Raw genomic sequence first — 43304 nt, forward strand, 5'->3', positions numbered from 1 at the left:
ATCTGTGTGGTAAGGGAATCACCTTTTATTTACTGTGCGGAAAACCGCGCACAAAATAAAAAGAATAAATAATAAAATCATTAAATAACAAAGTGTTATTAAAAAATTAAAGATGGCATAGCTCCTGCAATAGCCCGGCGGGTTTTTTATTTTTCACAATGAGGTGAATATGTCATCAATATCTAACGACGCGCCACAAAAGCGCCGAATTATTCCTAACCCCGGCTTGTGGTTGGCGATCATTGCCGGAATTATTATTACCCTTCTGCCGTTAGGCGATACATTGCCCGTCGCTGGACAAAATATGATCGCCATTCTGGTGTTCGCCATTATTGTCTGGATCAGCGAAGCGATGGATTACACCGCCAGTGCAATTGTGATTTCCGCACTGATTATCTTTATGGTTGGCTTTGCCCCGGATATGAATCACCCGGAAACTATTCTCGGCACCGCGAAAGCGCTGAAAATGACTCTGTCGGGTTTTTCTAATTCTGCTCTGGCGCTGGTGGCAGCAGCAATGTTTATCGCGGCGGCAATGACCATTACCGGGCTGGATAAACGCATTGCGCTGTTTACTATGTCGAAAATAGGTGCCAGCAGCCGCAGCATTATTATCGGTGCCATTGTGGTGACCATCGTCCTGAGCCTGGTCGTACCCAGTGCCACTGCCCGTACGGCTTGCGTGGTGCCGATTATGATGGGGGTCATTGCGGCATTTAAGGTGGATAAACATTCACGTTTAGCGGCGTCAATGATGATTGTTATCGCCCAGGCGACCAGTATCTGGAACGTTGGTATTCAAACTTCGGCGGCGCAAAACCTGCTTTCTATCGGTTTTATCAATAAAACTTTCGGCGCCGGGCATTCTGTTAGTTGGCTGGATTGGCTGTTAGCGGGCGCCCCCTGGAGCCTCGCTATGTCGGTTATCCTCTATTTTCTCGCACGTAAATTATTGCCACCCGAAACAGAAGCCGTTGAAGGCGGTAGCGAAGCCATTAAAAAAGCACTTGCAGAGTTAGGGCCAACTACCGGGAAAGAGAAACGCCTGATCGGTATTTCGCTGCTGCTGCTGTTCTTTTGGTCTACGGGCGGAAAATTACACAGCATTGATACCACCTCTGTCACCCTTGCCGGACTGGCGATTATGCTGCTGCCGGGGATTGGCGTTATGAGCTGGAAAGACGTTGAAAAACGTGTGCAGTGGGGAACGTTGCTGATGTTTGGTATTGGTATCAGCCTGGGGTCCACGCTGCTTGATACGCAGGCAACTTCATGGATGGCGAACTATGTGGTGAAAGGTTTTGGTCTCGACGGCTTGCCATCATTAGCCATCTTCGCGATTCTCGCCGCTTTTTTAATCATCATTCACCTGGGCTTTGCCAGCGCTACTGCGCTAACGGCTGCATTGCTGCCTATCCTGATTAGCCTGTTAAGTAGTCTGCCGCCTGAACTCGGTGTTAACCCGGTCGGTATGACTATTTTGCTGGCTTTCAGTGTTAGTTTCGGCTTCATTCTGCCGATTAATGCGCCACAAAATATGGTCTGCATGGGCACGGATACCTTCACGCCGCGCCAGTTTACCCGTGTCGGGCTGTACCTGACGGTGATTGGCTACCTGTTGTTACTGTTGTTTGCCGCCACCTGGTGGAAAATTTTAGGTCTGATGTGAGGAAACCAACGATGTCATTACAAATTGCCGTGGAAAAAGTGCGTTGGTTAGCTGCCGGGCTGCTGGAACTTAATGGCTGTGATGCCGATATCGCTCAGGATGTGGCGGAACATATGATTGAAGCGGAACGTTATGGCTTTGCCAGCCACGGCGTCACGCTGCTACCGAAGTATCTGGAAAATATCGCGCGTGGCGATGTAACCGCGAATGCCCGCCCGGAATGCTTAACAAGTGAAGGTAATTTACAGCGTTTTCATGCCCACAATGGCTTTGGTCAACATGCGGGAAAAGTGGCGGTAAATGCTGCCATTGAACAAGCAAAACACCGCGGTTTTTGCCTGTTAACGTTGTGCCATGCGCATCATTTAGGGCGTATGGGGCATTACGGGCAAATGGTTGCTGATCAAGGCCTGGCGATGCTGGCCATGAGTAACGTCACCGGGCGTCCGGCACTGGTCGCCCCGTGGGGCGGTGCAGAACCGCGTATGACCACTAACCCTTTCTGTTTTGCCTGGCCGTTCAGTGATGGGCGTCCGCCGATTCTGGTCGATTTTGCCACCAGTAGCATGGCGCTAAATAAAGCACGGGTAATGTCGTCCGCCGGAAAGCAGGCTGCGCCGGGACAATTGATCGATGCACAGGGAAATCCGAGTATCGATCCTGGAGTGCTATTCAGCAATCCGCCAGGTGCGTTATTGCCCTTTGGTGAGCATAAAGGATTTGGCCTGGCGCTGATGATTGAGATGATGGCGGGGATCTTATCTGGTGGCGACACGATCGCCGAAGATCACCAGGCGGATGGATCGGCACATAATCATCTTTTTGCTTTGGTGCTCGATCCTGATCAATTTACCGATCTGGCGGGGGAGAAAGGGCAGTTCTTTGCGGATTATCTATTAGCCACGCAGCCTCAGCCGGGCGGTCATCCGGTGATTTACCCCGGGATGCCGGAAGCGGCTAATAGGGAACGCAATGCGACAATGATTACGATCCCGGTGTCATTCTGGTCCTGGGTGGTTGAGCATTACGCCCGTAAAGGCATCGATCTGGGCCTGCATACACAAAAATCCGCATTAGCTGGATGATTCCAGACGATAAACCTGCGGCTGAATTTGATGCTTGTTGAGCTTGTCGTATAACGTCTTGCGCGGCAGTTGTAATAGCCGCGCAGTCAAACTGACCTGGCCTTCTGTTTGCCGTAGCATATCTTCGATTAACTTTTTCTCGAATGCGTCAAGGCAGGCGGTAAGGCCGCTTTCTTCTTGCTGTGTCATCGGTACTGGCTGATGCTGAGTCAGTAAACCGAGCACGAAGCGTTCAGCGTTATGTTTGAGTTCACGTACATTTCCAGGCCAGCTTTGTGATTGTAGCCAGGCCAGCAACATCGGAGAAATATCGGGTAGGGGGCGATTGTATTTTTGCGCCGCCTGACTGGCGAACCAGTAAAATAGCTCAGGAATATCTTCTCGCCGCTGACGAAGAGGGGGAATATTCAGACTGACTACATTCAGACGATAATAGAGATCGAGGCGAAACAGATGCTCTTCACTGCGACGTAGTAAATCTTCTTTAGTGGCGGCGATGACACGACAATTAACGGGAATTAATTGATTGGCGCCTAATCTTTCGATGCTTCTTTCCTGCAGCACACGTAGCAGTTTGACCTGCATACCTGATGGCATCCCCTCTATTTCATCGAGAAATAATGTGCCGCCATTCGCATGTTCTATTTTACCGATACGTTTTTTGACCGCCCCGGTAAATGCCCCCGCTTCATGCCCAAATATTTCACTTTCAAAAAGCGTTTCGGGTAATCCTGCGCAGTTTAAAGCAACAAACTGCCCCTGACGACGAGTGCTCCAGTGATGCAACATTCTGGCGACAACTTCTTTGCCACAGCCTGTTTCACCGTAAATAAGCACATCGGCATCGGTATCTGCAACGTTGAGGATCATCTTTCTCAGTTGCTGTATTTGTGGGCTGCGACCAATCAGTACCGGACCATTTTCCTGTTGCAGATTCACCAGTAACTGTTGATTCTCTAAAATCAGTCGTCGTTTTTCCACTGCTCTGGCAATAATGCTAAGTAATTTATCTGAACTGCTGGGTTTCTCAATAAAATCAAATGCCCCATTGCGCATTGCTTCAACGGCCATTTCTACGTCACAGTGCCCGGTAATTAAAATAACTGGAATTTTGTTATCCATCTCACTGATGTAATTGAGTAGCTCCAGTCCCGATATTCCGGGGAGTCTGACATCAGTTAGTACAATAATATTCTGCAGACTTTGAATCAAAGGGAGACTGTGTTCCGCATCGCAACAGGAAATGACACGATAACCCGCTAACGTAAGTGTTTGTTCACAGGCAAAACGAACATCGTCGCTGTCTTCAATATAAATAATTGTAATTTCATCAGGCTTATTTTCCATGATCTTCTCTCCATTCTGGCCAGGTTAATGTCATCACCGCGCCGCCTTCAGGATGATTACTGGCGTGGAGAGTACCGTTCGAATTACGGACAATTTCGCTGACGATCGCCAACCCCAGTCCCATTCCTCTGCGTTTAGTGGTAAAAAAAGGTTCAAATATGCGATCGATAACTTGCGGAGCAAACCCGGCGCCACTGTCTTTAATTGTAATAATGACCTTGTTATCGGTCTGGCGGATAGCGATATCCAGTCTTTTATAAGAACACCCTTCCATAGAGTCTAAAGCGTTGCTAATTAAATTACTGAATATCTGCTCAAGGCCGAGTTCATCGCAATTCACAAATAGCGGCATGGAGGCGGCTTTAATTCGTCTCTCAACATTATTTTTCTCCATACTGTGATTTAGCAATGACACGGCGCTATACATCACTTTGATGACATCGGCAGATCCTTTTGGTACACGGTGACGCGAAGCAAATGCTTTAAGTTCAGAGATGAGCTGTGTCATTCGCTCAATCACTGAAATAATGTGCTTCAGATTCTGTTCAACCTGTGGATACATCTCTTTTTTCAGCATAATACGTGCATTATCGGTGAGTGCATGAATAGCCGCTAATGGTTGATTTTGCTCATGAGCAATTTCGGTCGCCATTTGCCCGAGCGCAGCCAGTTTGCTGGATTCTGCCAGTTCACTACGCGTGATTTGCAACACTTGCTCGGCCTGGCTACGTTCTTTTATCTCCTGCAGTAATTTTTGATTGATCAATTCCAGCGCCGAGGTGCGTTCTTTCACCTGTTTTTCTAAAGTCTCATTGGCCTGTGTTAATAATTGTTGTGCATGAGAGCGTATTCGCCAGTATTTAATAAATAATAGAAATAGCAAATAGATAATTAATGTGACGACCAGAGAAATAGCCCATGACAAGTATAGATTATCTAAGGGCGCCATAATCGTCATTTTCCAGTTAAACTCTGGGATGGCAATTTGCTGTGTATAATATTTAGGGAATAAGCAAAATTGTTCTTTCTTTTCTTTTAAGAAAAGAAAATTGTTTAAAGTGTAACAAGGATAGTAATCGGCAGGCAGCAGGTTATCGAGGCTGTACTGACGTGTAGATTGTAGCTTTTGTTTTGCCTGTATAGGTAATGGTTGCAGGGTACGCATTCGCCAGAGAGATTTTGAACTTAAAAATATAATCCCGTGTTCATCATTGACGATAATGTTTTCAGGTCCTTCAGACCAGGCCTTTTCAATTTCATTAAGACTTATTTTAACGACCACTACACCAATGACTTTCCCTTTATCTTTAATACTGGTTGAGAGAAAAAATCCCGGTGTGTTTGTGGTGCTGCCAATACCGTAAAAACGGCCATTTAAACCAGCCATTGCCTGTTTATAATAAGGACGGTAACTATAGTTTTGCCCTACATAGCTGCCGGGGGCCTGCCAGTTGCTGGAAGCGATAGCCTTTCCTTGCGTATCAAGAATAAATATTGCTGCAGTTTTGAGTTGTGTATTGAAATGCGCAATTCGCTGATTAAGTTCGCTGGACGTCATGTCTGATGGGGCAATAACGGCCTGACGGATGATATGATCTGTTGAGAGCATATAGGGTAAAACATAAAATTGTTCAATGGTGGAATATAATGTGGACTTATACATCTCAAGCCGCATTTTATCGGTAGCGGATAACGTAATAAAACGAAAGTGCAAAAAGATGATTGAAACGGCGAAACTGAACAGTAAAAGAGAAATACTTGTAATATGAAATCGCCATTTGTTCTTAAATATATAAGCACATGGTATTTTCATTCATCATCCATTGAATGTATTTATATTTATCTTCAGTATATTCCCTGAACAAGGCTTGCGAGAACCAAAAGAGTGTCATTGTGTGAATGTGTAAGCAGAATAGCGGCACCGATGTGCGGTTTATCGCACAGGTATTCCAAATGTGATCGTGCTCTTTTTCTGTAACAAAGCCGCAGATAATCCTTCCTTTCCCCTACAACTGGCGTTATGGTCAGATGGTTTTTTCAACAGATCTCACAATAAAACGTTTTAATATACTGACTATTTAGGGAAAAATATGCGCAAGATCACACAGGAATTGAGTGCTGTTTGCTTATTGTTCGCTCTAAACAGTTCCGCTGTTGCTCTGGCCTCTTCACCTTCACCGCTTAATCATGGCACTAACGTTGCCCAACTTGCTGAACAGGCGCCCATTCATTGGGTTTCAGTCGCACAAATTGAAAATAGTCTCGCAGGACGTCCGCCGATGGCGGTTGGGTTTGATATTGATGACACCGTTCTGTTTTCCAGTCCCGGATTCTGGCGAGGTAAGAAAATCTTCTCGCCGGAAAGTGAGGATTATCTAAAAAACCCCGCATTCTGGGAAAAAATGAACAATGGTTGGGATGAGTTCAGTATTCCAAAAGAGGTCGCACGCCAGCTGATTGATATGCACGTGCGCCGCGGAGACGCTATCTTCTTTGTGACGGGCCGTAGTCCGACGAAAACAGAAACGGTTTCAAAAACGTTGGCCGATGATTTCCATATTCCGGCAACCAGTATGAATCCGGTAATTTTTGCAGGCGATAAGCCGGGACAAAACACAAAAACGCAGTGGTTGCAGGATAAAAATATCCGAATGTTTTATGGTGATTCGGACAACGATATCACCGCAGCGCGTGATGTCGGCATCCGTGGTATCCGTATTTTGCGAGCCTCCAATTCTACCTATAAACCCTTGCCACAAGCGGGCGCTTTCGGTGAAGAGGTGATCGTTAATTCAGAATACTGATAGAGTGAGAAAGTGTTAGTTTCTCTCTGGTGCTGTTTTTTTAATCACACCTTTATCCTTTTACTATCTTGCTGCAAACTGATTAAGAGAGTTTTATCAAGGAGCAGCATATGTGGTATCAAAAGACGCTCACGCTTAGTGCCAAATCTCGTGGATTTCATCTGGTAACGGATGAAATCCTGAATCAACTGGCTGATATGCCGCGTGTTAACGTCGGTTTACTACACCTGTTGTTGCAACATACCTCCGCCTCTCTGACACTCAATGAGAATTGTGACCCCACTGTACGCTATGACATGGAGCGTTTTTTCCTCCGCGCGGTTCCCGATAACGGAAACTATGAGCATGACTATGAAGGGGCAGACGATATGCCTTCTCATATTAAATCCTCAATGCTGGGGGTATCGCTCGTATTGCCAGTACATAAAGGGCGTATTCAGACCGGCACCTGGCAGGGTATCTGGCTGGGGGAACATCGCATCCACGGCGGATCGCGTCGCATCATCGCGACACTACAAGGGGAGTAAAAAATGACCATTTCGGAGTTGCTACAATATTGCATGGCAAAACCAGGCGCAGAACAGAGTGTGCATAGTGACTGGAAAGCAACGCAGATCAAAGTTGAAGATGTCCTTTTTGCAATGGTGAAAGAGGTAGAAGGGCGCCCGGCCGTTTCTCTGAAAACCAGCCCGGCGCTGGCGGAATTATTGCGTCAGCAGCACAGCGATGTGCGTCCCAGTCGGCACCTGAATAAAGCGCACTGGAGCACCGTTTATCTCGACGGCTCGTTGCCTGATTCGCAAATTTATTATCTGGTGGATGCGTCTTATCAGCAGGCAGTGAATTTGCTGCCGGAAGAGAAACGTAAGCTGTTGGTGCAACTCTGAAGATAAAGGCCGCTCAGAAAGCGGCCTGAGAATGATGACAAACGCAAAATGGCCTGATGCGCTACGCTTATCAGGCCTGCGTGATCTCTGCAATATATTGAAACTGCATGTTTTTGTAGGCTGGATAAGGCGTTCACACCGCATCCGGCAAGGACAAAGCGAACTTGTCAATAATCAGAGGCCGCTCAGAAAGCGGCCTTAGCGACTACAGCAGTGGCTTGAGGAAGCGCGCTGTATGTGAAGCTTCGCACTCTGCGACAGTTTCTGGCGTGCCGGAGACGAGGATCTCGCCGCCGCCGCTACCACCTTCCGGTCCCAGGTCGACAATCCAGTCAGCGGTTTTAATCACGTCGAGGTTGTGCTCAATTACCACAATGGTGTTGCCCTGATCGCGCAGTTTATGCAGTACGTCGAGCAGCTGCTGAATATCGGCAAAGTGCAGGCCGGTGGTTGGCTCGTCGAGAATATACAGCGTCTGCCCGGTGCCGCGTTTTGACAGCTCACGCGCCAGCTTCACACGCTGGGCTTCACCGCCGGAAAGTGTGGTGGCGGACTGACCCAGACGAATGTACGTCAGGCCAACATCTATCAGCGTTTGCAGTTTACGCGCCAGCGCCGGAACGGCATCAAAGAACTCACGCGCCTCTTCGATGGTCATATCCAGCACTTCGTGGATGGTTTTACCTTTGTACTTAATCTCCAGCGTTTCGCGGTTATAGCGTTTACCTTTGCACTGGTCGCACGGTACGTAAATATCCGGCAGGAAGTGCATCTCCACTTTGATTACGCCATCGCCCTGGCAGGCTTCACAGCGTCCACCACGGACGTTAAAGCTGAAACGTCCGGGCGTATAACCGCGCGCACGGGATTCCGGTACGCCAGCGAACAGTTCACGCACGGGCGTAAATACGCCGGTATAGGTCGCCGGGTTAGAACGCGGAGTTCGACCAATCGGGCTTTGGTCGATATCGATCACTTTATCGAAATGCTCCAGCCCCTGAATATCGCGATACGGTGCTGGTTCCGCGATGGTTGCGCCATTCAACTGGCGTTGCGCTATCGGGAACAGTGTGTCGTTAATCAGCGTGGATTTACCGGAACCAGAAACCCCGGTGATGCAGGTGAACAGGCCGACCGGCAGCGTTAACGTCACGTCTTTCAGGTTGTTGCCGCGCGCGCCCGTCAGTTTTAGCACTTTTTCTGGATTCGCAGGTACGCGTTTCTTCGGCACTTCAATCTTGCGTTTACCGCTCATGTACTGCCCGGTCAATGACTCCGGCACAGCCATAATCGCTTCCAGCGGACCTTCCGCGACCACTTCACCGCCGTGAACACCCGCGCCCGGGCCGATGTCGATCACATGGTCAGCCGCGCGAATGGCGTCTTCGTCGTGCTCCACCACAATTACGGTATTACCGAGATCGCGCAGGTGGATAAGCGTTCCCAACAGACGTTCGTTATCGCGCTGATGCAAGCCGATGGAGGGTTCATCCAGAACATACATAACGCCAACAAGGCCTGCGCCAATCTGGCTCGCCAGACGGATACGCTGGGCTTCGCCGCCGGAAAGTGTTTCTGCCGAGCGGGAAAGAGTCAGGTAATTCAGCCCGACGTTAACGAGGAATTTCAGGCGATCGCCAATCTCTTTAAGGATTTTTTCCGCAATTTTCGCTCGCTGGCCGGCGAGTTTGAGATTGTTGAAGAACTCCATCGCATGACCGATGCTCATATCGGAGATAGCGGGCAGCGGTGTATTCTCGACATAGACGTGGCGCGCTTCACGACGCAGACGCGTCCCTTCGCAACTGGCGCATGGACGATTGCTGATAAATTTGGCCAACTCTTCGCGTACCGCGCTGGATTCCGTCTCTTTATAACGGCGCTCCATATTGTGCAGCACGCCTTCGAACGGATGACGACGGATAGAGGTATCGCCACGATCGTTCATGTACTTGAATTCGATATTTTCTTTGCCGGAACCGTACAGCACCACTTTTTGCACGTTCGCGCTCAGGCTGCCCCACGGCGCTTCGACGTCGAATTTATAGTGATCTGCCAGTGATTTCAGCATCTGGAAGTAGTAGAAATTACGCCGATCCCAGCCGCGGATCGCGCCGCCTGCCAGCGACAGCTCAGGGTTTTGGATCACACGATCGGGATCGAAATATTGCTGTACGCCAAGACCGTCACAGGTCGGGCAGGCGCCCGCCGGATTGTTAAACGAGAACAGACGCGGTTCCAGTTCGCGCATACTGTAGCCGCAGATCGGGCAGGCGAAATTCGCGGAAAACAGCAGCTCTTCCGCTTTCGGGTCGTCCATATCGGCGACGACCGCCGTGCCGCCGGAAAGCTCCAGCGCAGTTTCAAACGACTCCGCCAGACGCTGGGTAAGATCGTCACGCACTTTGAAGCGATCAACCACGACTTCAATAGTGTGTTTCTTTTGCAGTTCCAGTTTTGGCGGATCGGAAAGATCGCAGACTTCGCCGTCAATGCGCGCGCGGATATACCCCTGACTAGCCAGATTCTCCAGCGTTTTGGTGTGTTCGCCTTTGCGCTCTTTAATGATTGGCGCAAGCAGCATCAGACGTTTACCTTCCGGCTGCGACAGCACGTTGTCCACCATCTGGCTGACGGTTTGCGCCGCCAGCGGAACATCGTGGTCCGGGCAGCGCGGCTCGCCGACGCGGGCGTACAGCAGTCGCAAATAGTCGTGGATTTCGGTGATTGTCCCCACCGTGGAGCGCGGGTTATGAGACGTCGATTTCTGTTCAATTGAGATGGCGGGTGAAAGCCCCTCAATATGATCGACGTCCGGCTTTTCCATCAGTGACAGAAACTGCCGCGCATAGGCAGAAAGGGATTCAACGTAACGACGCTGCCCTTCGGCATATAAGGTGTCGAAAGCGAGCGAGGATTTGCCAGAACCCGAAAGCCCGGTCACGACAATCAGTTTGTCGCGGGGGATAACGAGGTTGATATTTTTGAGATTATGGGTGCGGGCGCCCCGAACTTCGATCTTATCCATTCACCTTTCCCGGATTAAACACTTTCTTGCCCGGCGGCATGGCGCTACCGGCGGTCACAAACGGTTAATTATGACACAAATTGACCTGAATGAATATACAGTATTGGAATGCAAAACCCACAATACAGTGTAACAATGTCGGGCCATGTTTGTTTACCGGAACCGAGGCCACATCGTGGTAAAAGCGCTATTGGTAATGGTACAATCGCGCGTTTACACTTATTAGAACGTTTTTTTCAGGAGACACGAACATGGCCAGCAGAGGCGTAAACAAGGTTATTCTCGTTGGTAATCTGGGTCAGGACCCGGAAGTACGCTACATGCCAAATGGTGGCGCAGTTGCCAACATTACGCTGGCTACTTCCGAATCCTGGCGTGATAAAGCGACCGGCGAGATGAAAGAGCAGACTGAATGGCACCGTGTTGTGCTGTTTGGCAAACTGGCTGAAGTGGCCAGCGAATATCTGCGCAAAGGTTCCCAGGTTTATATCGAAGGTCAGCTGCGTACCCGCAAATGGACCGACCAATCCGGCCAGGATCGCTACACGACAGAAGTTGTCGTAAACGTCGGCGGCACTATGCAGATGTTGGGGGGGCGTCAGAGTGGTGGCGCTCCGGCTGGCGGCAATATCGGTGGCGGTCAGCCGCAGGGTGGTTGGGGTCAGCCTCAGCAGCCGCAGGGTGGCAATCAGTTCAGCGGCGGCGCGCAGTCTCGTCCGCAGCAGTCCGCTCCGGCAGCGCCGTCTAACGAACCGCCGATGGACTTTGATGACGATATCCCGTTCTGATTTGCCATTAAGAAAACAGGTTATGTTTTCTTAAGGCGGGCAATTAAAGCGCCGTCAACCATAAAAAGAAGCCTCCTTTGCGGAGGCTTCTCAGATTTGCTGACAAAGTGCGATTTGTTCATGCCGGATGCGGCGTGAACGCCTTATCCAGCCAACAAAAACATGCAGTTTCAATATATTGCAGAGATTGTGTAGGCCTGATAAGCGCAGCGCATCAGGCTATTTTGCGTTTGTTATCAGTCCCAGAAGCTTCTCTTTGCGGAGACTTCTGTTTATCAGGTCAAAATCATCGGCCACTGTGGTGGCGCCTGATTCATTCCTTCCACCATCACGGACTCAATATTGCTCCAGATGGCGGTAATGTCCGCCATTGTGATGCCAAGCAATCCCATCGCGAACCAACAGGCGGAAACGACCCCCAGACCACTGCTGATTACTGCAAGCCCGATGTAATCAGAGCGACGAAAACGAATGTTGAGCGTACTGGCCAGAAACATCAGTACGGCGCTAAGAAGTTGCCAGCGGAGAAGAACCACGCCAGTGGTGAGGGTAGCCATCGAAAAATTCCTCTGAAAATAGCCGATGCTCTGGACAGCGCGACGTTGCTCACTGGAGGCGTGGTACACTCTGGCTATCGTGGGGCTTGCAGAACACAAAAATGAAACGCTAAATCTGTTTCATTATTTTTGTGAACTATATCACACTTGATTGTTTGTTAGCCAGATTACGCCATCGCTTTTATTTCTGTACTTATTATGTGGTTTTTCAGTGGCATTGAAGGAACGCCAAATAACAAAATGTTGTAACTTCCTGCCTTTTTTCTCTTTTTCAGGAAAGCTCTTTTGATATCAGCGAGTTATTTTTATTAGAACAACAATCATAAAGGTATCAATTTCAAATCAGGCAAAAGTGCTATTTATACCGTAAGATTTATCTAACGTCGTCGGTAGTCAGGGTTTTCACCTTGCAATGACCAGATATAACCAGGCAGGGAATGAATAGAAATGAGTCATAGCGCACGACACAAATTGCTGGCGTTGCCGGGCATTGTCTTTGTAGTACTTCTTCCCATCATTCTGTCGCTATGGATTGCTTTTCTTTGGGCGAAATCAGAAGTTAATAGTCAGCTTCGTACCTTTGCGCAGTTGGCGCTGGATAAATCCGAGTTGGTTATTCAACAGGCAGATTTGGCGAGCGATGAGGCGGAGCGTTATCAGGGACACGTTTGTACTCCCGCCCATCAAAAGCGAATGTTGAATATTATTCGCAATTATCTTTATATCAATGAACTGATATATGCCCATGATAATCATTTTTTATGCTCATCGCTTATGGCCCCTGCTAACGGCTATATGATTGCACCTGCAGATTATAAGCGTGCTCCCAATGTTTCTATTTATTATTACCGTGATACGCTCTTTTTTTCAGGTTATAAAATGACCTATATGCAGCGGGGAAATTATGTGGCAGTTATCAACCCTCTATTCTGGAGCGAGGTGATGTCTGACGATCCAACGCTGCAATGGGGCGTGTATGATACGGTAACGAATGCTTTTTTCTCGTTAAGTAAATTGGCTTCGACAGAAACATTTTCACCTCTGATTCATCAGAATGAGTTAACTCTGGAGCGGAACGGTTACTTATATGCAATAGCCCATTCAACAAAACGTCCGATTGCCGCCATTGTTGCCACCTCAAAACAGCGTCTTCTCTCCCATTTTTATAACCATCTTATCTTTGCTTTACCCGCAGGTATTTTGGGGAGTCTTGTACTGTTATTGCTCTGGTTGCGTATAAGCCAGGAGTACCGCTCTCCCAAACGAAAATTACAGCGCGCACTCGAAAAACGGCAACTCTGTCTTTATTACCAACCCATTATCGACATTAAAACAGAAAAATGTATTGGCGCCGAAGCGTTGTTGCGGTGGCCCGGAAATCAGGGACAGGTGATGAACCCGGCAGAGTTTATTCCTCTGGCGGAAAAAGAAGGAATGATTGAACAGGTGACTGATTATGTCATTGATAACGTATTCAGTGAGCTGGGCGCGTATCTGGCAACCTATGCCGATCGCTATATTTCCATTAACTTGTCGGCTTCCGATTTTCATACTTCACGTGTGATTGCGCGAACCAATCAAAAAACAGAGCAATACGCGGTGCGCCCACAGCAAATTAAATTTGAAGTGACGGAACATGTGTTTCTTGATGTCACCAAAATGACGCCGATTATTCAGGCCTTCCGCCAGGCGGGTTATGAAGTGGCAATTGATGACTTTGGCATTGGTTACTCCAACCTACATAACCTTAAATCATTGAATATCGATATTTTAAAAATCGATAAATCGTTTGTTGAGACGCTGACTACCCACAAAACCAGCCATTTAATTGCGGAACATATTATTGAACTGGCACATACTCTGGGGCTAAAAACGATCGCAGAAGGGGTAGAAACTGAGGAGCAGGTTAACTGGTTGCGTAAACGTGGCGTGCGCTATTGCCAGGGCTGGTTCTTTGCAAAAGCGATGCCGCCGCAGGTATTTATGGCATGGGCGGAGCAAGTACCCGCGCGCGAGTTAACGCGCGGGCAGTGAAACTACAGGCGATGGCGATAATCGCTGGGGGTGCGATCAAACTGCCGACGGAAAACGCGAGAAAAGGTCTGCTGCGAGACATAACCCAGATCCATCGCGATATCAAAAATAGGGCGCTCGGTGGTGCGCAACTCGACGGCGGCCAGCAACAGGCGGCGTTGACGAATGTAATCGCCAAGCGTTTGATGCGTCACCGCGCGGAACATCCGCTGCAAGTACCACTTTGAATAGCCTGATTTTTTCGCGACGATGTCAATGTTCAGCGGCTGGTCGATATGTTCGTCAATCCATGCAATAAGATCCTGAATAATTTTCTGATGGGACATAAATCTGCCTCTTTTCAGTGTTCAGTTCGTTAATTCATCTGTCGGGGAGTATAATTCCTCAAGTTAACTTGAGGTAAAGCGATTTATGGAAAAGAAATTACCCCGCATTAAAGCCTTGCTCACCCCAGGCGAAGTTGCGAAACGCAGTGGTGTGGCGGTATCGACGCTGCATTTTTATGAGAGCAAAGGTCTGATTAGCAGTATCCGTAACAGCGGCAATCAGCGGCGATATAAGCGTGATGTGCTGCGATATGTTGCAATCATCAAGATAGCTCAACGCATTGGCATTCCACTGGCGACTATTGGCGAGGCGTTCGGCGTATTACCTGAAGGGCATACCTTGAGCGCAAAAGAGTGGAAACAACTTTCGTCGCAATGGCGAGAAGAGCTGGATCGCCGCATACACACCCTGGTGGCGCTGCGTGATGAACTGGATGGTTGTATTGGTTGCGGCTGCCTTTCACGCAGTGACTGCCCGTTGCGTAACCCTGGCGACCGTTTAGGAGAGGAAGGAACAGGCGCGCGTTTGTTGGAAGACGAGCAAAACTAAAGCGCCGCAAGGGCGCTTTAGTTTGTTTCCGGTCTTTGTCTTTCTCTCTATCCCGCTGGTACACGGGAGGGTTTCCCCCGACGTCAACACACCTCATTCGAGCACGTGGTGGAGGTTCCGGTTTGTGTCGATATACTAATTGTATGTCACCCTTGTTTCTTCGCCAGTGCAAAGCGGTGCTTTTTAGCCGCAATGTTTTTGCCCTCTTGCGCGATTTTTTGCTGCAACTCTTCGCCACAAAACGTCTGTAAATGCCGTCATTTTGCGCACTGACGATAACGTTTGCGCATCAATTGCCTGGTTTTTCATCGTTAATACAAGAAAAGGGAAAAAAGCAACAAACTTTGGTTGAAAAAGCCGCTATGATCGCCGGATAATCGTTTGCTTTTTTTACCACCCGTTTTGTATGCGCGGAGCTAAACGTTTGCTTTTTTGCGACGCCCCAGATTGTCGCAAACCTGAAGCAGGAAGATAACGTTTTGCTGGCAGGGGATTGTCCGCCACGCATCTTGACGAAAAATAAACTCTCAGGGGATGTTTTCTTATGTCTACGCCATCAGCGCGTACCGGCGGTTCTCTCGACGCCTGGTTTAAAATTTCACAACGTGGAAGCACTGTCCGTCAGGAAGTGGTTGCCGGGTTAACAACATTTCTGGCGATGGTCTATTCGGTTATCGTTGTTCCGGGCATGTTGGGTAAGGCGGGTTTCCCGCCAGCAGCGGTTTTCGTAGCGACCTGTCTGGTCGCCGGACTGGGTTCTATCGCAATGGGGCTGTGGGCCAATCTGCCGTTGGCAATCGGCTGCGCCATCTCCCTGACCGCATTTACGGCATTCAGCCTGGTATTGGGACAACATATTAGCGTTCCGGTTGCGCTGGGCGCCGTATTTTTGATGGGCGTGCTGTTTACGGTCATCTCGGCAACGGGCATCCGTAGCTGGATCTTACGCAACCTGCCACATGGCGTGGCGCACGGTACAGGGATTGGTATCGGCCTGTTCCTGCTGCTGATTGCCGCCAATGGCGTTGGCCTGGTGATTAAAAACCCGCTTGATGGTCTGCCCGTCGCGCTGGGTGATTTCACGACTTTCCCGGTGATGATGTCGCTGGTCGGCCTGGCGGTGATCATCGGACTGGAAAAACTGAAAGTGCCTGGTGGTATTCTGTTGACCATTATCGGTATCTCGATTGTTGGTCTGATCTTCGATCCTAATGTCCACTTCTCCGGCATTTTCGCCATGCCTTCATTGAGCGACGAAAACGGCAATTCGCTGATTGGTAGCCTGGATATTATGGGCGCGCTGAATCCGGTAGTCCTGCCAAGCGTGCTGGCGCTGGTGATGACGGCGGTTTTTGATGCTACCGGGACTATCCGTGCGGTAGCCGGGCAGGCTAACTTGCTGGATAAAGATGGGCAAATCATCGACGGCGGGAAAGCACTGACCACTGACTCTATGAGCAGCATCTTCTCTGGTCTGGTGGGGGCAGCTCCGGCAGCGGTATACATCGAGTCTGCGGCGGGTACGGCGGCGGGCGGTAAAACCGGTTTGACGGCTATCACCGTTGGCGTGCTGTTCCTGCTGATTCTGTTCCTCTCTCCGCTCTCTTATCTCGTTCCGGGGTACGCAACGGCTCCGGCGCTGATGTACGTTGGCCTGCTGATGCTGAGCAACGTGGCGAAAATCGACTTTGCTGATTTTGTCGATGCGATGGCGGGACTGGTCACGGCGGTGTTCATTGTCCTGACCTGTAACATCGTGACTGGCATCATGATTGGTTTCGCAACTCTGGTGATTGGTCGTCTGGTTTCCGGCGAATGGCGTAAGTTGAACATCGGTACGGTCGTCATCGCCGTGGCACTGGTGGCCTTCTACGCAGGGGGGGGGGCTATCTGATTTTTAATATGATTCTGAAAACGGGCGACAAGTGTTGCCCGTTTTTATTTTCCCCGCACATTGTGTGAGCTTTTGCGATATTCTGAAAAACTGAGAATCCGGGTATAACGCCTTTCTCAGATCATAAAAAACATCGCAAACAGGGAACACATGGAAATCTTCTTCACCATACTGATAATGACCCTCGTGGTCTCGCTGTCCGGGGTAGTCACTCGTGTCATGCCCTTTCAGATCCCGCTTCCGCTTATGCAAATCGCCATTGGTGCGCTACTGGCGTGGCCGACATTTGGTTTGCATGTGGAGTTTGACCCAGAACTCTTTTTAGTCTTATTTATCCCGCCGCTGCTGTTTGCGGATGGCTGGAAAACGCCGACCCGCGAATTTCTCGAACATGGTCGGGAGATTTTCGGCCTTGCGCTGGCATTGGTGGTGGTTACCGTCGTCGGCATTGGCTTTCTTATTTACTGGGTTGTGCCGGGTATCCCGCTGGTTCCTGCCTTTGCGCTGGCGGCCGTTCTCTCTCCAACCGATGCCGTAGCGCTCTCCGGGATTGTTGGTGAAGGGCGCATTCCGAAAAAAATCATGGGCATTTTGCAGGGCGAAGCGTTGATGAATGACGCCTCCGGTCTGGTGTCGCTGAAATTTGCTGTGGCAGTCGCGATGGGAACCATGATCTTTACCGTCGGCGGTGCGACGGTTGAATTTATGAAAGTGGCGATTGGCGGTATTCTCGCGGGCTTTGTGGTGAGTTGGTTGTATGGTCGCTCGTTGCGTTTCCTGAGCCGCTGGGGCGGCGATGAGCCTGCAACGCAAATCGTACTGCTGTTCCTGCTGCCGTTCGCTTCTTATCTGATTGCTGAACATATTGGCGTTTCCGGCATTCTCGCGGCGGTTGCCGCTGGGATGACCATCACTCGTTCCGGCGTAATGCGCCGTGCGCCGCTGGCGATGCGTCTGCGTGCTAACAGCACCTGGTCGATGCTGGAGTTTGTCTTTAACGGCATGGTGTTCTTGTTGTTGGGGCTGCAATTGCCTGGCATTCTGGAGACATCGCTGATGGCGGCTGAAATCGACCCTAACGTCGAAATCTGGATGCTGTTTACCGACATTATCCTGATTTATGCGGCGTTAATGCTGGTTCGTTTTGGCTGGCTGTGGACGATGAAAAAGTTCAGCAACCGTTTCCTGAAGAGGAAGCCGATGGAGTTTGGTTCGTGGACCACACGAGAAATCCTGATCGCTTCTTTCGCTGGGGTGCGCGGGGCGATCACTCTGGCCGGTGTGCTCTCTATTCCGCTGCTGTTGCCGGATGGCAACGTCTTCCCGGCGCGTTATGAGTTGGTCTTCCTGGCGGCTGGCGTCATTCTCTTCTCGCTGTTTGTCGGCGTGGTGATGTTGCCTGTTCTGCTGCAACACATTGAAGTCGCGGATCATTCGCAGCAGTTGAAAGAGGAGCGCATTGCGCGTGCTGCAACCGCAGAAGTAGCAATTGTAGCGATCCAGAAAATGGAAGAACGACTGGCGGCAGACACCGAAGAGAATATTGACAACCAGTTGCTCACTGAAGTCAGCTCTCGTGTCATTGGTAACTTGCGTCGTCGCGCCGATGGGCGGAACGATGTCGAAAGTTCAATTCTGGAAGAAAACCTGGAGCGGCGTTTCCGTCTGGCGGCGTTGCGTTCCGAACGCGCAGAACTGTACCACTTGCGCGCCACACGGGAGATCAGCAATGAAACACTGCAAAAATTGCTGCACGATCTCGATTTACTGGAAGCGTTGCTGATTGAGGAAAATCAGTAGGCCGAAAGCGACGTGACTTTGCCCGACTTAATCTGAAAAAGGTGCGATAAATCGCACCTTTTATCGGTTGGACGATGGGAAATTAATGTGCGCGACCTTGCTCTACGCCAAAACCCGTCTGGGAGCGGATAAATTGCGCGCGGAATAGTTCACGCTCGCGCGCGCCTTCCTCTGAATTATCGGTTGCCGAGAAGAACCAGATGCCGAGGAATGCCACGCTGATTGAGAACAGCGCGGGGTATTCATACGGGAAAATGGCTTTTTCGTGGCCGAGAATTTGTACCCAAATCGTTGGCCCGAGGATCATCAACACCACTGCTGTAATCAGACCTAACCAGCCGCCCATCATCGCGCCACGTGTCGTCAGCTTCGACCAGTACATGGAAAGCAGAATAATTGGGAAGTTACAGCTCGCCGCGATGGCAAATGCCAGACCCACCATGAAGGCGATGTTCTGATTCTCAAACAGCACGCCGAGGATAATGGCAATTACGCCGAGGATCAGCACGGTGATTTTTGATACCCGCAGTTCTTCACGTTCAGTTGCGCCTTTTTTGAAGACGTTGGCATACAGGTCATGAGAAACCGCCGACGCGCCTGCCAGCGTCAGACCTGCAACTACCGCGAGGATAGTGGCAAAAGCAACGGCTGAAATAAAGCCGAGGAACAGGTTACCGCCCACCGCATTCGCCAGATGAACCGCCGCCATGTTATTGCCGCCAATCAACTTACCCGCAGCATCTTTATATTCCGGGTTTGCACCAACCAGCATGATCGCGCCAAAACCGATAATAAAGGTCAGGATATAGAAGTAGCCCATAAATCCTGTGGCGTAGAACACGCTCTTACGCGCTTCGCGGGCATCGCTGACCGTAAAGAAGCGCATCAGAATATGCGGTAAACCTGCCGTACCAAACATCAAACCGAGACCCAGCGACAGAGCAGAGATAGGATCTTTTACCAGACCGCCTGGTTTCATGATGTCTGTACCTTTTGGGTGTACCGCCATCGCTTCGCTGAACAGATTGTTGAAACTAAAGCCGACGTGTTTCATCACCATAAAGGCCATAAAACTGGCACCGAACAGCAACAGAACGGCTTTGATAATCTGTACCCAGGTGGTTGCTAACATGCCGCCAAACAGAACGTACATCATCATCAGTACGCCGACCAACACGACTGCGATGTGATAGTTAAGACCGAACAGTAGCTCGATCAATTTACCCGCGCCGACCATCTGGGCGATAAGATAAAGCGCCACGACTACCAGAGAACCGCAAGCCGAAAGAATTCGGATCGGCCCCTGTTTCAGGCGATAAGAGGCTACGTCCGCAAAGGTATAGCGGCCCAGATTACGTAGACGTTCGGCAATCAGGAACAGAATGATGGGCCAACCGACCAGGAAGCCCAGTGAGTAGATCAGACCGTCATAGCCGGAAGTAAATACCAGCGCGGAGATCCCCAAAAATGAGGCGGCGGACATATAGTCACCGGCAATCGCCAGCCCGTTCTGGAAGCCGGTGATATTGCCGCCTGCGGTGTAGTAGTCGCTACGGGAACGTACGCGTTTTGACGCCCAGTAAGTAATACCGAGCGTAAACACGACGAAAATCAGGAACATAATAATCGCCTGCCAGTTCGTTGGCTGGCGCTCAACGGCCCCGCTAAGAGCATCCGCAGCGTTAGCTGCGAAAGGGAGTGTGGCGGCAAGCGCCGTCAGGACTCTTTTCATGACGCTTGTACCTCATGCAGGACTTCGTTGTTAAGACGGTCGAATTCGCCATTTGCCCGCCAGATGTAGATACCAGTGAGTACAAAGGAGATAACAATCACTCCAACACCGACGGGAATACCGCGTGTGACGCTGGTGTTCGGATTCAGCGGAGTGCCGAGCCAGCCGGGTGCAAAGGCGATCAGTAAAATAAAGCTGATATAAACTGCCAGCATAATAATCGACAGGATGGTGGCAAACCGTTGCCGTTTTTCGACTAACTCCCTGAAATGCGCATTGTCTTCTATCCGCTGATAAATCGTACCATTCATCACAGATTCTCCAGAGGTAATGTAGGGATTGTTTTAGTTCCTGCTCCCTTATGGGAGAAGGTTAACGCTTGGGTAACCCTTGCCGAATGTAGGCCGGATAAGGCGTTTACGCCGCATCCGGCAATCAATGCCTGATGCGATGCTGTCGCGTCTTATCAGGCCTACAAACCGTTACCGACTCGCATCGGGCAATTGCGGGTTATGAGGGCATTGCGATAGCCTGCTTTTCTTCAAGCAGCTTCTCGACTACGCCAGGATCGGCAAGCGTCGAGGTATCGCCCAGGTTGCTGGTATCGCCCGCCGCAATTTTGCGCAGAATACGGCGCATAATTTTGCCGGAGCGGGTTTTTGGCAGGGAGTCGGTCCAGTGCAGCACGTCTGGCGTCGCCAGCGGGCCAATCTCTTTACGCACCCAGTTGCGGACTTCTGCGTACAGTTCTGGTGACGGCTCCTCCCCGTGATTAAGCGTGACGTAGGCGTAAATCGCCTGACCTTTAATATTGTGCGGAATACCCACTACGGCGGCTTCGGCAATTTTCGGATGCGCTACCAGTGCCGACTCAATCTCCGCTGTCCCCAGACGATGACCGGAGACGTTCAGCACATCGTCCACACGCCCGGTGATCCAGTAATAACCATCTTCATCACGACGCGCGCCGTCGCCGCTGAAGTACATATTTTTGAAGGTGGAGAAATAGGTCTGTTCAAAGCGTTCATGATCGCCAAACAGCGTACGTGCCTGACCCGGCCAGGAATCGGTGATCACCAGACTGCCTTCGGCTGCGCCTTCCAGCGGGTTACCTTCGTTATCAACTAGCGCAGGTTGTACGCCGAAGAACGGACGCGTCGCTGAACCGGCTTTCAGTTCGGTAGCGCCAGGCAGCGGTGTGATCATGAAACCGCCAGTTTCGGTCTGCCACCAGGTATCGACTACCGGGCACTTCTCATTGCCGATCTTTTTCCAGTACCACTCCCACGCTTCCGGGTTAATGGGCTCGCCCACGGAACCGAGAATACGCAGCGACGAGCGGTCGGTGCCTTCAATCGCTTTATCGCCTTCTGCCATCAACGCGCGAATTGCTGTAGGCGCGGTATAGAGAATATTGACCTGATGCTTGTCCACCACCTGCGCCATACGGGCAGGCGTCGGCCAGTTGGGCACGCCTTCAAACATTAACGTGGTTGCGCCGCAGGCCAGCGGACCGTAAAGCAAATAACTGTGCCCGGTAACCCAGCCCACATCGGCGGTGCACCAGTAGATATCGCCAGGATGATAATCAAAGACATATTTAAAGGTGGTCGCCGCGTACACCAGATAACCGCCGGTGGTGTGCAGCACGCCTTTCGGCTTACCGGTAGAACCGGAGGTATAGAGAATAAACAGCGGATCTTCGGCGTTCATCTCTTCCGCCTGGTGCTGATCGCTCGCTTGCGCAATCAGGTCATGCCACCACAGATCGCGCCCTTCCTGCCAGTCGATTTTTCCGCCAGTGCGCTTCAGTACCACCACATGTTCTACGCTGGTGACGTTCGGATTTTTCAGCGCATCATCGACGTTCTTCTTCAGTGGAATGCTACGCCCGGCGCGCACGCCTTCATCGGATGTGATAACCAATCGTGAGCTGGAATCGATAATGCGCCCGGCAACCGCTTCCGGCGAGAAGCCGCCGAAAATCACCGAATGCACCGCACCAATACGCGCGCAAGCCAGCATCGCAACTGCGGCTTCCGGTACCATCGGCATGTAAATTGCCACCACATCGCCTTTTTTAATGCCGAGATCGAGTAGGGTATTGGCGAAGCGACATACATCGCGGTGCAGTGTTTTATAGCTGATATGTTTGCTCTGGCTGGCGTCGTCGCCTTCCCAGATGATGGCGGTACGATCGCCGTTTTCTTGCAGGTGGCGGTCAAGGCAGTTCGCCGCCAGATTCAACGTGCCGTCTTCGTACCATTTAATTGAGACATTGCCAGGGGCAAAAGAGGTGTTCTTCACCTTCTGATACGGCTTGATCCAGTCGAGAATTTTTCCCTGTTCGCCCCAAAAAGTATCTGGTGCGTTAATAGATTGTTGATACATCGCCTCGTACTGCTGAGGGTTTATCAGGCAATGGTCTGCGATGTTGGCAGGAATAGGGTGTTTATGAATTTGACTCATGCTTTTGTTCTCCTTGTTGGATGTTAATAATATGTGGCATAAGAGTTAAATGTAGGGGTATTGGTAGTTTTGTTTAGTATTTGGGCGGCAGATCACGCAAAAGCAGAATTGTGCAAATAAGAGGCAGGGGAATTTTTGAAGGTCACCAACAAAAGTTGATTAATTCTTTGAGGAACATGCAGTTATGCATCTGCTTGAAAAAGGGGATAATAATCACTAACTCTAAAGTGGTATTTTACATGCACTTACAATTGATTAAAAACAACATTCTAAGTGTGGTTATTTGTTACACATAAGGGCGAGCAATGTCATGGCAGTGTATGTGCGGTTACTGTCATGAAAAAACAATAAAAACTGCCATTGCCTTAATGGCGCAATTTGGATGAAGCCCCTATGACAAGGATAAAAACCAACGCACGCCGTTTCTTCAGCTTATTGATTCCTTTTTTCTTTTTCACTTCTGTTCACGCTGAACAAACGGCATCTCCCGCGAAACCTGTAACTGTGGAAGCGAAGAATGAAACTTTCGCCCCGCAACATCCCGATCAATATCTCTCCTGGAAAGCGACCTCGGAACTGTCAGAGCGTGTTGACGCACTGGCGGAAGATCCCCGGCTGGTGATTTTATGGGCGGGATATCCTTTCTCCCGTGATTACAACAAGCCGCGTGGTCATGCTTATGCCATCACCGATGTTCGCGAAACTCTGCGTACTGGCGCGCCAAAAAACGCCGAAGACGGCACGATGCCTATGGCCTGCTGGAGTTGTAAAAGCCCGGACGTGGCGCGTCTGATCCAGAAAGAAGGAGAAGACGGCTATTTCCACGGTAAATGGGCGCGCGGCGGCCCGGAGATCGTCAACAACTTAGGTTGTGCCGACTGCCATAACACTGCTTCACCAGAATTTGCTAAAGGCAAGCCGGAGCTAACTCTTTCACGTCCGTATGCCGAACGTGCAATGAATGCTATTGGCAAGCCGTTTGAAAAAGGTGGGCGCTTCGATCAGCAATCGATGGTCTGTGGTCAGTGCCACGTGGAGTATTACTTCGATGGCAAAGATAAAGCCGTTAAATTCCCGTGGGATAACGGTATGAAAGTCGAAAATATGGAGCAGTATTACGACAAAATTGCCTTCTCTGACTGGACCAACGCCCTGTCGAAAACGCCGATGCTGAAAGCCCAGCACCCGGAATATGAAACCTGGAGCGCAGGCATTCACGGCAAAAATAACGTGACTTGCATCGACTGCCACATGCCGAAAGTACAAAACGCTGAAGGCAAACTCTATACCGATCATAAGATTGGCAATCCGTTTGATAACTTCGCTCAGACCTGTGCGAACTGCCATACCCAGGACAAAGCTACGCTGCAAAAAGTAGTCGCGGAGCGTAAACAGTCGATTAATGACCTGAAAATCAAGGTGGAAGATCAACTGGTTCACGCTCACTTCGAAGCGAAAGCGGCGCTGGATGCTGGTGCGACTGCCGCCGAAATGAAACCGATTCAGGATGATATTCGTCATGCGCAATGGCGCTGGGATCTGGCGATCGCTTCCCATGGCATTCATATGCATGCCCCGGAAGAAGGTTTACGGATGCTCGGCACGGCAATGGATAAAGCCGCGGATGCTCGTACCAAACTGGCGCGTCTGTTAGCGACTAAAGGTATCACCCATGAAATCCAGATCCCGGATATCTCGACCAAAGAGAAAGCCCAGCAGGCAATTGGCCTGAATATGGAGCAAATCAAGGCTGAGAAGCAGGACTTCATCAAAACGGTGATCCCGCAGTGGGAAGAGCAGGCGCGTAAAAACGGTCTGTTAAGCCAATAACCCCCGTTCCGCCTCGTAAGGGGCGGAAAACACAATGGAGTGAATATGAGCGTATTACGTTCGTTATTAACTGCTGGGGTGCTGGTGTCGGGCCTGTTGTGGAGCCTGCACGGAATTACCGCTACCCCTGCGGCACAGGCATCTGATGATCGCTACGAAGTCACCCGGCAGCGTAACCCGGATGCTGCCTGTCTGGACTGTCATAAGCCAGACACTGAAGGTATGCATGGCAAACATGCTTCCGCTATCAACCCAAATAACAAGCTGCCGGTCACCTGTACCAACTGTCACGGCCAGCCGTCACCACAACACCGCGAGGGGGTGAAAGATGTGATGCGCTTTAATGAGCCGATGTACAAGGTCGGGGAACAGAACAGCGTTTGTCTGTCCTGCCATTTACCGGAACAGTTGCAAAAAGCGTTCTGGCCGCACGATGTTCACGTGACCAAAGTGGCGTGCGCCAGCTGCCATTCCCTGCATCCTCAGCAAGACACGATGCAGACGTTAAGTGATAAAGGACGGATTAAGATTTGCGTCGATTGCCATAGCGATCAACGTACCAATCCGAACTTTAACCCGGCGTCTGTTCCATTGCTTAAGGAGCAGCCATGAGTTTGTCACGTCGCCAGTTTCTCACCGGCGTCGGCGTGTTGGCGGCAGCCAGCGGCACTGCAGGGCGTGTGGTGGCGAAAACGTTGAATATTAACGGCGTGCGTTACGGCATGGTGCATGACGAGTCGTTATGTATCGGCTGTACCGCTTGTATGGATGCTTGTCGGGAAGTCAATAAAGTGCCGGAAGGCGTCTCGCGGCTGACAATTATTCGCAGTGAACCGCAGGGCGAATTTCCTGATGTGAAATACCGTTTCTTCCGTAAGTCGTGTCAGCACTGCGACCATGCGCCGTGCGTTGACGTCTGCCCGACTGGCGCTTCTTTTCGCGATGCCGCCAGCGGGATTGTCGATGTTAACCCGGATCTCTGCGTCGGTTGCCAGTATTGCATCGCTGCATGCCCGTACCGCGTACGCTTTATCCATCCGGTCACGAAGACTGTGGACAAATGCGACTTCTGCCGCAAAACCAATCTGCAGGCAGGTAAGCTGCCCGCCTGTGTTGAGGCATGTCCAACGAAAGCGCTGACTTTTGGCAACCTGGACGATCCCAACAGTGAAATTTCAAAACTGCTGCGTCAGAAACCCACTTACCGCTACAAGCTGGCGCTGGGAACCAAACCGAAGCTGTATCGCGTGCCGTTTAAATACGGGGAGGTGAGTCAATGACCCAGGTTTCCGCATTTCATTTTGAATCGTTGGTATGGGACTGGCCGATTGCCATCTATCTGTTTTTAGTTGGTATTTCCGCCGGTCTGGTCACGCTGGCGGTACTGCTGCGCCGTTTCTACCCACAGGCAGGCGGCGCGGACAGTACGCTACTGCGCACTACGCTGATTGTCGGGCCTGGCGCGGTGATCCTTGGTTTATTGATCCTCGTTTTCCACCTGGCACGTCCGTGGACTTTCTGGAAGCTGATGTTCCATTACAGCTTTACCTCAGTGATGTCGATGGGGGTGATGCTGTTTCAGCTCTACATGGTGGTGCTGGTGCTGTGGCTGGCGAAAATCTTTGAACACGATTTGCTTACCCTGCAACAACGTTGGCTGCCGAAGCTGGGGATCGTTCAAAAGGTTCTGAACCTGCTGACGCCCGTACATCGTGGACTGGAAACGTTGATGCTGGTACTGGCGGTATTACTGGGGGCGTATACCGGCTTTTTGCTGTCGGCGCTGAAATCGTATCCGTTCCTCAATAACCCGATCCTGCCGGTGCTGTTCTTGTTCTCCGGGGTTTCATCCGGCGCGGCGATGGTGCTGTTAGCGATGGCGATACGTCAGCGCAGTAATCCGCATTCCACGGAAGCGCACTTTGTTCACCGCATGGAAATTCCTGTGGTATGGGGAGAAATTTTCCTGCTGGTGGCCTTTTTCGTCGGTCTGGCGCTGGGCGATGACGGTAAGGTACGTGCGCTGGCAGCGGCATTGGGCGGCGGTTTCTGGACATGGTGGTTCTGGCTTGGCGTCGCCGGGCTGGGACTGATTGTGCCGATGTTGCTCAAACCGTGGGTAAATCGCAGTTCAGGCATATCTGCCGTACTGGCGGCGTGTGGCGCCAGCCTGGTTGGGGTGTTGATGCTGCGCTTTTTCATTCTCTACGCCGGGCAGTTGACGGTGGCGTAAGCCAGAAAAGAGGTGGTTTCTGGACGTATTCCTTCCTGAAGTCGGTTTTCTGGCGCTGTTGTTAAGTCTTGGGGTCAATGTGTTGACCCCTCTGACGACTGTCGTGGGCGTGAGGTTGCGCTGGCCTGGTATGATGCGGCTTGCCTGCATTGGCATTCTGGCGCAGTTCGCGCTGCTACTGCTGGCGTTTGCCATTCTTACTTTTTGTTTTCTCTCCAGCGATTTCTCGGTCATTTACGTCGCCCAACATAGTTACAGCCTGCTGTCGTGGGAACTCAAACTGGCGGCAGTATGGGGTGGTCATGAAGGTTCGCTGTTGCTTTGGGTGCTGTTGCTTTCTGCCTGGAGCGCATTGTTTGCCTGGCATTATCGGCAGCAAACCGATCCGCTATTTCCACTCACGTTAACGGTTTTATCGCTGATACTTGCCGCGCTGCTGCTGTTTGTTGTCGGATGGTCCGATCCTTTTGTGCGGATATTTCCGCCCGCAATAGAAGGGCGCGATCTCAACCCAATGCTGCAACATCCAGGTCTTATCTTCCATCCGCCGCTGCTTTATCTCGGCTATGGCGGTTTGATGGTGGCGGCGAGCGTGGCGTTGGCGAGTTTATTGCGTGGCGATTTTGATGCCGCCAGTGCCCGGGTTTGCTGGCGATGGGCGCTGCCTGGCTGGTGCGCATTAACCGCAGGGATCATTCTCGGTTCCTGGTGGGCTTATTGCGAACTGGGCTGGGGCGGTTGGTGGTTTTGGGATCCGGTTGAAAACGCGTCGTTATTACCCTGGCTTTCATCTACCGCGTTGCTACACAGTTTGTCTTTGACACGTCAGCGGGGAATTTTCCGTCACTGGTCTCTGCTGCTGGCGATAGTTACCCTGATGCTGTCGCTACTGGGCACGTTGATTGTGCGTTCCGGCATTCTGGTTTCAGTCCATGCGTTCGCGCTGGATAACGTGCGTGCCGTGCCGTTGTTCAGCCTGTTTGCGCTGATTAGCCTGGCGTCTCTGGCTCTGTATGGCTGGCGAGTGCGGGACGGTGGCCCGGCGGTGCGTTTTTCGGGGTTATCGCGGGAAATGTTAATCCTCGCTACGCTGTTGCTGTTTTGCGCAGTGCTACTGATCGTGCTGGTGGGAACGCTTTATCCGATGATTTACGGCCTGCTGGGCTGGGGACGCCTCTCCGTTGGCGCGCCGTATTTTAACCGTGCGACGTTGCCGTTCGGTTTGCTGATGTTGGTGGTGATTGTGCTGGCGGCGTATGTTTCTGGCAAACGCGCACAGCTTCCGGCGCTACTGGCGCATTCCGGTGTGTTGCTGTTTGCCGCCGGTATCGTGGTTTCCAGCGTTAGTCGTCAGGAAATCAGTCTGAATTTACAGCCGGGGCAGGAAGTGACGCTGGCAGGCTACACCTTCCGTTTTGAGCGTCTCGATCTACAGGCTAAAGGCAATTACACCAGCGAAAAAGCGATAGTGGCGTTGTTTGACCATCAGCAACGCATTGGCGAATTGACGCCAGAGCGGCGCTTTTATGAGGCACGCCGTCAGCAAATGATGGAACCGTCGATTCGCTGGAACGGCATCCATGACTGGTATGCGGTCATGGGAGAGAAAACCGGAGCGGATCGTTACGCATTTCGTTTGTATGTACAAAGCGGTGTGCGCTGGGTTTGGGGCGGTGGATTGTTGATGATTGTGGGCGCGTTATTAAGCGGATTGCGGAGGAGAACGCGCAATGAATAAACGGTTTCTCATGTTACTGCTGCTGTTTGCTGGCTTTGTACACGCTCAGGTCGTAGACACCTGGCAATTCGCCAATCCGCAACAACAGGAACAGGCGTTAAGTATTGCCAGCCAGTTACGTTGTCCGCAGTGCCAGAATCAGAACTTACTGGAATCCAACGCGCCGGTGGCGGTCAGTATGCGCCATCAGGTTTACAGCATGGTGGCGGAGGGGAAAAGCGAAGCTGAAATCATTGGCTGGATGACCGAACGCTACGGTGATTTTGTTCGCTACAACCCACCGTTAACCGGTCAGACACTGGTGTTATGGGCGCTGCCAGTGGTGGTGTTGTTGATGGTGGCGCTGATCCTCTGGCAGGTGAGGAAGAAGCAATGAAACAGCCTCAAATACCAGTGAAAATGCTGACAACACTCACGATTTTGATGGTATTTCTCTGTATCGGCGGTTATCTGCTAAGTCCGAAATGGGCGGCAGTGCGTGCGGAGTATCAACGTCAACGCGATCCGTTGCATCAGTTTGCCAGCCAACAAACGCCGGAAGCACAGCTTCAGGTATTGCAGAATAAAATCCGCGTCAATCCACAAAGCAGTGAACAGTGGGCGTTACTGGGCGAGTATTACCTGTGGCAAAACGATTATAGCCACGCGCTGCTGGCATACCGCCAGGCGTTACGACTGCGCGGTGAAAATGCTGAATTATACGCGGCGTTGGCAACGGTGCTTTATTACCAGGAGGGTCAGCATATGACCGCTCAGACTCGCGCGATGATCGACAAATCCCTCGCGCTGGACAGTAATGAAATCACCGCTCTGATGCTGCTGGCCTCCGATGCGTTTATGCAGGCAAACTACGCGCAAGCCATCGAACTATGGCAAAAAGTGATGGATTTAAACTCATCTCGGGTCAATCGGGCACAACTGGTGGAGTCGATTAATATGGCAAAACTGCTGCAGCGGCGATCGGAATAGTCACTGTATGTTGAAGATTATGTTATTGAGTTGTTTAAATAATAACCGAATGAACGTAGTTAAAAAATAATCACAAAACACAATTATTGCATTTTAAACAAATAAAAATCTTTCCATAACAAATAGTTATTCAACTATCTTGCCATAAACTCGCGTTATTATGCATTAATGCAGCGAAAAGCTCTGTTGTTAAAGGGTTGCGCAACATGCCGCGCAAATGATACTGATCATAAGCGTTAAAAAACTCTACAAACCAACGCAACACAATTCATGCCCTGGCAGTATGTCACGTTCTCACGTTTCTGAACGGGGAACGGCGCTCCATTGAGGAAGTCATTCATATGAAAAATATAAAATTCAGCCTGGCCTGGCAGATTCTGTTTGCCATGGTGCTGGGCATTCTCCTGGGAAGCTACCTGCACTACCATAGCGATAGTCGCGAATGGCTGGTTGCCAATTTGCTTTCTCCGGCGGGTGATATCTTTATCCACCTGATCAAAATGATTGTGGTGCCAATTGTCATCTCCACGCTGGTGGTGGGTATCGCGGGTGTTGGTGATGCCAAACAGCTCGGGCGCATTGGTGCGAAAACCATTATCTACTTCGAGTTGATTACTACTGTTGCCATTGTTCTTGGGATCACGCTGGCGAATGTTTTTCAGCCCGGTGCCGGGGTGGATATGTCGCAGCTGGCGACCGTCGATATCTCGAAATACCAGAGCACGACGGAAGCGGTACAAAGCAGTTCCCACGGTATTATGGGGACGATTTTGTCGCTGGTGCCGACGAATATTGTGGCGTCGATGGCAAAAGGCGAAATGCTACCGATTATCTTCTTCTCGGTACTGTTTGGTCTTGGGCTTTCGTCTCTGCCTGCGGCGCATCGTGAACCGCTGGTCACCGTGTTTCGTTCCATCTCTGAAACCATGTTTAAAGTTACCCATATGGTGATGCGTTACGCGCCGGTGGGTGTGTTTGCGTTGATTGCCGTGACGGTGGCCAACTTTGGCTTCTCTTCCCTGTGGCCGCTGGCGAAGCTGGTACTACTGGTGCATTTCGCCATTCTGTTCTTCGCGCTGGTCGTGCTGGGGATTGTGGCGCGAATTTGTGGGTTAAGCGTCTGGATCCTGATTCGTATTCTGAAAGATGAGTTGATTCTGGCGTACTCCACTGCCAGCTCTGAAAGCGTGCTGCCACGAATTATTGAGAAGATGGAAGCTTACGGCGCGCCAGCGTCGATCACCAGTTTCGTGGTGCCGACCGGGTATTCTTTTAACCTTGATGGTTCAACGCTGTATCAAAGTATTGCCGCCATCTTTATTGCTCAGTTGTATGGCATCGACCTGTCTATCTGGCAGGAAATCATTCTGGTGCTGACGCTGATGGTGACCTCGAAAGGGATTGCTGGCGTGCCGGGCGTGTCGTTTGTGGTGCTGCTGGCAACGCTGGGTAGCGTGGGGATCCCGCTGGAAGGTCTGGCGTTTATTGCCGGTGTTGACCGCATCCTGGATATGGCGCGTACCGCGCTGAACGTGGTGGGTAACGCGCTGGCGGTGCTAGTGATTGCCAAGTGGGAGCACAAATTTGACCGCAAAAAGGCGCTGGCCTACGAGCGTGAAATGCTGGGCAAATTTGATAAGACAGCGGATCAGTAATTGAAGATTGCCGGGGGATTATATCCACCCGGCAATGTGTGGATGCCTGATGCGACGCGTAACGCGTCTTATCAAGCCTACGCCAGACTGAGCAATAGCTCGATTTAGCATGATTTTTGTAGGTCGGATAAGGCGTTTACGCCGCATCCGACATCAATGCCTGATGCGACGCATAACTCGTCTTATCAGGCCTACTTTAACCGTTGGTTAATTTCTCAAACTCTTCACATCCGGTATCAAACCCTTCCATACAGCTCAGGTTCAACCAGTGCAGCGCCTTTTGTTTGTTCTTCTCAATAAACCCCTCTTCACCGTTTAAGAACATCATTCCCGCCCAGTACTCGGAATAACCGGTGCGGGAAATTGCGGAGCTGCGTTTGAAATACCAGGTCGCTTTGTCATCGTCGGCCTTAATGCCCACGCCATTAGCGTAAATCAAACCAAGCAACATCTGGGCATCGACGGCGGAGTCGTTTTCCAGATCTTCCGAGGCGTTTTCTAACAGCGAAATCGCCTTCGGATAATCCGGTTTACCCGCCTGGGTATTCACCAGAATATGCGCCAACGTCACTTCACCTTCTTTACTGCCTGCTTGCGCGGCTTTCTCGGCAAGCACTTTTGCTTGTGGATAGTCCAGGCTGACCGGATTGGTGATTTTGATCTGCGCCAACAGCGCGCAGGCATCGGCATCACCGCTGTCAGCGGTTTTCTGTGCCCAATATTCGGCTTTGCTCAAATCGCCGGAGCTAAACCAGCTGTCGGCAAGAAAATATTGTGCGCGTCGGTCTCCGGCTTCTGCCGCCTTTACATATTGGCTGCCAGGTTCGGAATCGTTCGCGTGGGCAAAGAATGTTAAAAACAACATCAAAGTGATAATTTTTTTCATTTTGATAATGAAGTCTGGTAGGGAATAGACAGTATAAAGTGTTCGGCTGGACAAAAAAACAACTGTAAAAAGACTCGCAGGCCGAATGATTTAATGCGATGTAAGGTGGTTAATCCATCCGATGCTCACCTTTTTCCAGGGCGTTGCGATCGAAAAATCGTTGAATTTTCCCCCCGGTCATCATTGCCGCACGGTCAGACATATGTGCGATGACATCGGCATCGTGGCTGACCAGCAGATACGTCATTTGGTGCTCCCGCTTCAGTTGATTCAATAAATTAAGAATTTCCGCTTGTACCGACATATCCAGCGCCGAGGTGGGCTCATCCAGCAGGAGAAGCTGTGGCCGTAACAACAGCGCGCGGGCGATAACCACGCGTTGCCGCTGACCACCGGAAAGCCGATGTGGGTAGCGACGAGCGGCGTCGAAAGGTAAGCCAACCTGTTCCAGTACAGTCTGGACGCGTTTTTCTATTTCGCTTTCGCCACGAATTTTGAGTGGTTCAGCCAGTGTTCGCCACAAAGTATGGTTGGGATGCAGCGAGGCGTAGGGATCCTGAAACACCATTTGCACATTGCGGCGGAGATCGCCCTGAAAACGCATTCCTGGTTTGATGGCGTGCCCAAGCAGTGATACCTGACCGTGCCAGTCGCGTAGTAATCCAGCCAGTACGCGTAAGATGGTGGATTTTCCGCAGCCAGATTCGCCAATTAAACTAAATGTCTCGCCAGCATTAACTGAAAAACTGGCGGCGGAAACTGCGGTTTTCTCAGCAAAAGTAACCTGCAAGTGATTAATTTCAACGACCGTCATGGTATTTCTCCTGCGTCATCGCCGTCCTGTCCAGCGTTGGTAATATCTGCCCGTAAGTTTGCGCATTCGGGCGGCAAGTCCACAGTGTGCGTGTGTAAGGATGCGTTGCCGTGGGGAGTGCGTCGGCGCGCATTTCATCTATCTTATTTCCCTGATACATCACCATCACCCGATGGCAAAATTGTGCGACTAATGGCAGGTCGTGACTGATCAGCAACATTGCCATCTGCCGTTGTTCACATTGAGTAACCAGGAGTTCCAGAATCTGATTGCGCAGGCGAACATCCAGTGCCGATGTCGGTTCATCGGCAATCAACACCTGGGGATCGTTGATGAGCGCCATTGCAATCATCACTCGCTGTCCCATTCCGCCAGAGAGTTCACGGGGATAGTTTTGTAACACTCGAGTATTGAGGCCGACGGCCTGAATCGCGGTATTTATTTTCTCTTCTTTTTCGCAGCGATTAAGGCGTTGATGGAGCGTAATTGCCTCTTCCAGTTGCGCTTTTACCGTCTTCACTGGATTAAGTGCATAACGCGGATCTTGCAATACCATCGCGATATCGTTACCGCGCAACTGCTGCCATCCACGCGCATTGAGAGTGAGCGCATTGCGCCCCAGAATGTTAAGTGTGTCTGCGGTTACCCTGCCGGGTTTGCGAATCAGCCCCATCAGGGCGCGGGCGGTCATTGATTTGCCTGAACCCGACTCACCAACCAGCGCCAGGCGCTCATTGCCTAATGTAAAGCTGACATTATTGACGACCCGGGAACCCGGGTAATCGACGCAGAGATTCTTAATATCAAGACGTGAGTCAGTCATGTTGCGGCTCCAGAACATCGCGCAAGCCATCACCCAACAGATTAAAGGCCAGACTGGCAATTAAGATAATTGCGCCGGGCGCGGCGGCAATCCACCATTGATCAAAAATGACCTGCATACCGTCGGCGATCATGGCTCCCCATTCTGCCATTGGCGGACGAGCACCAAGACCAAGAAAGCCCAGACCAGCAGCCGCCAGAATGATACCCGCTAAATCCAGCGCCAGACGGACAATGGCGGATGGCAGGCACAATGGCAAAATATGACCAGTCAACAGACGCCCACCGCGGATACCCATCATCTCTGCGGCGGCAAGATAATCACTGTGTCGTAGGCGTTGAATTTCACTCCGTGCCTGGCGCGCATAAGCAGGCCAGGTGGTTAACGCCAGCGCCAGTGCGCCGTTAACCAGCCCCGGTCCCAACATGGCGACAAATGCAAAGGCCAGAATCAAACGCGGCATTGACATTACCACGTCAGTAAAACGCATCAGTACGCGTTCCAGCCAACCGCCGTAGTACCCGGATAAAATGCCAATTAACAGGCCAACCGGGAGCGTAATGATTGTCACCAATGCGACCAGCCCCAGCGCCGGGCGGCTGCCGTAGATTAAACGTGAAAGTAGATCTCGCCCGTAACTGTCCGTACCGAGCCAGTGCTGACTGTTCGGCGCTTGTAATCGTGCCGCCGCATCCTGCCAGTTAGGATCGTGAGGCGCCAGCAACGGCGCGAAGAGCGCAATTAGTATCAATAACAGGATAATTATCAACCCGCCGAACGCGGCGGGCGAACGACGTAAACGGCGTAAAAAGAGAAACATCGGCATCAGCGCAACCCCGGTTCGGTCAGCCTGACCAGCAGGTCGGTGAGGTTATTTATCAACACAAAGCAGATGCCAGTCAGTAACGTACCGCCCATGATTGCGGTGGTATCGCCAGCGAACAGCGCCGTAGTGAGATAGCGGCCAATACCAGGCCAGGAAAAGACGGTTTCTGTCAGTACCGCGCCTTCCAGCATTGATGTATAGGCGAGGGCGATGACGGTGAGCAAGGTGCCGCGAATGTTGGGTAAAACATGGCGTAGCAAAATGGTCATCTCGCTGGCCCCTTTGGCGCGCGCCAACAAAATATATTCTTTATTCATTTCGCCAAGACAGGCCGAACGTGTCAGGCGCGTAATACTGGCGAGCGAGAAGTACGCCAGTAACAAAACTGGCAGCATCAGATGATTGATTGCATTGATAAATGCTTCACGATCGCCCGAAAGCCAGGTATCAAACAGCGCAAATCCGCTGCGGGGAACAATGGTGAATTGATAAATATCATCCAGTCTGCCCGGTCCGGCACTCCATTGCAGTCTGGCGTAGAACAGCGCCAGCATTAGCAGACCAAGCCAAAAAATGGGGACGGAATTTCCCAGCAGAGTTAATGTTCGCACGGTGAAATCCAGCGGCGAACCAACATAACGGGCGCAAAGTACACCGGCAATGACACCGATAGTAGCACCGACAATAAGTGCTAACGTTGCCAGCTCAATGGTTGCCGGAAACACCGATAGCAAGTCCTGGAGTACCGGTTGCCCGGTGGCGCTGGCGATGCCGAGATCGCCGTGCGCCAGATTTACCAGGTAATGCCAGAACTGGACAGGTAATGGCTGATCCAACCCTAACTGGTGGCGCACCTGAGTATAGGTGGACTGGCTGGCGTGATCGCCAACGATTTGCAATACCCGATCGACTGGTGAGAGAGCCGAAAGCGCAAAGGTAATCAGCAGCAGGCCGAGCAGCGTCAGAGCAACGGTAAACAATCCCTGCAACAGTGCGAGCAGAGGACGTTTACATCGCCATTTCATGCGAGTGGAAAAAACAGCAGACATGATCTTTCCATACAGTGAGAAATCAGCGGCTGGCCTGCAATACAGGCCAGCCCTGGTATCGCCCCCGATAACGTAGCCGGGAGCGAGTTGCATACAGGATTATTTGGTTACCTGATCAAACCAGACCATATCGGCATTCAAGCCTTGTTGATAACCCTGCACATTATCACGCAGAACAATTTGCGTTTTGCCTTGATCAATAAAGACATACGGGGAACTACGTTGCAGTTCCTGTTGCATCTTTTTATACAAATCAAGACGTTTTGCGTTATCCGGTTCAGCAATTGCCGCCAGCGTTTCTTTGTTTAGTTCCGGGATTTTCCAGCTATTTAACCCAGCAACGGTGCTGGATTTGCCATCGTTATAGGCGAAAGAGCTGGCGTTGGAATGTGCGTCAAAATAATCTGGCAACCACATCCGAATGGCCCCCTGATGCTGGTGGGCGCGAACGCGAGAGTAGACCTGACTCCCCGCGGCTGGCAGCAAATCAACTTTTACACCGCCCTGAGCAAAGCTGGCCTGAATTGACTGCGCGATGGTAATAAATGGTGGTTTATTTTCGACATCAAGCGTGAAGTGCGGGTCTTTGATTCCGGCTTTAGCGAGGATCTCTTTGGCTTTAGCTGGATTAAAGGTAAACGGTGTTTCTTCCAGAGCTCCAGGAAAGCCCACGGGCAGGAAACTTTGATGAGTAAAATATTGTCCTTTCAGTAGATTTTTGGTGATACCGTCGTAATCGACTAACCAGCGAGCGGCTTCCCAGAAAGCAGGATTACCCATCAACGGGTTATCCTTGTTACCGGTATTAAAGGCCAGATAGTTCTGTTCGGCGGAGGCAATGCTCATCACCTTGACGCCAGGTTTACCCTGTAGTGCATCGATTTGATCGGCACCCAGATCGCGTGCCATATCAGCATCGCCTTGTTGGATCAGCAGGCGGCGCGTTGCTGGATCGGGGACATTTTTGATGATGACGCTTTTCAGCTTCGGTGCGCCGGTCGGTGAGGTCGCGTTGGCTTCCATTACGATGGCCTGATGCGGTTGATAAGTGCGCATTTTAAACGCACCGCTGCCTGCAGAATGCATCTTCAGCCATTCATTGCCAAAGTCGTTATTTTTGGCGTTTGGCGCAACCAGCTTCTCGTCAACAATTGAGGCGATAGGCGTGGAGAGAATATTCAGCGCCAGCGCTGGGCTTACGTCAGCGCTCCATTGCACCTGGACGGTATGATCGTCGATTTTCTTTAACTGACTGGCGATATTTTCTGGCCGCCAGCCCAGCACATTGAGAATAAACGCACCAGATTTATTCAGTGTGACTGCCCGGATATAAGAGTAAATCACATCTTCCGGGCGCACCGGGTTACCGGAGGCAAATTTCGCATCGCTTTTGAGTTTTATGGTCAGCGTTTTTGCTGCGGGGTCAGCCTGCCAACTTTCCGCCAGAATCGGCGTGATTTTCGCGGGATCGTTACGGTCCGGCTGTACTACGCGTTGATACAGGCTTGGTACCGTCTGAATACTGGAGAGTTCGTTAGCTTCTGCCGGGTCCAGACTCACAATATCATCCAGTCCCTGGGCAACAACCAACGTATTTGGCGGTGTAGCGGCAAAGGTGGTGGCGGAAATTGCGCTTAATACCAGTAAAGGTAATAGTTTTTTAATCATATGCTTCCCAATCCCTGAAGTTACTTTGAGGTTATAAACATGCTATTTTCCGGGATGTTACTGCATTTGTTGCGCCAGAATATCCCATGAATAGAACGTGTTAGACGGACGATGATTTCTCACCTTGCCGAAATTTTGATCGCCAAATGTAAAGTATTATTACGTTAGGCCGCGATGAGAATTGAGTAAAGATAATTCTCATTTGCAATTGTGACTGGAGAGGAATAACAACTGAAAAGATGTCGCTGATAACCAACATGGGCTGGTTTGGCTGCACGGGTATGTATAAAAAATCCGGAAACGGCTGATCGTTCCCGGATTGATACAAAGGCATTGGGTAATACCGCCGCCTTTAACGTAAGTTTAAGCGGTATTACGCCAGTGCTGCTTCGCGCAGGCGAGTTTTCAACTTGTTGTACTCGTCAATCACGTACTGCTCGGCGGCGCGCTGATCGGCGATCGGTTCGACGCGCACGGCGCAGTATTTGTACTCCGGCGTTTTCGTAATCGGGCTTAAGTTCTCGGTGACCAGCTCGTTACAGGCACCAATCCACCACTGGTAGGTCATGTAAATCGCCCCTTTGTTCGGACGATCGCTGACCTGCGCGCGGGTGATAATTTTGCCTTTACGTGAGTGCACCCAAACTAATGCCTCATCTTCAATACCCAGACGTTTGGCGTCTTCGGTATTGATTTGCGCGTAGCCTGGTTCATCAGCCAGTGCCGCCAGCGCCGCACAGTTACCGGTCATCGAACGGCAAGAGTAGTGACCGACTTCACGCACCGTTGACAGTACCATCGGGTACTCTTCAGTGAGTTTGTCGATAGGCGCTACCCAGTCGCAGGTGAAGAACTGCGCCAGACCATTCGGGGTATCAAACTTCTCTTTAAACAGATAAGAAGTCCCCTGATCGGCATCTGAAGTATCGCGGCAAGGCCACTGAATGAAGCCCAGTTCGCCCATTTTCTCGTAAGTCGCACCGTAGAAATCCGGGCACAGATGACGCAACTCGTCCCAGATTTCCTGGGTGTTGTTGTAGTGCATCGGGTAACCCATACGGGTGGCGATTTCACTGATAATCTGCCAGTCCGTTTTCAGATCCCACTTCGGTTCAACCGCTTTGAAGAAGCGCTGGAAGCCACGGTCCGCCGCAGTAAACACGCCTTCATGCTCGCCCCACGAGGTTGACGGTAAAATAACATCCGCCGCCGACGCGGTTTTGGTCATAAAGATATCCTGAACGATGACCAGCTCCAGATCTTCAAACGCTTTACGTACTGCCGACAATTCCGCGTCAGTTTGCAGCGGATCTTCGCCCATAATGTACGCTGCACGCACTTCGCCATGCGCCGCACGGTGCGGCAGTTCGCTGATGCGATAACCGGTATGGGCCGGCAGGCTTTCTACGCCCCAGGCTTTAGCGAATTTCTCGCGGTTAGCCGGATCTTTCACGTACTGATAGCCCGGATATGTATCCGGCAGCGCGCCCATATCACAGGCACCCTGTACGTTGTTCTGACCACGAACCGGGTTAACACCAGCATGCGGCTTACCGAGGTTACCGGTCAGCATCGCGAGGCTGGTCAGAGAACGCACGGTTTCCACGCCCTGATAGAACTGGGTCACACCCATGCCCCACAGGATAGATGCGCTTTCTGCCTGGGCATACATCCTCGCCGCCTGACGGATCTCACTGGCGCTAACGCCGGTGATATCTTCAACCGACTCCGGCGTGTAGCCTTCAACGATTTTGCGATACTCTTCAAAGCCTTCCGTACGGGAAGCAACGAATGCTTTGTCGTACAGATTTTCTTCAATAATGACATGGCCCATCGCATTCAACAGCGCGATGTTCGAGCCGTTTTTCAGCGCGATGTGCATGTCAGCAATGCGCGCGGTTTCAATTTTGCGCGGATCGCAGACGATAATTTTCGCGCCGTTACGTTTAGCGTTAATCACGTGATTCGCCACGATCGGGTGGGAATCAGCCGGGTTGTACCCGAAGACGAACACTAAATCGGTATTGTCAATTTCGTTAATGGCATTGCTCATTGCGCCGTTACCGACCGATTGGTGCAGACCTGCAACCGATGGGCCGTGTCAGACGCGAGCGCAGCAGTCAACGTTATTGGTACCAATAACGGCGCGCGCAAATTTTTGCATTACATAGTTGGTTTCGTTACCCGTACCGCGCGAGGAGCCGGTCGTCTGGATGGCATCCGGACCGTACTTCTCTTTGATGGCGCTCAGGCGCTCGGCAACGTAATTCAGTGCCTCATCCCAGGAAACAGGTTCGAGTTTGCCGCCACGCTGGCGACGGATCATGGGGGTTTTCAGGCGCGGGGTCAGGATCTGGGTATCGTTAATGAAATCCCAGCCATAATAACCCTTCAGACACAGGGTTCCCTGGTTGGTTTTCCCCTGCGCTGCCTCCGCCCGGACGATTTTGCCGTTATCGACGACCAGGTTGATTTTGCAACCTGATGCGCAATATGGGCAAACCGTGACGACTTTTTTCATCGGTCTCGCTCCAGTTAATCAAATCACGCATACGCGCTCTCGACCACAGTATGCATCTTTTATGCCACATTTTATTTGGGGCTATTTCCTGATATTACGGGCACTCTTTATTCAAAACTCTGACGAAAAACAGGCTGTCGTCAGTTTTGACGTGACGAAATGAAATGCCGCGTGACAGCCATCACGCGGCAGAGGTTTTATTTTTTCTCGACGATGGGCGCTGCCTGATACCCGCCGCCCAGCGATTTCATCAACTGAATGCTTTGAATCACACGACGACTATCCAGCATCAGTAACGCCATCTCTTCAGAAAGCACGGGTAATTGGGCTTCAGTGGCCTGCAAGCGACTGGTTAAACCGCGTTTATATGCAGCGTCGGCGGCGCGTTGGGTAAAACGGGTTGCTTCCACGCGTTCTGCCTGCATTTCTCGTTCTTCATTGAGCGTTTGCAGACGCGTACCATTGACTGCGACATCACGGACGGCATTCAGCACCGACTGGTTGTAACGTTCAATCATCATATTGCTGGTGGCGCGGGTGCCTTCAAGGTTAGCATTCAACCTTCCGCCATCAAACAGCGGTAATTTCAGGCCCGGGATGAAGTTAATCTGTCGACTGGTGTTTTTGAATAAGGTATCCAGGTGGATGGAATCCAGACCGAAAAACGCTTTGATATCAAAGCTCGGATAGAACAGTGCACGTGCTGCATCTACCTGATTTAGCGATGCCTGAACATACCAGCGCATGGCTTGTAGATCCGGGCGTCTGGCGAGTAAATCATATGGGAGCGTCGCAGGAATGCCGGTCTGAACCTGTGGCAGCGCCGTCGATTTGATCTCTGGCATATCGCTGGCGCCTGCGCCAGTTAACGCCCGCAGGGCTTCACGGGTTTCGGTAATTTGCCCTTTGACGGCGGCAATTTGTTTTTCCACAGCCAGAATTTGCGCTCGTGCGCCGTGGAAAGGTACTTGCGCTTCCAGGCCGTGTGCGACTTTGCTCTGGTGCGCCTTCACCGCATAATCAATAACGTCATGAGTTTGCTCTAACAGATCGAGCATCTGGTCACTGGCCTGAATGCTGTAATAAAGCTGTGCGACGCCAGTGGTCAGCGATAACTCAACCGCTGCTGTTTCTGCCAGCGCGGCGTTATGTGCGCCAATAGCGGCAGCAACCGATGAGCGATGCACGCCCCACAGATCGAGATCCAGGCCAGCGAATAGCCCTACGGTGGCTTCTGTGTAGTACGGTCCGTCCATACCCAGTGCAGGCGCATCCATCGCATAAGGGCTTAAAAATCCGTTCGCCGAGACGCGCTGGCGATTGAGCATCCCTAACGCCGCCACCTGTAATTGCGAACCTGCATCTAACAGATCGGCTTGCGACTGTGCTTTTTCTTCCCGCAATTTCGCTTCAGCGAGGGTGTGTGAACCGCTTAGTGTCCGCTTAATCAGGGCGTCCAGTTGTGGATCGTTAAATTGTTTCCACCATTGCGCTTGCGGCCAGCCGGAACTGGCCAGATGAATATCATTGGCCAGTTTGATTTGTTCCGGTTTAAGCTGTTGATGAGGCGCGGAATCCTTGCGAATCAACGCACAGCCGGACATCAGCGTCGCGCTGCCGAGAATGCCGCACAACAGCAGGCGTGAAAGTTGATGATTGATCATTGCGTGGCTCCTTGTGCCTGTTCCGTGGCGGGCGTTAATGCCGGGGCTGTCCAGTCTGGCAGGCGAGCGATGAGCTGGCAGACGTGTTGCTCCTGTTTTTCTAAGGTGGAGAATGCGGCCTGCGAGGCCGTTATCTCTTCCGCTGTGATTTGTGGAGGGCGGCTGGAGGCTGTCGCCAGACCAGCAGTGTATTTTTCCAGCGCATCGGCAAATTGACTGGCGCGATCTGGTTGTAGCGCGTTATCCATTATTTGCGCCGAGTTCCAGGTGACGTCCCAGGCGTGCAGAATATCGCGTCCCTGACGAATGATGCTTTGTGCACGTACAACCAGCGCAACGCGTTCTTCAGCATCCAACTGACGTTCCAGTGCTACGCGGTCACACATTTCTTCGCAGGCATTGAACGCCGCATGTAAACCGATGCGAATTTGCAGATAGCTTCGCAGAGTGGATGTTTCATGCTGGCGTGGAATACGCATCATCTTGCTTAACATTCCCAGCGCTGCCGCCAGTTTTGACGGTAAAGCACGAGCTTCGCTTTCTGGCCAGACAAAGGTGTAGATCACCGCAGATACCACGGTACCAATGATGATACCGAAGGCGCGATCGCGGATCTCAACCAGGTCATAGACGGGACCAAAGACGTTTTCGAGCGTGGCGAGTGCAAAGGTCACCACCAGTTGCGTACCGATATAAGAAGAGCGTTCGGAGCTGGTGGCAATCCACGCGCCCAACAGGAAAATCGGAGCAAGAGCAAACAGTAATTCGACAATATTATCCAGCCAGGGCATAACCAGCAGCGTGAATAACAATGCCAGAATCGCCCCGCAGAAGGCTCCGCCAAAACGCAACGCCATCTTCTGGTATGATGAACCGATGGTCGGGTTGGCGACGATCACGCAGGTCAACATACAAGTGTGGATGCCTTCCCAGTCGACGCCGCTATAGAAGGTGTAACAGATCAAACAGGCGAGCAGCGTTTTCACCGCATAGCGCATATAGTCCGGGTTCGTAAAGGCGTCGGGCACCATTGATGGTGGTTTAGCGGCAGGCGTTGGCGGTGTGTTGGGATCCATCTGTCCCAGTTGCATCAGTGCCTGGCAGATATTCTCCAGGTTGCATACCCGGGCCGCCACGGCTTCTTCTTCGCTAAGACGCCAGTCACTTTGCCAACTTTCACCTTGCGCAATAGCTTGCTGAAGTTTTTCGATTTCAGCCGCTAATTTTTGTCGCAGCTCTTTCGTGGCCTGTGATTCAGCAAAATCGGCGGGATGGTAGCGATTTAGCGTAGAGTAAATGTAGGTCACCGTCGCTACGCAACTTTGCCACCATGCGCTTTTCTCTCGCCAGTTTGCGTCGTCTGCGAGGCAAAATACGTTCAGTTTTTGCAACGCCAACGCCTCTCTTTCAACCTGTTTTTCCGGCAAAGGCGTGAGATTTTCTGCCAGATGGCTTAAGGCATCGTCCAGTCTGTCATTAAGGGCTTGATGCATCTGGCTGATAGCCCGACTGGGAAACCACAGCACGCCAATTAAGGTCATCAGCAGTGTCGGGTAGAGACCAACAACGATGCACCATAGTGTTAAGCGCACGACAATTTCCGGGTAGTCGAGCATTCCGGGAAATGTTTGCCCGTAAATAGCGACAATGGCAACGGC

35 protein-coding genes are annotated in these 43304 nt (G+C 51.2%); 18 read left to right on the forward strand and 17 right to left on the reverse strand.

Going from position 1 to position 43304, the window contains the following annotated elements; all coding sequences use genetic code 11:
• The first annotated feature begins 169 nt into the window (after positions 1–169).
• Complete coding sequence (locus tag EA14781_RS07570; RefSeq protein WP_002460743.1) at positions 170–1669, forward strand: DASS family sodium-coupled anion symporter; 1500 nt, start codon at positions 170–172, stop codon at positions 1667–1669.
• Positions 1670–1680: 11 nt separating this feature from the next.
• Entirely contained in the window at positions 1681–2754 is a 1074-nt protein-coding gene (locus EA14781_RS07575) for an Ldh family oxidoreductase (RefSeq protein WP_002460741.1), read from the forward strand.
• On the opposite strand, the gene EA14781_RS07580 is transcribed toward EA14781_RS07575, so the two are convergent.
• Together EA14781_RS07580 and EA14781_RS07585 are read right to left on the reverse strand one after the other, a co-directional pair.
• Positions 2743–4101, reverse strand: coding sequence for a sigma-54-dependent transcriptional regulator (locus tag EA14781_RS07580; RefSeq protein WP_000428614.1), 1359 nt, complete (start codon positions 4099–4101; stop codon positions 2743–2745). The genes EA14781_RS07575 and EA14781_RS07580 overlap by 12 nt on opposite strands.
• A complete protein-coding gene (locus EA14781_RS07585) occupies positions 4091–5914 on the reverse strand; it encodes a sensor histidine kinase (RefSeq protein WP_000701094.1) in 1824 nt (607 codons plus the stop codon). Before EA14781_RS07585 ends, EA14781_RS07580 begins: the two co-directional genes overlap by 11 nt.
• A 277-nt stretch (positions 5915–6191) precedes the next feature.
• On the opposite strand from EA14781_RS07585, the gene aphA reads away from it, so the two are divergent.
• From aphA to EA14781_RS07600, 3 genes are all read left to right on the forward strand, one after another.
• Positions 6192–6905 carry an acid phosphatase AphA gene (aphA, locus tag EA14781_RS07590; RefSeq protein ID WP_001226937.1) on the forward strand — a complete coding sequence of 238 codons (714 nt, stop codon included), beginning with the start codon at positions 6192–6194 and terminating at the stop codon, positions 6903–6905.
• A 110-nt stretch (positions 6906–7015) separates the two neighbouring features.
• Positions 7016–7432 (forward strand): secondary thiamine-phosphate synthase enzyme YjbQ, encoded by a 417-nt coding sequence (locus tag EA14781_RS07595; RefSeq protein WP_000270382.1) that lies wholly within the window; start codon positions 7016–7018, stop codon positions 7430–7432.
• A gap of 3 nt (positions 7433–7435) precedes the next feature.
• On the forward strand, positions 7436–7792 hold the full coding sequence (locus EA14781_RS07600; protein ID WP_000155670.1) for an MmcQ/YjbR family DNA-binding protein: 357 nt from the start codon (positions 7436–7438) through the stop codon (positions 7790–7792).
• A 205-nt stretch (positions 7793–7997) separates the two neighbouring features.
• On the opposite strand, the gene uvrA is transcribed toward EA14781_RS07600, so the two are convergent.
• Positions 7998–10820 (reverse strand): excinuclease ABC subunit UvrA, encoded by a 2823-nt coding sequence (gene uvrA, locus EA14781_RS07605; protein WP_000357767.1) that lies wholly within the window; start codon positions 10818–10820, stop codon positions 7998–8000.
• A gap of 251 nt (positions 10821–11071) precedes the next feature.
• Between uvrA and ssb1 the strand changes: the two genes are divergently transcribed.
• Positions 11072–11608 (forward strand): single-stranded DNA-binding protein SSB1, encoded by a 537-nt coding sequence (gene ssb1, locus EA14781_RS07610; protein WP_000168310.1) that lies wholly within the window; start codon positions 11072–11074, stop codon positions 11606–11608.
• Positions 11609–11883: 275 nt separating this feature from the next.
• Here the strand turns inward: ssb1 and EA14781_RS07615 are convergent, their stop codons facing one another.
• Complete coding sequence (locus EA14781_RS07615; RefSeq protein ID WP_010338933.1) at positions 11884–12165, reverse strand: YjcB family protein; 282 nt, start codon at positions 12163–12165, stop codon at positions 11884–11886.
• A gap of 447 nt (positions 12166–12612) precedes the next feature.
• On the opposite strand from EA14781_RS07615, the gene pdeC reads away from it, so the two are divergent.
• On the forward strand, positions 12613–14199 hold the full coding sequence (pdeC, locus tag EA14781_RS07620; RefSeq protein WP_000019703.1) for a cyclic di-3',5'-guanosine monophosphate phosphodiesterase PdeC: 1587 nt from the start codon (positions 12613–12615) through the stop codon (positions 14197–14199).
• Between the two features lie 2 nt (positions 14200–14201).
• Here the strand turns inward: pdeC and soxS are convergent, their stop codons facing one another.
• A complete protein-coding gene (gene soxS / locus EA14781_RS07625; RefSeq protein ID WP_000019352.1) occupies positions 14202–14525 on the reverse strand; it encodes a superoxide response transcriptional regulator SoxS in 324 nt (107 codons plus the stop codon).
• An 85-nt stretch (positions 14526–14610) separates the two neighbouring features.
• Between soxS and soxR the strand changes: the two genes are divergently transcribed.
• The 3 genes from soxR to EA14781_RS07640 all read left to right on the forward strand — a co-directional run bounded on the left by soxR (position 14611) and on the right by EA14781_RS07640 (position 18769).
• Positions 14611–15075: a redox-sensitive transcriptional activator SoxR gene (gene soxR / locus EA14781_RS07630; protein WP_000412439.1), complete on the forward strand. Its 465-nt coding sequence runs from the start codon at positions 14611–14613 to the stop codon at positions 15073–15075.
• 544 nt (positions 15076–15619) lie between these two features.
• A complete protein-coding gene (gene ghxP / locus EA14781_RS07635; protein ID WP_000106869.1) occupies positions 15620–16969 on the forward strand; it encodes a guanine/hypoxanthine transporter GhxP in 1350 nt (449 codons plus the stop codon).
• Positions 16970–17119: 150 nt separating this feature from the next.
• Positions 17120–18769 carry a Na+/H+ antiporter gene (locus tag EA14781_RS07640; RefSeq protein ID WP_000402212.1) on the forward strand — a complete coding sequence of 550 codons (1650 nt, stop codon included), beginning with the start codon at positions 17120–17122 and terminating at the stop codon, positions 18767–18769.
• Between the two features lie 82 nt (positions 18770–18851).
• Here EA14781_RS07640 and actP read toward each other — a convergent pair whose 3' ends face one another.
• From actP to acs, 3 genes are all read right to left on the reverse strand, one after another.
• The gene (actP, locus tag EA14781_RS07645) at positions 18852–20501 is read right to left on the reverse strand and encodes a cation/acetate symporter ActP (protein WP_000832586.1); all 1650 of its coding nucleotides are present in this window, start codon (positions 20499–20501) and stop codon (positions 18852–18854) included.
• Complete coding sequence (locus tag EA14781_RS07650; RefSeq protein ID WP_001337746.1) at positions 20498–20812, reverse strand: DUF485 domain-containing protein; 315 nt, start codon at positions 20810–20812, stop codon at positions 20498–20500. The genes actP and EA14781_RS07650 overlap by 4 nt, the downstream gene beginning before the upstream one ends.
• A gap of 199 nt (positions 20813–21011) precedes the next feature.
• Positions 21012–22970 (reverse strand): acetate--CoA ligase, encoded by a 1959-nt coding sequence (gene acs / locus EA14781_RS07655; RefSeq protein WP_000078187.1) that lies wholly within the window; start codon positions 22968–22970, stop codon positions 21012–21014.
• Positions 22971–23363: 393 nt separating this feature from the next.
• Here acs and nrfA point away from each other — a divergent pair, with 393 nt between their 5' ends.
• From nrfA to gltP, 8 genes are all read left to right on the forward strand, one after another.
• Positions 23364–24800: an ammonia-forming nitrite reductase cytochrome c552 subunit gene (gene nrfA, locus EA14781_RS07660; RefSeq protein WP_000196886.1), complete on the forward strand. Its 1437-nt coding sequence runs from the start codon at positions 23364–23366 to the stop codon at positions 24798–24800.
• Between the two features lie 45 nt (positions 24801–24845).
• Positions 24846–25412, forward strand: a complete 567-nt coding sequence (gene nrfB, locus EA14781_RS07665) for a cytochrome c nitrite reductase pentaheme subunit (protein WP_002460719.1) — start codon at positions 24846–24848, stop codon at positions 25410–25412.
• A complete protein-coding gene (nrfC, locus tag EA14781_RS07670; RefSeq protein ID WP_000059409.1) occupies positions 25409–26080 on the forward strand; it encodes a cytochrome c nitrite reductase Fe-S protein in 672 nt (223 codons plus the stop codon). Before nrfB ends, nrfC begins: the two co-directional genes overlap by 4 nt.
• Positions 26077–27033, forward strand: coding sequence for a cytochrome c nitrite reductase subunit NrfD (nrfD, locus tag EA14781_RS07675; protein WP_000195549.1), 957 nt, complete (start codon positions 26077–26079; stop codon positions 27031–27033). Before nrfC ends, nrfD begins: the two co-directional genes overlap by 4 nt.
• A gap of 19 nt (positions 27034–27052) precedes the next feature.
• Positions 27053–28771: a heme lyase CcmF/NrfE family subunit gene (locus EA14781_RS07680; RefSeq protein ID WP_071585958.1), complete on the forward strand. Its 1719-nt coding sequence runs from the start codon at positions 27053–27055 to the stop codon at positions 28769–28771.
• Positions 28764–29147 (forward strand): heme lyase NrfEFG subunit NrfF, encoded by a 384-nt coding sequence (gene nrfF, locus EA14781_RS07685; protein WP_001042070.1) that lies wholly within the window; start codon positions 28764–28766, stop codon positions 29145–29147. The genes EA14781_RS07680 and nrfF overlap by 8 nt, the downstream gene beginning before the upstream one ends.
• Positions 29144–29740: a heme lyase NrfEFG subunit NrfG gene (gene nrfG / locus EA14781_RS07690; protein WP_000812971.1), complete on the forward strand. Its 597-nt coding sequence runs from the start codon at positions 29144–29146 to the stop codon at positions 29738–29740. Before nrfF ends, nrfG begins: the two co-directional genes overlap by 4 nt.
• A gap of 341 nt (positions 29741–30081) precedes the next feature.
• On the forward strand, positions 30082–31395 hold the full coding sequence (gene gltP, locus EA14781_RS07695; RefSeq protein WP_000789602.1) for a glutamate/aspartate:proton symporter GltP: 1314 nt from the start codon (positions 30082–30084) through the stop codon (positions 31393–31395).
• 196 nt (positions 31396–31591) lie between these two features.
• Here the strand turns inward: gltP and yjcO are convergent, their stop codons facing one another.
• The 9 genes from yjcO to mdtO all read right to left on the reverse strand — a co-directional run.
• Positions 31592–32281, reverse strand: coding sequence for a Sel1 family TPR-like repeat protein YjcO (gene yjcO / locus EA14781_RS07700; protein ID WP_000720933.1), 690 nt, complete (start codon positions 32279–32281; stop codon positions 31592–31594).
• 109 nt (positions 32282–32390) lie between these two features.
• On the reverse strand, positions 32391–33095 hold the full coding sequence (locus EA14781_RS07705; protein ID WP_000219263.1) for an ABC transporter ATP-binding protein: 705 nt from the start codon (positions 33093–33095) through the stop codon (positions 32391–32393).
• Entirely contained in the window at positions 33082–33918 is an 837-nt protein-coding gene (locus EA14781_RS07710; protein WP_000132439.1) for an ABC transporter ATP-binding protein, read from the reverse strand. The genes EA14781_RS07705 and EA14781_RS07710 overlap by 14 nt, the downstream gene beginning before the upstream one ends.
• Entirely contained in the window at positions 33911–34744 is an 834-nt protein-coding gene (locus EA14781_RS07715; protein WP_001131979.1) for an ABC transporter permease, read from the reverse strand. Before EA14781_RS07715 ends, EA14781_RS07710 begins: the two co-directional genes overlap by 8 nt.
• Complete coding sequence (locus EA14781_RS07720; protein WP_002460705.1) at positions 34744–35793, reverse strand: ABC transporter permease; 1050 nt, start codon at positions 35791–35793, stop codon at positions 34744–34746. The genes EA14781_RS07715 and EA14781_RS07720 overlap by 1 nt, the downstream gene beginning before the upstream one ends.
• Positions 35794–35892: 99 nt before the next feature.
• A complete protein-coding gene (locus EA14781_RS07725) occupies positions 35893–37461 on the reverse strand; it encodes an ABC transporter substrate-binding protein (RefSeq protein WP_000592271.1) in 1569 nt (522 codons plus the stop codon).
• A 373-nt stretch (positions 37462–37834) separates the two neighbouring features.
• Positions 37835–39982 (reverse strand): formate dehydrogenase subunit alpha, encoded by a 2148-nt coding sequence (fdhF, locus tag EA14781_RS07730; RefSeq protein WP_077629437.1) that lies wholly within the window; start codon positions 39980–39982, stop codon positions 37835–37837.
• Positions 39983–40179: 197 nt separating this feature from the next.
• Positions 40180–41646 carry a multidrug efflux transporter outer membrane subunit MdtP gene (gene mdtP / locus EA14781_RS07740; protein WP_000607091.1) on the reverse strand — a complete coding sequence of 489 codons (1467 nt, stop codon included), beginning with the start codon at positions 41644–41646 and terminating at the stop codon, positions 40180–40182.
• Positions 41643–43304: multidrug efflux transporter permease subunit MdtO (mdtO, locus tag EA14781_RS07745; protein WP_042326742.1), on the reverse strand; the 1662-nt coding region annotated here is incomplete at its 5' end. The genes mdtP and mdtO, both read right to left, overlap by 4 nt.

Origin of the sequence: Escherichia albertii NBRC 107761 = DSM 17582, assembly GCF_000759775.1 — a bacterium.
GTDB lineage: Bacteria > Pseudomonadota > Gammaproteobacteria > Enterobacterales > Enterobacteriaceae > Escherichia > Escherichia albertii.

Excerpts from the sequence above, each read along its gene's own strand:
- gltP (WP_000789602.1), top strand. The coding sequence starts at position 30,082 with ATGAAAAATATAAAATTCAGCCTGGCCTGGCAGATTCTGTTTGCCATG.
- ssb1 (WP_000168310.1), top strand. The coding sequence starts at position 11,072 with ATGGCCAGCAGAGGCGTAAACAAGGTTATTCTCGTTGGTAATCTGGGT.
- EA14781_RS07600 (WP_000155670.1), top strand. The coding sequence starts at position 7,436 with ATGACCATTTCGGAGTTGCTACAATATTGCATGGCAAAACCAGGCGCA.
- uvrA (WP_000357767.1), bottom strand. The coding sequence starts at position 10,820 with ATGGATAAGATCGAAGTTCGGGGCGCCCGCACCCATAATCTCAAAAAT.
- mdtP (WP_000607091.1), bottom strand. The coding sequence starts at position 41,646 with ATGATCAATCATCAACTTTCACGCCTGCTGTTGTGCGGCATTCTCGGC.
- nrfG (WP_000812971.1), top strand. The coding sequence starts at position 29,144 with ATGAAACAGCCTCAAATACCAGTGAAAATGCTGACAACACTCACGATT.
- EA14781_RS07615 (WP_010338933.1), bottom strand. The coding sequence starts at position 12,165 with ATGGCTACCCTCACCACTGGCGTGGTTCTTCTCCGCTGGCAACTTCTT.
- yjcO (WP_000720933.1), bottom strand. The coding sequence starts at position 32,281 with ATGAAAAAAATTATCACTTTGATGTTGTTTTTAACATTCTTTGCCCAC.
- acs (WP_000078187.1), bottom strand. The coding sequence starts at position 22,970 with ATGAGTCAAATTCATAAACACCCTATTCCTGCCAACATCGCAGACCAT.
- EA14781_RS07580 (WP_000428614.1), bottom strand. The coding sequence starts at position 4,101 with ATGGAAAATAAGCCTGATGAAATTACAATTATTTATATTGAAGACAGC.
- ghxP (WP_000106869.1), top strand. The coding sequence starts at position 15,620 with ATGTCTACGCCATCAGCGCGTACCGGCGGTTCTCTCGACGCCTGGTTT.
- nrfA (WP_000196886.1), top strand. The coding sequence starts at position 23,364 with ATGACAAGGATAAAAACCAACGCACGCCGTTTCTTCAGCTTATTGATT.
- EA14781_RS07595 (WP_000270382.1), top strand. The coding sequence starts at position 7,016 with ATGTGGTATCAAAAGACGCTCACGCTTAGTGCCAAATCTCGTGGATTT.
- EA14781_RS07585 (WP_000701094.1), bottom strand. The coding sequence starts at position 5,914 with ATGAAAATACCATGTGCTTATATATTTAAGAACAAATGGCGATTTCAT.
- pdeC (WP_000019703.1), top strand. The coding sequence starts at position 12,613 with ATGAGTCATAGCGCACGACACAAATTGCTGGCGTTGCCGGGCATTGTC.
- nrfB (WP_002460719.1), top strand. The coding sequence starts at position 24,846 with ATGAGCGTATTACGTTCGTTATTAACTGCTGGGGTGCTGGTGTCGGGC.
- EA14781_RS07570 (WP_002460743.1), top strand. The coding sequence starts at position 170 with ATGTCATCAATATCTAACGACGCGCCACAAAAGCGCCGAATTATTCCT.
- EA14781_RS07715 (WP_001131979.1), bottom strand. The coding sequence starts at position 34,744 with ATGCCGATGTTTCTCTTTTTACGCCGTTTACGTCGTTCGCCCGCCGCG.
- EA14781_RS07720 (WP_002460705.1), bottom strand. The coding sequence starts at position 35,793 with ATGTCTGCTGTTTTTTCCACTCGCATGAAATGGCGATGTAAACGTCCT.
- soxS (WP_000019352.1), bottom strand. The coding sequence starts at position 14,525 with ATGTCCCATCAGAAAATTATTCAGGATCTTATTGCATGGATTGACGAA.
- EA14781_RS07650 (WP_001337746.1), bottom strand. The coding sequence starts at position 20,812 with ATGAATGGTACGATTTATCAGCGGATAGAAGACAATGCGCATTTCAGG.
- nrfC (WP_000059409.1), top strand. The coding sequence starts at position 25,409 with ATGAGTTTGTCACGTCGCCAGTTTCTCACCGGCGTCGGCGTGTTGGCG.
- nrfF (WP_001042070.1), top strand. The coding sequence starts at position 28,764 with ATGAATAAACGGTTTCTCATGTTACTGCTGCTGTTTGCTGGCTTTGTA.
- aphA (WP_001226937.1), top strand. The coding sequence starts at position 6,192 with ATGCGCAAGATCACACAGGAATTGAGTGCTGTTTGCTTATTGTTCGCT.
- EA14781_RS07710 (WP_000132439.1), bottom strand. The coding sequence starts at position 33,918 with ATGACTGACTCACGTCTTGATATTAAGAATCTCTGCGTCGATTACCCG.
- nrfD (WP_000195549.1), top strand. The coding sequence starts at position 26,077 with ATGACCCAGGTTTCCGCATTTCATTTTGAATCGTTGGTATGGGACTGG.
- EA14781_RS07725 (WP_000592271.1), bottom strand. The coding sequence starts at position 37,461 with ATGATTAAAAAACTATTACCTTTACTGGTATTAAGCGCAATTTCCGCC.
- actP (WP_000832586.1), bottom strand. The coding sequence starts at position 20,501 with ATGAAAAGAGTCCTGACGGCGCTTGCCGCCACACTCCCTTTCGCAGCT.
- EA14781_RS07640 (WP_000402212.1), top strand. The coding sequence starts at position 17,120 with ATGGAAATCTTCTTCACCATACTGATAATGACCCTCGTGGTCTCGCTG.
- EA14781_RS07705 (WP_000219263.1), bottom strand. The coding sequence starts at position 33,095 with ATGACGGTCGTTGAAATTAATCACTTGCAGGTTACTTTTGCTGAGAAA.
- soxR (WP_000412439.1), top strand. The coding sequence starts at position 14,611 with ATGGAAAAGAAATTACCCCGCATTAAAGCCTTGCTCACCCCAGGCGAA.
- EA14781_RS07575 (WP_002460741.1), top strand. The coding sequence starts at position 1,681 with ATGTCATTACAAATTGCCGTGGAAAAAGTGCGTTGGTTAGCTGCCGGG.